This is a genomic window from Enterobacter cloacae complex sp. P24RS, assembly GCF_014982165.1.
GTDB lineage: Bacteria > Pseudomonadota > Gammaproteobacteria > Enterobacterales > Enterobacteriaceae > Enterobacter > Enterobacter quasihormaechei.
This window is the reverse complement of sequence record NZ_JADCKU010000005.1, coordinates 288,356-337,489: the sequence shown is the minus strand read 5'-3', so window position 1 is coordinate 337,489 and position 49,134 is coordinate 288,356. Positions and strand designations below refer to the sequence as shown.

Below are 49,134 nucleotides of genomic sequence, written 5' to 3'. Positions count from 1 at the left end.
TTCTCTCAAGAGACAAGTGTAAAGCTAGCAGCGAATAAAATTACTATGGAAGGCCTAAAAAATCTAGCCTTAGATAAGAAAGATTTCGAGCAATGCGAAAAGTAAAAAAGTGATAATTTAGGAGTGCTTATTTCTTGTGGTAATAAATATCTTTTATTGAAGGATATAATTGAATGTGGAGGTGGCAAAATACCATTAAAAAGTCTTGCATGCTTTTAAGATAAATTATCCACATCCTATGGATGTGAATTTTAATAAAAAACTAATTTAGCAACTATTCCTTTTGATGCCCAACACGGAACATACCAATCTGTTATTTCTTATTTTGGCGGCGAAGATAATATCTTGAGTTGTCCGGGGTTATGGGATAGTGCTAAAGAAGATGTCGATGAGCAGAAAGATACATTTAGTGTAGGGGACACAATCTACTTAGGAAAAATATCATCCAATGGGAAATATGTTGCACCTAACGATTTAGATTGTTCAACTGATTCATTCCCTGGTGTATGGGATGTGGAAAAAAGATGAAGGTTGTATTTACATCAGATAAAGATGATTCAGTTGTTGAAAGTAAATGCCAGGAACTATTTTTAGGGAGTAAGACTCTGAATGAGTTAGGAGGGATTCTCCTCCCCAGGAACATTGGGCATGGGGCTAAGTGAATAAACCATCTATCATGGGAGGACTCAGTAGTACGGAGAATAAATCCAGGGAAAATGGCGTTTGAGGACGTAAGATGGCCTGCGTTTAAGCACGGCTGGTATGTGCTTAACGATTCTACAGAACAAGAAGCCGATTATTTTGCCATTAAGGAATAAATATGAAATGTTTAAAGCCGCTAATCGTGTTATTTTTGTCGATGACCTTTTCTGCATTTGCAATGAGTTCAAATTCAAAAATAACTCCTCAGCAGACTGTCATTAATTTTATAAGTGATTATGAACGGTGGAATGAAGAAGCTACGCAAAATCTAAGTCAAGACACAGATTTTCAGGCAAAAGATGAGTACATTAAATTACTTGACAAATATTGCACTCAATCTACATGCAGGATTGGTTATGATGTCTATGGGCAATGCTCGTTGCATATTTCTGATGGGGAAAAATACTCAGCACTAAAAAAATGATCAAGAGATTATAATTAAAACAGGAATGCCGTCAAAATTTGGAGAGACGGACACTGAGATGGATTATTTTGAATGCCACCTAGTTTTGGATAAAAATAAATATTTAATTAAAGAAGTATATCAGTTATCAAAATCTGGTAAGAAAACCAAAACATTATAACTCCATGAGTTTGATTCTTAGATATTCTCTTGCAAAATGTTTGGTAGTGCATCTGATTTGAAGCTTGTTAAGTATAGTGTTTGAAGTTTTATTGTAGTTATTTGGCTGAGAAAATATGTTTTATTCCCTAAAGCATCTTCCTGAATGTTATCCACGACCCACCACACCAAAAATATCCCGCTGGTTTGCTGTCCTAGCGGCAATGCTGGCCATCAGTGTGATCCTCATGCGGATATTCGGGCGATACATCGATAACAACCACTTCTGGTTGTTTGCTATAGGCTCGCCTGTTGTTGTGTGGATTTTTAGTTTCGGTTTTCGCATGTGGCTCTGGTCATTACAGGACAGTAAAGCGAATAGTTTTGACAGGCGCCGGGAACAGTGGATTTTGCGTGAGACCCGTAGGGCACGCCGTGCGCTTCAGATACTGAATACGACATTTATAACTGCCCATCAGGAAGACGAACAGCGTTCTGTCGCTGTTGAGATGCTCAATAATCAAAGCATTATCATTTCTCAGTCCGACTGGGAAGGTGAAAAAAGCAAGAGGCTGAGCCGTATTACCACAGAGCCTGAAGATACTCCTGAATCGGTCGTCTCACGTCTGTTCTCTGAACTCATTGCTGATCTGCCAGTTGACCAGTTTCCGGAAAACGCCTCGCTTGTTGTCATCCTCGATGTTTCGTCATCACTGCCATTCCCTGCTGTCAGAGATATCTGGCAGGAAGCCTGGCACGAAAGTGGCATAACCTGTGCTGTTGAGTACATAGACAGTAATGGGCCGGGGGTAGTCAGCCACTGGCTGGATCACCGTATTAAAGATGAGGAGATGCTTTTGATTATCAGTCTCCAGATTGATCCGGTTGAATCAAACAATACTGCTGAAGCAGCCGTTGCGCTGCTTCTTGGTAACCGCCTGACACAGGAGGCACTCGAACCTCTCGCGTTGTTACACCGGCCAGATGCTTCCCCTCCAGGTGAACTGAGCGAGGGAATGAACATGGCCGCCTGGAACGTCCCGCTCAAAGAAAATATCGTAAAAAATTTATGGCTTGCCGGAATGACGGGTGAGCAACGCGCAGAAGTGATCGCGTGCCAAAATGCGCATCCTGCGCAGTCTGTAGCGAACGACTCCGTTATTTCACTCGATATATCCATGGGGCATGCCGGAGCCGCAGCCCCCTGGCTGGCCATCGCAGCCGCCACTGAAATCGCCCGACAAACACAGTCCCCACAGATGATTATCTGCGGTGATACGACACAGAATGTGCTGTGGAGCACGCTCATTACCCCGATTGCTTCCCGACAGGAGATGGATCCGTGAAGCTACCTTTTGTTTTTGCACCGAAGTCTACGGAAGGCCGCTATCTTGCTGTCACATTGATTTTCTTTTTGTTGTTAGCCGCTATGACGTTCATGGTCTGGAAGCATCCGGATATTGCCGGGATTCAGGACGGTAGTCAGCAGCAAACTTACTGGCTTATCGCTGGCGGATGTATTTCAGGATGCACACTTATCATGCTGGTTGTGCACCTGTGGGCTGCTCTCAGTGCCGGTAAAAAGGAGTTTAATGCGCTTGTCGCCAATACCCGTGGTGATGATGAGAAAAAGAAGTGGGAAAATGATAACGTCCCTGTTAACCCTGCGGTGGTCATGTGTGACAGGTTTCGGGTGCATCTCCGTTCCCGTATTAGTCTTTACTGGCGTGGCAAAGTCCGTCTTCTGCTGATCACCGGTGATGAAGCCGCAATTGAACAGCTGGTACCCGGCCTGCAACAGCAGCAGTGGCTCGAAGGTAACCGCACCGTGCTGATTTACGGCGGCAGCCTGACAACAGAACCCGACCGCGAAAAATACGCCGCGCTGCGTAAACTGCGTCGCGGGCGTCCGCTGGACGGGATTGTCCGTGTACTGCCGCAGTCGCTTAAGCTGACCCCACAAATCAGTGACAACGATTTACGCGGGCTGGAAAAAATCAGTGAACTGCTGCGCTATTCCGCTCCGGTCTGGCTGTGGCAGCTGTGCGACAGCAACTGGTCTCAGAGGACGCGTCCTGAGCAGGCAGTCGGGGCAACCTTTTCTCTGCGCGCAAAAGAAGACGATATTATCCGCCAGCTGGAGCGGATGCTGCCTGCATTGCGAACGCAAGGTGTGAGTCAGGTCACTGAGAACAACCGCCACGACTTCCTGCTGCGCCTGGGCCGGCATCTCCGGGACGGCGGTATCGTCCGCTGGGCTCAGCAACTGCTGCCATGGCTCCCTGTTTCTCAGCAACGCGTTCCGCTGCGGGGGCTGATGTTCAGCCTGCCGGAGAAACAACCTGCCGGTACGTCAGCGGGCACCGCCGATGCTGAACAGTATATCCCGGAATCACAGCGCCATGCCCTGACCCTGCCGGCAACCTGGCAGGGTATCGTTGACGACTGCACCCGCGTGCGTGGCCGCCGTGTCGGTATGGCGTGGGAGCAGACGCTTGCCTGGGCGCTGATGGCCATTATCGGTGTCTGGGGGGCGGGAACACTGCTTTCGTTCGCGGTCAACCGCATGCAGATAGTCTCTGTTGCTGAACAGGCCCATGCCCTGGTAGAACATCCTTCCGTATCGGATTACCAGCTGACGGCCCTGCATACTCTGCGCAATGATGCCGGCCGCCTGCAACACCGTATCCAGGACGGAGCGCCATGGTATCAGCGCTTTGGCCTGGACCATAATCAGCAGCTGCTTGATGCGATGCTGCCCTGGTACGGCGTGGCAAACAACCGCCTGATACGCGACCCGGCAAATGAGGCCCTTAAGCAGAAGCTCAGCGCGCTGTCGAATACTGCCCCCAACAGCGACCAGCGGGTACAGTTGGCGAAATCGGGTTACGATCAGCTCAAAGCCTGGCTAATGATGTCTCGTCCTGATAAAGCCGATGGTGCATTCTATTCGCAGACTATGAAAACCGTGCAGCCGACACGGTTGGGCATATCAGCCGGCCTGTGGCAAAGCCTGGCGCCGGATTTGTGGGCGTTCTATATCACCGAACTACCCGCACAGACACAGTGGAAAATCACACCGGATGAGCAACTGGTCAGCCAGAGCCGACAGGTGCTGTTGCAACAAATTGGACGGCGCAACGCAGAAAGTACTCTGTACGAGAATATGCTCAAATCCGTTCGTCGTAATTTTGCCGATGTTTCTCTTGAGGACATGACTGGCGGTACCGATGCCCGTCGCCTGTTTAACACCGATGAGGTGGTGCCAGGCATGTTCACCCGCCAGGCATGGGAGGGAGGCGTTCAGCAAGCCATTGAGAAAGCGGCAAGCTCTCGACGGGAAGAAATTGACTGGGTACTGAGCGACAGCCGGAAAACGCTCTCCTCAGATCTGTCGCCGGAAGCTTTGAAAGCTCGCCTGACGCAACGTTATTTCACGGACTTTGCCGGTAGCTGGTTGAACTTCCTTAACAGCCTGCAACTAAATCCGGCAGACAATATTGCAGACGTCACCGACCAGTTGACGCTGATGAGTGACGTCCGCCAGTCGCCGCTGATTGCCCTGATGAATACCCTCGCATGGCAGGGGCAGACTGGCCAGAAGAGTGAAGGGCTTTCGGACTCCATCATCAAATCGGCTAAAGACCTGGTAGGAGGGCAGGACAAACCGGCGATTGACCAGTCAGCGTCAGGCCCGCAGGGGCCATTGGATGAAACCTTTGGGCCGTTGCTGATGCTGATGGGTAAAAACACAGGCGGAAATTTCATGTCAGCTGATAACTCACTGAGCCTACAGACGTATCTGACACGCATCACCCGGGTGCGTCTGCGTCTGCAACAGGTAGCCAGCGCCACTGACCCTCAGGAAATGATGCAGACCCTGGCGCAGACCGTGTTCCAGGGCAAAAGCGTGGACCTTACCGACACCCAGCAGTACGGCAGCCTAATTTCGGCAAGCCTTGGAGAAGAGTGGAGCGGTTTTGGCAACACGATGTTTGTACAGCCACTGATTCAGGCCTGGGAGACCGTGCTTCAGCCATCGGCAGCGAGCCTCAATGACAAATGGAGCCGCTCTGTAGTGGCGAACTGGCACACCGCATTTGACGGACGTTTCCCGTTTGCCGTCAGCAAAAGTGATGCCTCCCTGCCGATGCTGGCTGAATTTGTGCGCAAGGACAGCGGACGTATTGAACGCTTCCTGACTACGGAGCTCAGCGGTGTGCTGCACAAGGAGGGTAGCCAGTGGGTACCGGATAAGGTCAATAGTCAGGGATTGATTTTTAACCCAGCCTTCCTGCGAGCCATTAACCAACTGACCCAGCTGTCGGACATTCTCTTTACCGACGGTAGCCAGGGCATCACCTTTGAATTACAGGCGCGTCCGGTACCACAGGTGGTGGAAACGCAACTGACTATTGATGGGCAAAGGCTACATTACTTCAACCAGATAGCTGACTGGCAGTCCTTCCGCTGGCCTGGTGACACGTACAAGCCAGGAACCATGCTGACATGGACCACGGTTAACGCCGGTGCGCGTCTTTTCGGGGATTTCAGCGGACCTTGGGGTTTTATTCGTTGGCTGGATCAGGGTAAGCGCCAGCAGCTTGACCGCAGTCAGTGGATGATGAGTTTTACCGCGCCTGATGGTCGCACCTTACAGTGGGTACTGCGCTCACAGCTGGGCCGCGGCCCGCTTGAGCTACTGGCGTTGCGTGGCTTCACGCTGCCGGATCAGATATTCAGCGTCGACAGTGTGGCTATGGCGCAGGCTCTGATGAATAACACAGAAAACAGTGACATGGACGGAATCGAATAATGGACTCTTTGCAGAATCTGATCATTGCCTGTCAGGTGGATGAAACCCTGCTGCGACAGCAGGCGCGGTCACGTACCGAAAGCTGGAAACTCTGGCTTGCTCCGGTCAGTGATACCAGTCCTACAGGAGAAGACCCGGGTTATGACGATGATTTTCAGCGTATCCGGGAGGAGGTCAATAAACTTTCCGGAATTGATACCGGGCTAATTTGCCAGCTGGCTGAAAAGTTGCTGACCACTGTCGCCAAAGATCTCCGGGTTGCGACTTACTACTGCTGGGCGCGCCTGCACCAGGACGGTGAAACCGGTTTTGCTGAGGGGCTTGAGCTACTGGCAGGATTGCTAAAGCGTTATGGAACGCAACTCCATCCACAGCGCGAGAGAAGCCGTAAACCGGCGCTGGAGTGGATCGCAGGCTCTCGTCTGCTTGACAGTCTGTTGCTCTGGCCGGAAGTGGTACGCGACGATGTCCTCCGTACGACAGGTGCGCTGCTGCTCATCCAGGACAGTCTGGAAACTGAGTCAGAAGCTTCGCGTCCAGATCTCAGTGCCCTGTACAGCGCGCTGGGCTCCCGTCTGATGAAAGCCGGTGGTCTCGATGCTGTAATACCGCAGAATGCCAGCAATCAGTCACGCACTAAGTCAGCATCTCACACAAAAGAACAGGATACGCCATTACTGAACCGCATCACGTCCGGTCAGGATTTGCTGGCTCAGGCACGAACCCTCACGAGATATCTGCGTGAGCAACCTGATGGCTGGCTTGCCGCGCACCGGCTGATGAAAAGTCTTCGTCACGACACGCTGAGAGCTATCCCTGCACCGGACGCCGAAGGGAAAACGCGCATCGAACCGCCGCGGGCTGACCAGCGGGCGATGCTCAAGCGTTTGTACTTGCAGCAAAGTTGGCTGGAGATACTGGAGCAGGCGGACAGCACTTTTTCACGTGGCGCCAATCACCTCTGGCTGGATTTGCAATGGTACATCCATCAGGCCCTGATCAAGTCGGGCCAGGAAGTGCTGGCCGATATCATCACCGCTGATCTGAAAGGACTGTTGCTGCGTCTCTGCGGTCTTGAAACGCTGGCCTTTAACGACGGCACACCGTTTGCCGATGAAATCACGCTGAACTGGATAAACCAGAGTGTGATGGACCAAATGTCCAGTTGGCGGAATGAGCCGGTCACTACTGTCAGTGAGACGAACAACGATATTCTGGCCCTTGAGCCGGAAGCGCTGGAGAAAGCAGACACCGATGGACTGGATGCCACACTCCACTGGATTCAGACGCGCCCGGGTATGGACTCTACGAAAGACAAATGGTTACTGCGCCTGCTGATGGCACGTGTGGCAGAGCAAAAAGGTAAAAATGAACTAGCCCTGCATCTGCTTGGTGAACTTGACGGTGCAGCACAGTCCATCACCCTCACGCAGTGGACGCCGGCGCTGTTGTTTGAAGTTAAATCGCGACGTCTCAGGCTGCTGCGCATGAAAGCTGCCCGCAGTGAGACTGATAAATCGCGGCTTCAGCCAGAGATGGACAAGCTTCTGGCCGGTCTGATTGCACTTGACCCGGCCGGCAGTGCGGTACTTTGCGGATAGACAGGACTGAATTCAGCGAAAAGGAGAACATATGCCAGCAAAAGGCTTTTATCTGGTGCAGGGCGACAGAACAACCTGCGGTGGGAGGATTATCACGGGCGCAGAAGATCATACTCTGTTTGGTAAACCTGTTGCCCGGGAACAGGACGGCGTGACCTGCGGTCTATTTATAGGGCTTTACAAGGTAGCCGGTGGCATCGATAACGATACCATTCACGGCAGGCGAATGGCCGGGACTCTCGACAGCTACAGCTCCTGTCCGTGTAAGGCAAAGTTCATTCCATCGATGATGGATGATACGTATGAGAAGAGTTAAGCCGGGGCAATTTCAGTTGCAGAAGGATCTGGAAAGAAATCGTTTCTGGCTGGCTCACAGACTGATACAATGTCAGCGCCGGGCACTGACTGATAGTAGCCAGTCTGGTCAAAATGACCTCGTGCGAATGTGTATTGCAGAACAGAATGAACTGGACGATGGCGTTTTCCTTTGGACAGAAACCCAAGGTGCAGGACATGCTTTCGTTTCAATACACATTAAAAATACAATCTATGTGTTCATCTACGGACGATATGATCAGGAAGCATTTAGCCCTGTAGGTTAAGGAGTGTTGATTAAATATTCCGGCGAAAGAGCAGAAGGATTTTACATAAAAGAACTTTATCGAATGAGAGCGTCAGTTTTTAAAATACTGGACGTTAATGAATATAAAACACTATCAATATTTAATGCTTTATGGGCATCCAGCAGTATTCACCCTGATGGAAAAAATACCAGTGCGGAGAGAAAAGAAGATGGCCGCGTTATTGATGAATATAACCTAGTAGTCAACAACTGTACTACAACGTCAGTTACGGGACTTAAAAAAGCAGGCGCAGGAATATTTTACGTGAGACTACTTGACTCTTTTGGCTACAGTGAAGACTTTGCGATCCCATCGTCCCTGAATGCTTATCTGGAGGATTTAGCTATAAATCCAGCTGATATGCGAATAATAAGAATGACTGACGAATTTAAGAATAACTATCATAACGCTTCAAATTATAAGGATATTGAAGGTGCAGGTAGCGGTAATGAGACTGCTGGGGCAATAGGTAAGGTAAGTGGGCTCGCCGGAAAAGGTTCGAGCGGTTATGCTCCCACAACATTCAGCCAGTCCCAGGGAGTTGAGAATGATTAAACATCTGTTGCTTATTTGTGCACCCGTAGCTTTATTTTTACTGGTCAGTACAGCCGTTCTTTCCCTTTCATTTATAGATATCAAATACACGTATGAACCTGTGTTAACTGGAACACGCCTGGATTATCTGGTTGACGAAACCTATTCCATGGCTTGGTTATTCTTTTGCACGTCAAATATTGCATTTTTTGCTATTTATATCGTATTTTTACTGGTTTTTAAGCGATTAAGTAAAAAATGTTAGTCGGTAATATCTCATTTCATTAAGTTGTAAGCTGTCATGGCTTCGCTTTATTCCTGAACACAGTAAAACACTCAATCATATTGGTTATCTATGGACGACTTAACCCTGCGTTACTACGACGCTGAAATGCGCTACCTGCTTGAAGCCGGCGAGGAATTCGCCCGTGCCCACCCTGAGCAGGCGGCAATGCTCAATCTCGATAAAGCGGGCGCGCGCGACCCGTACGTGGAGCGCCTGTTCGAAGGTTTTGCCTTCCTGATGGGCCGTCTGCGCGAGAAGCTTGACGACGACCTGCCGGAACTGACCGAAGGGCTGGTCAGCCTGTTGTGGCCGCATTATCTGCGCACCATTCCCTCGATGTCGGTGGTGGAGTTCACTCCTGTCTGGCGTGAGATGAAAGAACCGATGCGTATTGCCAGAGGTTTCGAGGTCAATTCGCGGCCGATCGGTGAAAAAGGGACGCGTTGTCGTTACACCACAACTAAAGAGATAACCCTTCAGCCACTGGCGTTGGAGCATGCCCGCCTGTCGACTGATCCTGACGGGCGCTCTGTCATCAGCCTGCGCTTCAATTGTAGCCATCTTGCTGACTGGAGCCGTGTCGATCTCAGCCAGATCCCGTTCTATTTCAATGCCGACGCACCGCTGGCCTGCGCTATGCATGAAGCTTTTACCATGAATACTGCGCGTCTGTGGCTGCGCATGCCAGGTGACGTAGACAGAAGGCCGCTGGACGGGTATTTCACCGCACTGGGATTTGGTGATGATGACAGACTTTGGCCGAAGGGTGAGAGCAGTTTCAGCGGTTACCAGTTGCTGCTGGAGTATTTCACCTTCCGCGAGAAATTCATGTTCATGGGGCTGCGCGGGCTGGAGAAGGTGGTCTTTCCCGCCGAGCTCCCTTGGTTTGAAATCGACGTGGTGCTGGCGGAACGCTGGGAGCATGACTTCAGCTTTACCGAAAAGCATCTGCGCCTGAACTGTGTGCCAGTGATTAACCTGTTCCCGCTGGAGTCCGATCCGCTGACGCTCAACTCTCTGCAAAACGAATACATGCTGCGCCCGATGCGTGTGCAGGATGGCCATACCGAGATATACACCGTGGATTCGGTGATGTCGTCGAGTCAGCATATCTACGTGCCGTTCTCAAGTTTTCGCCATAAAGGCGGAATGATGCGTCATGAAGCGCCGGAATATTACTACCACACCCGCGTGCGCCGCGGCCCTTCCGGTCTGCATAACACCTGGCTCATCCTCGGCGGCGAAGCATTTGACAACCATACCGTCCCGGAAGACGAAAGCCTGTCGTTAACGCTCACCGGCACAAACGGTCAACTGCCACGACGTGCGCTGCAAAGCACCGTGCTTGATACGGTGATGAAAACCACTTCGGTCAGCATTGCCGTGCGCAACCTGTGTGCGCCGACGCTGCCATGTTACCCACCGGCGCAGGACCGTTTCCACTGGCGCGTGCTGAGTCACCTTGGCAGCGGATTTCTGTCGATGATGGATAATGCCGACGTGCTGCGCGGTACCCTGGCGCTGTATGAATGGACCGATAGCGAGATGAACCGCCGTCGTCTGGAAGCCATCATTGACGTGAAGCACAGTGAAACCGAACGCTTTGAGCAGGGCTACCTGGTGCGTGGCGTGCAGATTGAGGTGACGCTGGACAGCCACGGCTTTGCCGGACGCGGCGACATCTGCCTGTTTGGTGAGATGCTGAGTCGTTTTTTTGCGCTCTATACCGACATTTATCTGTTTAACCGCCTGATTATCATCCTGCAACCTACCGGAGAGCGCCTGGCATGGGAAGAAAAGCACAACCGCCGCATTCCCGGTTAACCTCGCGGCTGGAAGCCGACATGCACCGCATGAATTTTTATCGTTTCTGCCAGTTGCTGGAAAAGCGTAATCCGGGCTGCCCACTGATTGGCTCAACCAGTCATCCCGCAGATGACCCTGTACGCTTTGCACCGCATCCGGGGATGGGGTTCCCGGCTGGTGAACTGAAGAGTGTCGAATATGACGAAGAAGACGACAGTAAGCCTCCGGTTATCCGTACGACCTTTATGGGGATGTACGGCGTCGATTCCCCTCTTCCGACGTCGTATCTTGATGACATCACTCAGCGTCGTGAAGGGCATGAAGCGCTACAGGGCTTTCTGGATATCTTCAATCACCGCATTCTGACGCAGTTCTATCGTATCTGGCGAAAATATTCTTACCCGGCCACGTTTGAGCCTGGTGGAACCGACAGCATTTCGCAATCGCTGCTGGGGCTGGTAGGACTCGGTATTCCCGGCACCGCAAACCACATTGCCACACCCTTATCTCGCTTTCTGGCGCTGTTAGGTGTGCTGCAACAACCGGGGAAAACTCAGGAGGGGATACAAAGCCTGGTTACCCTGTTAGCGCCGAATACCACCGTGAACGTCAGCCCGTACTGCCTGCGTCCAGTTGAGGTCAGTCAGCCACTGGGTTTCTTTGGTGATAACGATTTTCTGCTGGATGGCAACACCCCACTTGGCGATGAAGCGATGGATGCCAGTAGCCAGTTGCTGATCGCACTGGCTACCGATAACGAAGAGGAGTCGCAGGGCTGGAAACCGGACGGTCTGCTCTACCAGGATTTTCTGGTCATGCTGCGTGTCTACCTCGGGTGGCGTTTTAAGGCAAAAATCACCCTGACTACTCTGACCCGCCTGCTGGCTGTTCCGCCGCTCGGCGAGGGACCATTCTGGCTCGGCATGAACGGCGTTCTGGGGGCTGGTGAGGATGAGATTGCAGCTGATATTCCGCAGAACTTTACGACGGAACTGGGCTGTTACACCGGCCTGCAACGTGAAACACCACAACAAGGAAACATTCGTGTTACGTACAAGTTTGATTAAACCCGCGTGCTGGCTGCCTGCACTGCTAGCGTTTAGCCTGACGGGCTGTGGGGTGACGCAGGGTGTCGTCGATGGTACCAAATCGGCGTTTAATGCTGCGTTCTACAAAAATATTAAGGTGCTCCATCTGGATTTCACGGCGCGTGAAGCACTGAACACTGATCCCCGCGAGAGTAACTCACTCTCTGAGTCGGTGGTGGTCCGTGTTTACCAGTTGAAGGACCGCAAAACCTTCGACAAAACGGTCTACCAGCAATTGCTGAAGGATGGGGAAACCATTCTGAAAGCCGACCTGCTGACAACTCGCGATGTGGTAATAAAACCGGGCGGGGATGCGAATCTTGATATGCCAATGGAAGAAGAAACGCAGTTTGTTGCGGTAGTCGGTTTTTTCCGTCACCCGGACACGGTAAAAAATACCTGGCAGCAGGTACTCAAACGTGAAGATCTCGATCCAGATAAGCCGCGCATTCTAGAGGCCGGAAATAACTACCTGGCGTTACAGCCGCTGAAGGATGACTGATGCCAAAGGGTCACAACACGCCATCGCTGTTTGAAATGCTGTGCGGAAATTTTTCTGGCGGCCTGAGTCTCGGCCAGGTCAGCGAACAGAACCAGGTGATTTTATCGGTACTCGATAACATGCAGCGCGTGCTTAATTGTCGCGCCGGGACGCTGGCGCACCTCCCGGACTACGGCCTGCCGGATATGACTAAAATCCTCCAGGGCATGCCCGGGACCGCCCACCAGCTCATGACAATATTGTCAGCCGTGCTGCTGAAGTACGAGCCGCGCCTGAGCAAAATTAACGTGGTAATGCAGGAACAAATACAGCCCGGCGAACTCCGCTACGCTATTGACGCGGAGTTAAAGGGCGTCGGTCTGGTTCGATACGGTACGGAATTTATGCCCGAGGGGAGAGTACTAATCCGCCACCTGAAACAGCAGCAGTACCTCGACACTCGCGCTGCAATCTAGCTTTCACATACAGAAATCACCATGACACCACAACCTGAACGCCACCTTAAAACCGGCGGAGACCCGCGCACGCTTGCGGATTACGCCGCCTTGCGCGATGAAATGAACAAGCTCATTCATCCGGCACGCCCGGACGTTAACTGGCAACACGCGGAAACGCTCTGCCTGTCACTGTTCGAGCACAACGGTGTAGAGCTGCAAACTGCTGCCTGGTATACGCTCGCACGTACGCATCTGGCCGGACTGTTCGGCATGAATGAGGGGCTGGCGGTACTTGCTGCACTGGTCGCCCGCCAGTGGGGAAACCTCTGGCCACAGCCTGTTCATGCGCGAATCGAAATCCTGATTGCCCTCAGCAAGCGCCTGCAACAGGTAGTACGAACGTTAACGCTGACGTACGCCGACTTACGGCAGCTGTATCAGGCTGAGGAGCATCTGAACGCGTTGGGGGACGTGTTGCAACGCCTGGAACTCAAGCATGCTGCTCAGCTTGATGCTCTGCGCACGATGATGCAGAACGCAGCTGTGCGTCTGGAAAACAGCGAAAAAACGGGCGTGAGTTTGCCCGGTGACGCGTTGGGTGCTAAGGAAATACAACTCGTCGAAACGACAGAGCGCAGTAAATGGGTATATGTGGTTCAGCCCGAGCCGGTGCCGAACGTTCAGGTAGATAAAGAGCCTCCAGTGTCGGTGAAGCCCTGGAAGCCATTCGCTGCTGGTATGTTGTCCATGCTGGTGGCAGCCATTGTCGTCGTAGGAGGATGGCAGTTGTTGCATGCGCCAGATTCGGCACAAGCGCAGCTCGCCGTGGCTCTGGCTCCTTTACCTCAAGGACTTTCGACGGCGCAGTTACAGGCGCTGCAACAAACGTCACCGTCACCGGAACTGGGGATTGGCAGGACACAACAGCTGTTAGCGCAGCTTTTACAGCTGAAACCCGACTGGGCAGTGAGCTACGGCGACAGTCTGGTGCAGCAGGCGCTGTCGCTGTGGCCGGAAGAGGCCAAACCCCTGGCGCTGCATTGGCAAAAACAGATGAATGTTGCTGCGCTAGCAGAGTCAGATTTGAATGGCTGGCATCAGGGTATGGCGCAGTTGCAGCAGCTGACGAACAGGCTTAATGCACTGGATGAACAGAAAGGAAAGTACATGACGGTGAGTGAGCTGAAATCGGCCGTGTTTGCCATGTCGCAGTCCTTTAGCCATATCATTCCGCTTGAAGAGCAGCTTCGTCTGCTCTCCACGTTACCTGCCGGGCAACCCCTGTCAGCAGCGCAGCAAAACAAGATCGAACAACATCTTCAGCAGTTGATTGTCAGCTACTCGCTGCTGAAGCACAAAAAAGAACAATGAGACTGGCGAAAAACACGGAGTTGACATGTCAGCAAGAGAGCGTTTTTTTAAGAAAGTGCAGCAGAATAACGTGAATAAACCGATTCATATTAATACGGCTGAAACCGAAGTCAGGGCATTTTGTCAGCGAATGGATGATCTTGCGCAGCAAATTAGTGTTTGGTTTGAGGGTTCTGGCATCGACGTCATGTTATCCCAAAAACATATCACCGATTTAAGCACGGTCGGCTACAGCCTCAGTAGCAGTATATGTCGTTATGCCATCACGACTGTCACTCTGCAAAATGGAGATCGCAGCGTCACCATTATACCAGAACAGGTAATCAGGGGATCCGAGAAGGGGTGTATGACAATGTGCATTAAAGCCCCCGGCAGTATATCGGGGGAGAGGAGATACCATTTAAGCATGGCGCCTGAAACAGGCTGGTATATACGTCGCGAACATCAAAGTGCGAAAGAGAATGTCCTCATGACAGAGGACTATTTTTTCCAGACCGTCGACTGTCTGGCCTGAACGTAAGCCACCCTCGCGGGAGAAGTCACTGAAACGTAGTTAATATATATTAACTACGTTAACTTATTAAGCATGACTAAACACTGTTGCCCAACGGTACTCATCCTAAAATAGGTAAATGCTAATATTTAAGGGGAGCGGTAACCAAATTACAAACCGAATATTTACCGTATAGCATGCTTTTTCTCTACCTTAAGTGAAACTGCGCAAATCAAACTGCAAAACAACAAACCAGCGACGAACGTGAGGACAAATTTCTGTGGCAATGCTATAACCCTAAGTGCCCACCAAAATATAAAGCTGTAGGAAAAACTATGCTAAGAAATATTAGTGTCAGAACCTTCATTGTCTATTTCCTTTTTTGTGTATTTTTGGTAAGTGATGGAGTTATAGCGCTATTTTCAGGGAGTTTTTCGCTTTTTATTGCAGTCGTTATCGTACAATGCATCGCCTTGATTTTACTCTGGGCGTATATGACAAAATATCTTGTGACGCCGATCAATACTGTGAAAAAAAGTATTGAAGAAGTGACTTCAGGTAATCTCGGCGTGTCGATACCTGAATTCGGCAACAACTGTGCGGGACGTCTGATCCCGGGCATTAATAGTCTGTCCAGCAACATTGCAACGCTGGTCCGTGAGATCCGCGCCTCCGCGCATACCGCAATGACGCTTTCAGATCAGCTCTCTTCACGCAGCGCGCAGCTTTCGGTCAAAACAGAACAGCAATCTGCCTCACTGGTGCAAACGGCAGCCAGCATGGAACAGATGGCTGCAAGTACAAAAAATAATGCCGACAATACCCGTTTAGCCAGCGAGCAGGCGAATATCGCGACGTTGCAGGCGCGTAAAGGCGGAGAGTTAATGGGTCAGGTCTCAAACAATATGCAATCAATTACCGATTGCGCCCAGCAAATGACGGAGATTATATCCCTGATTGACGGGATCGCTTTCCAGACCAATATTCTGGCGCTAAATGCCGCCGTTGAAGCGGCAAGAGCGGGCGACCATGGTAAAGGATTCTCTGTGGTGGCCGGTGAGGTCAGAAGCCTGGCGCATCGTAGCGCCGAGGCGGCAAAAAATATTAAATCACTGATTGAAGTTACCAGCCATAACGTGACGCAGGGCGTGAACGTGGTCTCTGAGGCCGAAAAAAACATGCACGACATTGTTACCGGTTCTGGCAACGTGAGCCGACTGATGGATGAAATTTCCGCCTCAACGTCAGAACAGGAAAAAGGCATATCACAAATCACGCAGGCATTGTCGGAGCTGGAACGCGTAACGCAAAGCAACGTGTCGATGGTTGAAGAACTTAATGGTTCGTCTGATGTGCTGCGCAATCAGGTGTTAGAGTTACAGGCGCGAACACGCAATTTTCGTCTGGAAAATGCGTACGAGACTGACAATGCGTTAACACGCCGCGAGTGGGCGGTGAATTCCTGAGCGTATTCAGGACGATGCCTCACATAATTATTGCTTAACCCTCGACGAAAGCTAGACTGACACCGGAAGAGATAAAACGGTGGAGGCGCTGTGGAGAGCATTAAAGGGTCTGAAGTTAACGTACCTGACGCGGTTTTTGCATGGGTATTTGATGGACGCGGGGGCGCAAGGCCGCTTGAAGATCAGGATCAAATCGACAGCGAACATCCGTGCTGGCTGCACCTTAACTACACGCATCCGGACAGCGCCGAGTGGCTCGCGTCCACGCCGCTATTGCCCAACAATGTCCGGGATGCGCTGGCGGGAGAAAGTCTCCGACCCCGCGTCAGCCGGATGGGTGAGGGGACGTTAATCACGCTGCGTTGCATAAATGGCAGTACGGATGAACGTCCGGATCAGCTGGTGGCAATGCGTGTTTACATGAATGAACAACTGATTGTTTCTACCCGGCAGCGAAAAGTGCTGGCGCTTGATGACGTCATTAACGATCTGAAAGAGGGCACAGGGCCCACGGATTGCGGAAGCTGGCTGGTGGATGTATGTGATGCGCTAACCGATCATGCCAGCGAATTTATTGAAGAACTCCACGATAAAATCATCGATCTGGAAGATAACCTGCTCGATCAGCAAATTCCTCCGCGGGGTTTTCTGGCGTTGCTGCGTAAACAGCTCATCGTGATGCGCCGCTATATGACCCCGCAGCGCGACGTATATGCGCGACTGGCCAGCGAACGCATGAGCTGGATGAATGACGATCAGCGTCGCAGAATGCAGGATATTGCCGACCGGCTTGGCCGTGGTCTGGACGAGATCGATTCATGTATCGCCAGAACGGCGGTCATGGCGGATGAGATAGCGCAGGTGATGCAGGAATCATTAGCCAGGAGAACGTACACCATGTCGCTGATGGCGATGGTCTTTTTACCGAGTACGTTCTTAACCGGGCTGTTTGGCGTCAATCTGGGGGGGATACCCGGCGGGGAATACCACTATGGCTTTACCACGTTTTGCGTCATGTTAGTGGTTTTGATTGGGGGTGTTGCATGGTGGTTGCATCGCAGTAAATGGCTGTAAATTTACGTTTTTATGATGCAGCGTCTGCTTCAAAACGACATTTTAATTGAGCGAAGTCAATAAACTCCGACCATGTTAGGTGCAATATTACTCCCGCAGGTGAATGCAACGTCAAGCGATGGGCGTTGCGCTCCATATTGTCTTACTTCCTTTTTTTGAATTACTGCATAGCACAATTGATTCGTACGACGCCGACTTTATAGTCGGCTTTTTTTTGCCTCCTGTTTGTCTGCGTCTACCCTTTAGGGGTCAGCACCCAAATCTGGAGGAAAAGATGAGTATGCTACTTGCCCTGCAACGCCTGACCACCTGGCAGTCCGATCCGGTGCCCACCGATCCGACCCCGATACCCGATCCCATCCCACGTCCGCAGCCGATGCCGGATCCGCCACCGGACGAAGAACCGATTAAATTGTCGCATCGTTAGCGGAGATCTGCGAGGATACGCGCCAACTGACTGCAATCATTACCACGAGAGTATATTGTGACCGCTTTTTCCACGCTGAATGTTCTGCCTGAAGCCCAACTGACTAATCTGAATGAGTTGGGCTACCTCACTATGACCCCCGTCCAGGCCGCCGCCCTGCCGGCTATCCTCGAAGGCCGTGACGTGCGCGTGCAGGCGAAAACCGGCAGTGGAAAAACGGCTGCCTTCGGACTTGGCCTGTTGCAGCACATTGATGCAACCCTGTTTCAGACCCAGTCCTTGATACTCTGCCCGACGCGTGAGCTGGCCGACCAGGTCGCGGGTGAGCTGCGTCGCCTGGCGCGTTTTTTGCCAAACACTAAAATTTTAACGCTCTGCGGCGGGCAACCGTTCGGTGCGCAGCGTGATTCTCTTCAGCATGCGCCGCATATCATTGTGGCGACGCCGGGCCGTCTGCTCGATCACCTGCAAAAAGGCACCGTTTCACTTGATGCACTGCAAACGCTGGTCATGGACGAAGCTGACCGCATGCTGGATATGGGCTTCAGCGATGCGATTGACGAAGTGATCCGCTTTGCCCCGGCCACACGTCAGACGCTGCTCTTTTCTGCCACCTGGCCTGAGGCCATTGCGGCGATCAGCGGGCGTGTGCAGAAAAATCCGCTGACCATTGAAATCGATACTGTCGATGCCTTGCCTGCGATAGAGCAGCAGTTCTTTGAAACCACTCAGCAGGGAAAAATTCCACTGCTGCAAAAATTGTTGAGCCAGCACCAGCCGGCGTCCTGCGTAGTGTTCTGTAATACCAAAAAAGACTGTCAGGCGGTGTGCGATGCCCTGAACGATGTCGGGCAGAGCGCGTTATCGCTGCATGGCGATCTGGAGCAGCGCGACCGCGATCAAACGCTGGTGCGTTTTGCAAACGGCAGCGCTCGCGTGCTGGTTGCCACGGATGTGGCAGCCCGTGGCCTTGATATCAAATCGCTTGAGCTGGTGGTGAATTTCGAGCTGGCATGGGATCCGGAAGTGCATGTCCACCGCATCGGACGTACCGCGCGTGCGGGTAACAGCGGTCTCGCTATCAGCTTCTGCGCACCTGAAGAGGCGCAGCGCGCCAATATTCTTGCGGAAATGCTGCAACTGAAACTCAACTGGGTAAATGCCCCGGTGAACACCAGCGTTGCTCCGCTGGCGGCAGAAATGGCTACGCTTTGCATCGACGGAGGTAAAAAAGCCAAAATGCGTCCCGGTGACGTTCTTGGGGCGTTAACAGGAGATATCGGTCTCGACGGGGCAGATATTGGCAAGATCACGGTTCATCCTGCACATGTCTACGTCGCGGTTCGCCAGTCAGTTGCCCACAAGGCCTGGAAACAGTTGCAGGGCGGGAAGATTAAAGGGAAAACCTGCCGCGTTCGGCTGCTTAAGTAAGGAAAAAAGCGTCTCAAAGCAGTGTCTGAGACGCTGTCAGGTTATTTCACTTCCACCACGTTCAGGCGCAGTTCATCGAACTGTGCCTCTTCTTCTTCTGGCTGCCAGCCGGCAGGCTGCATCGGGATGTCTTCGCGGTCAAAGGCCAGGTCCCCGCCATTCACTACTTCTGAACCGTGGTTAATGCCTTTGAAATCGAACAGCTCAACGTCGGCCAGGTGCGAAGGCACCACGTTCTGCATTGCGCTAAACATGGTTTCGATTCGCCCAGGATAGCGTTTATCCCAGTCACGAAGCATGTCGCCAATGACCTGACGTTGCAGGTTCGGCTGTGAGCCGCAAAGGTTGCATGGAATGATAGGGAAGGCTTTAGCCTGAGAGAAACGCTCAATGTCTTTCTCGCGGCAGTAGGCGAGTGGGCGGATCACAATGTGTTTGCCGTCATCGCTCATCAGCTTCGGCGGCATGCCCTTCATTTTGCCGCCGTAGAACATGTTCAGAAACAGCGTTTGCAGGATGTCGTCCCGGTGATGACCGAGCGCAATTTTTGTAGCACCCAGTTCTGTTGCGGTGCGGTACAAAATGCCGCGACGCAAACGTGAGCAGAGTGAGCAGGTTGTTTTGCCCTCTGGGATCTTCTCTTTAACGATTCCGTAGGTGTTCTCTTCTACTATTTTGTACTCAACGCCCAGGTTCTCCAGATACTCGGGGAGAATATGCTCCGGGAAGCCCGGCTGTTTCTGATCGAGGTTAACCGCGACCAGGGAAAAGTTCACCGGTGCGCTTTGCTCAAGATTGCGCAGGATCTCCAGCATGGTATAGCTGTCTTTACCGCCCGACAGGCAGACCATGATGCGATCGCCTTCTTCAATCATGTTGAAGTCTGCAATGGCTTCGCCCACGTTGCGGCGCAGTCGCTTTTGCAGTTTATTCAGGTTGTACTGTTCTTTCTTATTAATCTCTTGATTTTCTTGCATTTGTTCGTTACTCAGATCTCAAATGGGGCACAAGGCGAGGAAAACGATTTCAAAGCGTCAGCTTCGTATCCCGCTTTTCCACCTGTTCGTTGTTCATCTCTTCTCTGCATGTAGCATAGATTTCATACACCATCTGCGCATTATCGTGCCCCATCTGGTTAGCAATAAAAGACGGGTTTGCGGCTGCCGGTAAAAACCAGCATGCGAAAGTGTGCCGTGTATGGTACGGATTGCAGCGACGAATGCCAGCACGTTTTACAATTGAGTCCCACAAGGCGAATGGGTTGTCTACACTTAAAGCTTACGCAGTAATAAAACGGAGGTGAAAATGACTGACCGACCAGTTAATGGTGACCATCCTGATTTTAACCCCATCCCGGATAATCCGGAAAAGGATGGAAGTAAGTCCAAAGACGATCCTGGCTCAGCGCCTGAATCGGGCGATAAAGATCCAGAGTGATGACAAGCCGCCTTCACGAAGGCGGTTTTAACAAAATGTACAGCACCTCTTAGCTTTCCATTATCTACGATACCATGAAGAATAAAGACGAACAGACAGGATTAGTTGGGCTGGCGATTGGTGCCGCCGTTATTGGGCTGGTTTCATCACAGAAGATCATCAACCGCCAAAGTATTGTCGATGAGCTGGTCAGGCTCGGCAGGCAGAAGGGGGATGGTGTCGAAGATGAAGTCTTTTTAAAAGCAGCTGAGTTAGTGAGAAAAGGGGTTTAAGCGATGGCTGAAATTCGGCAAGCACAGTGCCATTGTGGGGCGGTGCAGTTTACCGTTGAGCTGACAGACGGCCTGAACACCGCACGCCGCTGTAGCTGCTCATTTTGTCGTATGCGTGGGGCGGTAGTCGTATCTGCGCCGTTGACGGGCATTAAGGTGACACAGGGGGAAGACAGGCTCACGGAGTACCGCTTCAACACGGGCACTGCGCGCCATTTCTTCTGCTCGGTCTGCGGTATTTACACGTTCCATCAACGACGCTCCAATCCCAACGAATACGGCGTCAATGTCGCCTGCCTCGAAAATGTCACGCCATTCGACTTCCCGGAAGTGGTGGTGATGGATGGGGTAAATCATCCCATGGATGGTGACAGCGGGGTGGTTGGTTACCTCTCATTCCGTAAAGAAGAAGCGGAACATCAATAGCGTTAGCCCGCAGATTTCTGCGGGCTGATACCATTAGAACTGATAAACCAGGCCCAATGCCACAACGTCATCTGTACCAATGCCGTTGTTTTTGTAGAATGAATCATCTTCATCCAGCAGGTTGATTTTATAATCAACATAGGTGGACATATTTTTGTTGAAATAGTAGGTAGCACCTACGTCAGCATATTTCACCAGGTCTTTATCGTCCTGGCCATTGCCCAGATCTTTGCCTTTGGATTGTAAATACGAAATAGCTGGACGCAGGCCAAAGTCAAACTGATATTGCGCAGTGACTTCAACGTTCTGCGTTTTATTTGCTACCGCATCCGCATTGTCGCCGTACGGCGTCATATTGCGGGTTTCGGAATACATTGCCGCCAGGTAGATATTGTTGGCATCGTATTTCAGACCTGCGGTCCATGCATCCGCAGTGTCGCCGCCCGCAGTGGTGTAATTTACCTGATCGTTGGTACGGTCAGAAGAGGCGTATGCCGCGCCTGCACTGAAGCCCATGCCAAAATCATAGGTAGCGGAGATACCGTAACCATCACCGTTTTCATGGCGAGTGTCACGGCCGTTGTTGGTTCCTTCGTTGGTAGAGCAGAAATTCTCGTCGCAGTTGTTACCTTCATTATTACCCTGATACTGCACCGCAACGTTCAGGCCCTGCACCAGACCAAAGAAGTCGGTGTTACGGTAGGTTGCAACGCCATTGGCACGACCGGTCATAAAGTTGTCGGCATAAGTGTAAGAGTCGCCACCAAATTCAGGCAGCATATCGGTCCAGCCTTCCACGTCGTACAGTACGCCATAGTTACGGCCGTAATCGAAGGAGCCGTAGTCGCCCACCTTCACACCCGCGAAAGCCAGACGCGTCCATGACTGATTGTCAGAACCTTCGGTGTTGTTTGCCTGAATGTTGTATTCCCACTGCGCGTAGCCGGTCATCATGTCGTTGATTTGGGTTTCACCTTTAAAACCCAGACGCATATAGGTTTGGTCGCCATCTTTCGACGCGTCGTCAGAGAAATAATGCAGACCATCAACTTTGCCATACAGATCCAGTTTATTGCCGTCTTTATTATAAATTTCAGCTGCGTGAGCGGTTCCAGCCATTAACAAAGCGGGGATCATCAGTGCCAATACTTTTCTTTGCATTTGGATTATTCCTTTGCGGTTATTTTTTTATTACTTCGTGAACTTTCCGGTCTGGAAAGGTGTCCCATGCTAAATCACTCTGATGACGGATGAATAAAATATAATTGTTACGGGTTAAGTAAAATCTCAACCAAATAATGCGGCTGAAATGACGATTGATGTCGTGAATAAATCACGGTAACAGATACAAAATAAAAATTATTAATTACAGGGTAAACAAGGTAATCTTCCCGGCGTTATATGCCTTTAAGATTTTTTCATCCATAATTACCGTGAATATTGTTCAGAAGATTGAGGCAATTTTCACCGATCTTTGGATTCGCCCGGTGCGCATGCATCGGGCTTTTTTTATGGCATAAAAATGCCCGGACAAGCCGGGCATAAAGGTTATTCGCTGGTGGATTTTTCCGCTTTCCCCGCCAGTTGTGCCAGGAAATCATACCGCTTCTGAAGATCCGCTGCCGCATCCTTCCAGAGCTGCTCTGCTACTTCTGGCTGCTGAGCGTTCAGCCTGCGGAAACGTTGCTCCTGAAGCAGGGTCTCGGCAAGGGCGTCTGACGGTGGACGCGAATCGAGCGCCAGCGGCAATTTCCCTTCATCGGCACGGCGCGGATCAAAGCGGTACAGCGGCCAGAATCCGGTTGCGGTAAGCTGACGCATCTGGTCGTGGCTAAGCGCCAGATCGTAGCCATGTTCCTCGCACGGGCTGTAGGCGATGATCAGCGACGGGCCAGGATAAGCCTCCGCTTCCTGAATGGCTTTCACCGTCTGGTTGAGCTGTGCGCCCAGTGAAATCTGCGCGACGTAGACATGGCCATACATCATCATGCTGACGCCGAGATCCTTACGCGCCTTGCGTTTGCCATGCTCACCAAATTTCGTGACCGCCCCCAACGGCGTCGCTTTCGAGGCCTGTCCACCGGTGTTGGAATAGCACTGGGTATCAAGAACCAGAATATTGACGTTTTCGGTCAGGCTCAGCACGTGATCGAGTCCACCGAATCCAATATCGTAGGCCCATCCGTCACCGCCGATGAGCCAGATCGATTTTTCTACCAGCGCGTCGGCATCGGTCAGCAGTTGTTCAGCCCCTTCAACACCCTGAAGCGCATTGCGCAGTTCAGCAACCTGCGCGCGACGAACGTCAGGCGTGGCCTCCGCATGCAGCGCGTCATTCAGCTCTGCCGGGATTTTATCGGCAAACTCTTCGAGCAGACGCATTACGCGGGCACGGTGCTGGTCGACCGTCAGACGGAAGCCCAGACCAAATTCTGCGTTATCCTCGAAAAGCGAGTTTGCCCACGCCGGACCGCGGCCGTTCGCATCAGTGGTATACGGCGTGGACGGCAGGTTACCGCCATAGATTGACGAGCAGCCAGTCGCGTTGGCAATCAGCATTCGGTCACCGTAAAGCTGGGTAAGCAGTTTAATGTACGGCGTTTCACCGCAGCCAGAACACGCCCCGGAGTACTCGAAAAGCGGCGTAATGAGCTGTGAGGTACGAATGTCAATGCGTTCCAGCTTGTTGCGGTCGATTTCAGGCAGGTCGAGGAAGAAATCATAATTCACTTTCTCTTCTTCAACATGGTCCAGACGCGACATCATATTGATGGCTTTGATTGTCGGATCCTGACGATCTTTCGCCGGGCACACCTCAACGCACAGGTTACAGCCGGTGCAGTCTTCTGGCGCCACCTGAAGTACATATTTCTGGCCACGCATATCGCGGGATTTTACATCCAGCGAGTGCAGGCTCTCCGGCGCGTCAGCCATCGCTTCCGGCGATACCACCTTGGCGCGAATGGCCGAGTGCGGGCAGGCCGCCACGCAGTGGTTGCACTGGGTGCACAGCTCTTCTTTCCAGATGGGGATCGCTTCGGCAATATTGCGTTTTTCCCAGCGGGTCGTGCCCATCGGCCAGGTGCCGTCAGGCGGAAGCGCAGAGACGGGCAGGGTGTCGCCCAGTCCGGCAAGCATCGCCGCCGTTACGGTTTTGACAAAATCCGGTGCGGCGTCAGACACCACTGGCGGTCGGTTCGGGCTGCCGGCATTGACCGGCTGCAACGGCACTTCGAACAGCGACTCGCGGGCCAGCGCCAGCGCCTGCCAGTTGCGTTCAACCAGCTCCTGACCTTTGCTGCTGTAGCTTTTGGCAATTGCCCCCTGAAGTTCCATCAGTGCGCTGTCGCCCGGCAGAATGTTGGTCAGGTGGAAGAACGCCATCTGCATGACCGTATTGATACGCGCTGCCAGGCCGCACTCGCGGGCAATCTTCGCGGCGTTAATGACATACAGGCGCGCCTGTTTCTGGTTCAGCACTGCCTGGACTTCCTGGGGCAGTCGCGCCCAAACCTCATCGGCGCTGTAAGGGGTGTTGATCAGGAAAATACCGCCAGGCTTCAGGCGCTCGGCCATCTGGTATTTATCAATGAACTGGAGCTGGTGACAGCCAACAAAATCTGCCTGCGAAATAAGGTACGCCGAGCGGATTGGGTGTTCGCTAACGCGTAGGTGGGAGACGGTCAGCCCGCCTGCTTTTTTGGAGTCATAGACGAAATACCCTTGCGCATACCACGGCGTGGAGTTACCGATAATTTTGATGTTGTTTTTGGTCGCCGAGACGCTGCCGTCGCTGCCCAGGCCGTAGAACAGCGCTTCCAGTTTCGCATTCGAGGGCAGGGTGTTTTCCGGCAGCGGGAGAGAAAGGTTAGTCACGTCATCATAAATGCCGACCGTAAAGCGCGGTTTCGGTTTTGCCTCGCGCAGTTCAGTGAATACGGCCAGGACGCATTCTGGCCCGAACTCTTTGGAGGATAAACCATAACGCCCGCCAATGACGCGCGGCAGCGTTTCGCGTTCGCCAGCATTGAACGCCTCAGCCAGCGCCGTCATCACATCAAGATAGAGCGGTTCAGCCTGTGCGCCAGGCTCTTTGGTGCGGTCAAGTACCGCCACGGCACGTGCGCTTTCCGGCAGGGCTGCGAGCAGGTGTTTCGCTGAGAATGGACGATAGAGGCGAACTTTGAGCACGCCCACTTTTTCTCCACGCGTCAGCAGTTCATCGACCACCTCTTCACAGGTGCCGATGGCTGAACCCATCAGGACGATCACGCGCTCGGCCTGCGGATGGCCGTAATATTCAAACGGCTTATACTCGCGACCCGTCGCAGCGGCAAAATCGTCCATCGCCTGTTCGACATGATCGTATACCGCGTTGTACCACGGGTTTGTCGCCTCGCGGGACTGGAAATAGGTGTCCGGGTTTGCGGACGTTCCCCTAATCACCGGGTGTTCCGGATTGAGGGCACGCGCGCGATGAGCATCAATGTCAGCCTGCGGCAGCAGGTTCAGAATAGTGTCGTCCGGCAGCGGAACGATTTTATTGATCTCGTGTGACGTGCGGAAACCATCGAAGAAATGAATAAACGGCACGCGGCTTTTCAGCGTGGCAATATGCGATATCAGCGCGAAGTCCTGTGCCTCCTGCACGCTACCGGCGCAGAGCATGGCGCAGCCGGTCTGACGCACGGCCATCACGTCCGAGTGATCGCCAAAAATAGAGAGCGCGTGAGTGGCCACGGTGCGCGCGGCAACGTGCAGGACAAACGGCGTTAACTGTCCTGCCAGCTTGTAAAGCGTGGGGATCATCAGCAGAAGACCCTGTGACGACGTAAACGAAGTCGACAGGGCACCGGTCTGCAACGCACCGTGCACGGTGGCAATTGCGCCGGCTTCGGACTGCATCTCAACGACGCGCGGGACGTCGCCCCAGACGTTTTTTAGGCCATTCCCGGCCCAGGCGTCTGCCTGTTCAGCCATTGTTGAGCTTGGAGTAATTGGGTAGATGGCGATAACTTCGCTGGTACGAAACGCAACCGACGCGACTGCACCATTGCCGTCAATAGTTTGCATAGGACAACACCCTTACATTGCGCAAAAAGAGGGGCCTGTAAAACGACGACAGACCCTGAATATTATCTGTGTATTTTAGCAAAGCTCAGGGTTTGCGATTTTCGCTTTTGTGTCCTCGGTATGCGCTGTATCAATGACTCGATGGCTAGTTGCGTTAAAAAATTGCTAGAAATTGTTACCAGAGCGCATAAATACGCACATCCGCTCTCGACGATGCGGCGCGTGATGCCTATTATGCTTAGGTTTCGCTTTAATTATGGGGAGAAAGGTATGCGTTCAGCATTTTGGGTAGGATGTGCCGCGTTACTGTTATCGGCATGCAGCAATGAACCTGTACAGCAGGCGACAGCAGCACACGTTACGCCAGGTATGAGAGCGGCTATGTCCAGCTCTGGACAAGCTAACTGCGCAATGATCGGAGGGTCACTTTCCGTTGCCCGCCAGCTCGACGGCTCCGCCATCGGCATGTGCGCATTGCCTAACGGCAAACGCTGTAGTGAGCAGTCGCTTGCCGTAGGGTCGTGCGGAAGCTACTGAGTTATTCCACTCGCTTAAACATCAATGACTTATCGGCTGTCGCCAGCGTTAACTGGTCTTCGGTCAGGTCTACCTGTGCGCCTTTGCTTAGCATATCGGCGATGGTCTGATCCAGTGCATTAAGCTGCGGCTCGGTGCAGAGTTTCCGCGTCATGGCCAGCGTTTTGACGGTCAGTTCTCCTTCGGACAACTTCCCCTGTCCGTTGAAGCCGTTGCACATCGTGCCGGAGACGACAATGTTGTTAATCAGGCTGATATTAGGCTGCGCACTGAAGCGAATTTCAGGCTGCGTTTTACCGACTTTCACCGCTTTGCCATCAACGTTTTCCAGCACGAAGCGGTGATTCTCTAGCTGTTCGGTCTGAACGGAGGCTTTGCCAGGGTTAACACATCCAGCCAGTGCGAGGCTGATTAAACTTACTGCCGCGAGCTTTTTCATTTTTCTTCTCAAACTATCAATGCTGTAAATATTTTTTCAGTGTAACGATACCCTCCTGGGTGTTAATGGGGTTTATCTGAAAGTGCGAGAAAGGACCGGGCGGCGGCGCACCCGGTGAGATACTTAATGAGATTTAAATCCAGCCGCTGCCATCAGCATTTTGAAGAGCATACTGACGCAGGCCAGCGCCAGTACGCTGCCGCCCCAGATGATGGCAAGCCACATCAAACGTTTCCATACAGGTTGTTGCATCAGTGATAACCCTCCCCATGCTGTACTTTTCCGCGAAAAACGTAATAACTCCAGAAGGTGTAGACCAGAATGACGGGAATGATCAACAGTGCTCCCACCAACATAAAGCCCTGGCTTTGGGGTGGGGCGGCGGCCTCCCAGAGGGTAATGTCCGGTGGGATGATATGCGGCCAGATGCTGATCCCAAGCCCACTAAAACCAAGGAATACCAGTCCTAAGGTCATGATAAACGGCAGGGTATGGCTCGCCGGATTATTCAGGCAGCGCCACTGACACAGGCTCAGGATCACAACCAGTGCAGGGACGGGCAGCAGGTAAAACAGGTTCGGCAGCGTAAACCAGCGTGCGGCAATGGCCGGTTGCGCCAGAGGCGTCCAGATACTGATTGCTGCAATGCACCCCAGAAGAAGGAGCAGGAGCACCTTCGATACCTGACGCATCCGCCGTTGCAGGGCATTTTCGCTTTTCATGACCAGCCATGTTGATCCTAACAGCGCGTAAGCCACCACCAGGGCCGCACCGCAAAAAAGAGTAAATGCGGTAAACCAGTCAAATGGACCGCCGCTGTAAGCGCGACCGGTGACGCTGAATCCATGGATCACTGCGCCGACGGTAATGCCCTGGCTGAACGTCGCCACAATCGACCCGCCAATAAAGGCCTTATCCCAGAACGGTCGGTGCGCCGGAGTCGCCTTGAAGCGAAATTCAAAGGCAACCCCGCGAAATATAAGCCCGATCAGCATTATGGTCAGGGGAATGGTCAGCGCGTCGATGATGACCGCATAGGCAAGAGGAAAGGCACCAAACAGAGCCGCACCGCCAAGCACCAGCCAGGTTTCGTTTCCGTCCCAGACCGGGGCTACGCTGTTGACCATCACATCGCGATCGTCTGCATCCGGCGTTGACGGAAACAGGATGCCTATCCCCAGGTCAAAACCATCCATTACGATATACATCAAGGTGGCGAAAACAATAATAACGAACCAGATAATGGAAAGATCGATACCCATTACGGTTACTCCTTACATTCAGTGGTGACGGCAGAAAGCGGACGAGCAGGGCGGCCGTCGGATTCGGTCGCGAAGGATCCATGGGGCTGCGGCCCTTTTTTAATCAGACGCACCATATAGCTGTAGCCCACGCCAAACACCGCGGTATAAACCACGAAGAAAGCCAGCAAGCTGATGCTCATGTGCAGATCGCCATGCGCGGAAACCGCATCCTTTGTGCGCTGTAGCCCATAGACGACCCAGGGCTGGCGGCCGACCTCCGTAGTTACCCATCCGGCGAGGATGGCGATCAGCCCGGACGGCCCCATCAGCAGGGCAAACCACAGGAAAGGACGCGAGGTATAGAGGCGGTGTTTATAACGCAGCCACAGTGCGGCCACGCCCAAAAGCAGCATCAACATCCCTAAACCGGCCATAATGCGGAAAGACCAGAAAACAATCGTGGCGTTCGGACGATCTTCTTTCGGGAACGCCTTCAATGCCGGAACCTGTTTATCAAGGCTGTGGGTCAGGATCAGGCTGCCCAACGCGGGTATCGCCAGTCCAAAACGGGTCCGTTCCTGCTCCATATCCGGCCAGCCAAACAGCAGTAGCGGCGTGGGCTCACCCGGCGGGTTCTCCCAGTGGCCTTCTATAGCGGCTATTTTCGCGGGCTGGTGTTTTAAGGTGTTCAGCCCGTGCATATCGCCCACCAGCGCCTGGACAGGGGCGACGATCAACGTCATCCACAACGCCATGGAGAACATGGTGCGAATGGCGGGCGTGTTGTTGCCGCGCAGCAAATGCCACGCCGCAGAGGCACCGACAAACAGAGCGCTGCTGAGGAAAGCCGCTATGGACATGTGCAGAAGACGATAAGGGAAGGAGGGGTTAAACACCACGGCAAACCAGTCCACAGGAACCACCTGACCGTTTACGATTTCATAACCTTGCGGTGTCTGCATCCAGCTGTTTGACGAGAGGATCCAGAACGTAGAAATGATGGTTCCCAACGCGACCATGCAGGTTGAAAAGAAGTGCAGTCCCGGCCCGACCTTATTCCAGCCAAATAACATCACCCCGAGGAAACCTGCCTCCAGGAAGAACGCGGTGAGCACTTCATAGGTCAGCAGGGGGCCGGTAATACTGCCCGCGAACTGCGAAAACCCGCTCCAGTTAGTGCCAAACTGATAAGCCATCACCAGGCCGGAGACCACGCCCATACCAAAGTTGACGGCGAAGATCTTCGACCAAAAATGGTACAGCGAACGCCAGACGGGATTTTTTGTTTTCAGCCACAGCCCTTCCAGCACGGCGAGATAGCTCGCAAGGCCGATGGTGATTGCTGGAAATATAATATGAAAGGATACGGTAAAGGCGAACTGTATTCGCGCAAGATGAAACGCATCTAGACCAAACATGCAAAACTCCGCAGTGCAAAAAATTCGATGCGATTTTAAGCTGTGCCAGGTCTGGGTTGCAGAGACAGACCGATGTTATTTATCTATAACAGTTTTCTTGACCGTCTATGTGAAACTTGTATCGGGCGGTAATATTACCGCCCATGTTAACGCTCACTTTCGTAATGCCCAAAGGTAGATCAATACGGCGTTAAGCAGAAAGGAAAAAATAAAAAGTAATAATGTGTAGCTTTCACTCCATTCAAGTTCAGTTACAAATCCAAAATGTCTGGTGTAGAGGTGATAAAGCAAAACATCCGGCATGATGTAGCATACCAGCGAATAAATAATGAAAAGCATCAATGTTTCGACCACCCACGTCAGGGCATGTTTCTTTGCATTCATCAATATACCTGTATGATGCCAAGTGCATTTAATCCAGCAGCGACTTTTATTGTGCCGGACGCCAGTAGTCCATGCATTAATATTCTGAAGTGAGCATGGTTTGGTAATGTAATACATCCATTACTAATACCAGACTGTCCCGCAGGGTGTAGGCGAAAAGATCCTCGCTCAACTCTGTTGATAAAGGTTGTGTCGTCAATAGGATTATCATGACGATAAAGAGCAAACCAAAAATCACGGTTCGATCCACTTTCAAACTCTTTGATAACATCATGCCAGTGGGTAGCTAACCCACCTCGAGGACGTGTAACGATATAGTAGAGTCCGGGCGGTAATGGCCCCACCGCAGGCGTTGCAACGGCATCAGGATTGTTTCTGTTGTGGCCTGCGTTTCCTGAATATGCGGGGAAAAAGCCCAGGCCAGGACAGCTCAGCGTTGAAAGTTGCCCCCCGTTTAAATGAAAAGTACATCGAATCATCTGTCTTTCCATTCATCAGAGAAAAGAATATTCCCGTCGCAATGCTTCCAGGTAATCTTTTCGTAGCGAAATGCGATACTTTCGAGATGGTTATGTTTTTCAGTCGCGGGATTTTTTATATCATGCATGAGTGGGCAGATAGAGACAACATTCACGTTCTCCAGCAGCATGTTGAAGTATTCGACCTCCTGGCCTGCATCATTGATATGATACCACTTAAACTCAGCGCTTTTTAAGGTTTGTCCTTTTGCTACTGCTTTGTACAAATAGGGGCTTGAGCTGTCGAACTCTTTTTCAAAATTAAGTTGGCTATGAATACGGGTGCCTGTGATCTTACCGGTCATGTTGTCGGTAGGGAGATACAGGCCGTGCCCAAAACTCAAAATTTCAATACTTCCCTCACGATTCACAACATCGACAGAGCCCTTAATATTCGCGCCGCCGTCATCTTTTAGCCAGAGGTATGCTGGAATTGCCATCCTGTAGATCCCTTTTTCTGTGTGAATCTGAAAAGTTAATACCTCTGGGGAACCAACCAGGTAGGCATGAAATGCCATATAAAACAATTATATTTCAATGGGTTATGTGTTGGCGCTTCGAAATCGGTTTCTTGTATAATCAATGATGCTTTAGACAATCTTGAATAAAAAAATTCTTTTTATGATTTTTACGCATTAAACAGCTTGCTTTGTCACCAGCAACATGCGTTAATGGATTTCTGGTTTTGAATCCAAATAAATATCTGACGTAGTTTTATAAAGCAGTTCTCATCACGTTGTGCCTCTCCGCAGCCTCTCTTGGGTCTTTATCTACATTCCGATTCGTTTTGTATCGAACCATTTATGCCTGATCGGCTCATGAGTAATTTACGTTTTTACGTTTACAGGAGAATCTTATGACTTCTTATATCCATTTCCGCTGCCCATGCTGTCATGGCTCGCAGTACCGCACCTCAGCTTTTGACGTGTCTGATAAAAACCCGTTCGGCGCGAAATGCATTTTCTGCAAATCGCCGATGATCACGCTCGACCACCTGGCCGCTGCGCATTCTGCTCAGAATCACGTTACCGAATACCGCAAGTAAGCCACCGCATTTCCCATAACAGTTAGCAAAATCTTCTCTTTTTCTCCTGCTGATATACACTGTCAGCAATAAGGAGAATCTGATGAAAAAATACCAGCGTCTGGCGCAACAAATAATCTCGCAGATTGAGCTTGGCGTATGGTTGCCGGGCGATAAGCTGCCTTCCCTGCGAGAGCAGGTGGCAAGCAGCGGCATGAGCTTTATGACCGTGGGCCACGCGTATCAGATGCTGGAAAGTCAGGGGCGCATTGTTGCCAGACCGCAGTCGGGCTACTACGTTGCCGCGCGCCCGACCACGCACCAGCCTGCACCACCCGCGCAGGTGATGCGCGACGAAGTGGTAGACATCAACACCTATATCTTCGACGTGTTACAGGCCAGCCGCGACCCCTCCGTTGTCCCTTTTGCCTCAGCATTTCCCGATCCGCGCCTCTTTCCACTTCAGCAACTCAACCGCTCGCTGGCTAACGTCAGTAAAACGGCCACGGCCATGAGCGTGATTGAAAACCTGCCGCCGGGTAACGTCGACTTACGTCATGCCATTGCCCGTCGCTACGCTCAGCAGGGGATGAATATCTCTCCGGATGAAATTGTGATCACCGCGGGCGCGCTCGAAGCACTCAACCTCAGCTTACAGGCCGTCACGGAACCTGGTGACTGGGTTATTGTTGAAAACCCCTGTTTTTATGGCGCACTCCAGGCGCTTGAACGTCTGAAGCTGAAAGCGCTGTCGATTGCCACTGACGTGCGGGAAGGTATCGATCTCAATGCCCTTGAGCAGGCATTAAACGACTACCCGGTGAAAGCCTGCTGGCTGATGACCAACAGTCAGAACCCGCTCGGCTTTACGCTGAGCGCAGAGAAGAAAGCCCAGCTGGTGGCCTTGTTAACCCGGCACAACGTCACGCTGATCGAAGACGATGTTTACAGCGAACTCTATTTTGGCCGCGAAAAGCCGCTTCCGGCAAAAGCCTGGGATAAGCAGGACATGACGTTGCACTGCTCCTCATTTTCCAAATGTCTGGTGGCCGGTTTTCGCATTGGCTGGGTGGCGGCGGGAAAACATGCGCGCCGTATTCAGCAGTTGCAGCTAATGAGTACGTTATCGACCAGCTCTCCCATGCAGCTGGCGCTGGTGGATTATCTGGCGACCAAACGTTACGACGCCCACCTCCGTCGCCTGCGGCGTACGCTTGCTGAACGTAAACAGCAGGCCTGGCAATCGCTTCTGCGCCATATGCCTGCCGGCGTTAAAATCCATCATAACGACAGCGGCTACTTTTTATGGCTGGAGCTGCCTGAACAGCTGGATGCGGGGCAGTTGAGTGAAAAGGCATTAACCCATCAAATTAGCATTGCGCCCGGCAAGATGTTTTCCACCTCCGATATCTGGACGCCATTTTTCCGTTTCAATACCTCCTGGGGTTGGAGCGAGCGGGAGGAACAGGCGGTCGTCCAGCTGGCGGCGCTAATTCGCGAAATGATGCTGCCGCCAGTCACACCTTGATGAAAATTCCTGAAGCGGCAGGGCGCGCGGTCTACCTTTAATAAGGGAGTACGTACGGCTTATAAGCGTGACGTTGTCACGTCTCGATCCGACAAAACGTGTGCTGACAGCGAAAATAATGTCGACTTTAACAGGACGGTGCTATGCAAAATCAATTGCTGATTAATGGTGAACTGGTGGCCGGCGAAGGTGAGAAGCAGGCGGTTTATAATCCTGCCACGGGTGAGGTGCTGCTTGAGATTGCTGAAGCATCGGCTGCACAGGTGGACGCCGCCGTCCAGGCTGCCGATCGTGCGTTCACAGAGTGGGGACAAACGACGCCGAAAACGCGCGCCGACTGTCTGTTAAAGCTGGCTGACGTGATTGAAGCCAACGCCGACGCGTTCGCGCAGCTGGAATCCCTTAATTGCGGAAAGCCGCTCCATTGTGCTCTGGGAGATGAAATTCCTGCCGTGGTTGATGTGTTTCGTTTCTTTGCCGGGGCCGCCCGCTGCCTGAATGGGCTGGCTGCCGGAGAATATCTGGAAGGACATACCTCGATGATTCGCCGCGATCCGGTTGGCGTTGTCGCCTCTATCGCGCCCTGGAACTATCCTCTGATGATGGCGGCGTGGAAGCTAGCCCCCGCGCTGGCAGCGGGAAACTGTGTCGTCATCAAGCCATCTGAAATTACCCCGTTGACGGCGCTGAAGCTGGCAGAACTGGCGAAAGATATCTTCCCGGCAGGCGTGCTGAACGTGCTGTTTGGTCGCGGCAAGACCGTAGGGGATCCGCTGACCGGTCACGAAAAAGTGCGCATGGTTTCCCTCACCGGCTCTATCGCCACCGGGGAACATATTATTGGTCATACCGCATCCTCTATCAAACGTACCCATATGGAGTTGGGTGGAAAAGCGCCGGTCATTGTCTTTGACGATGCAGATTTGGATGCCGTGGTTGAGGGGGTGCGTACGTTTGGCTTCTACAATGCCGGTCAGGATTGTACCGCAGCCTGTCGAATCTATGCCCAGGAAGGAATTTATCCCGCCCTGGTTGAAAAGCTGGGCGCAGCCGTTGCCAGCCTGAAAATGGGCGCACCGGACGATGCATCAACGGAGCTTGGTCCGCTCAGTTCCGCAGCGCATCTTTCCCGCGTTTGTGCTGCCGTGGATGAAGCCAAAGCCCTCGGACATATCCGCGTCGTCACCGGCGGCAGTAAAGCAGAGGGGGGCGGATATTACTTCCAGCCAACGCTGCTGGCCGGGGCAAAGCAGGAAGATGCGATCGTCCAGCGAGAAGTGTTTGGTCCGGTAGTCAGCGTGACGGCGTTTGAGGATGAAGCGCAGGTGCTGGCCTGGGCCAACGATTCGCAATACGGCCTGGCCTCGTCCGTCTGGACAAAAGACGTCGGGCGCGCACATCGGCTCAGCGCACGGTTGCAGTATGGCTGCACCTGGGTGAATACCCATTTCATGCTGGTGAGTGAAATGCCTCACGGCGGGATGAAGTTATCCGGTTACGGCAAAGATATGTCGGTTTACGGCCTTGAAGATTACACGGTTGTGAGACATGTGATGATCAAACACTAAACCCTTATGCCCGGCGCAGTGCCGGGCGATTGTGCCTACCAGCCACACACGTCGTGTTCATTTTCTGTATCGTAGGCGCGAACGGTATTCACCAGATCCTTGACGACATCTGCCGCGACATCCGGGATCAACAGCTCCATAGGCGCCTCTGTCTCATAATCTACCGACACGCCGTTGCTGTTGTTGGTGACGGTCACGGTATAGGTTGCCTTACCCATAACTTACTCCTTATGCGTGTTGACCACTTTACCGATACCCGCCCCGCTGAGCGTGACGGCAGGATCCGCGAAAAAGTCGATATTAAAGTAAGTATCGTCGGTCAATAGCTCAATGCGGTGCCATTTTTGCGGAGGGGAGATGCCAAAGGAACCGGCCTCAATCACCACTTCCAGATCGGGTTCGGTGGCATCGCCATCTGCAAAGCCAAAGTAACGCACCGCACCCTGCATAACGGACAAACGCCCGTACACGCCAGCTTTGGTGTTGTGATGGGTAAAAAGCGCTTTTGGGGCGGTCTCTTTATTCCAGAACGGGGTAGAGCGGGTGTGAACAAAGTTTTCAGGAATACGTAACATAATAGTTTCCTTCATGATATCGGGCGCTTAAAGGGACTTAAGCACCTCATGTTCAACAAAGAATTCAATATTGAACAGGGTGTCGTCGGTCATCAGCTCAATGTGATGCCATCTCTCTGGCGGGAAAACGCCGAAATGACCCGCCTCAATAACGAGTTCGCTGTCAGGCTCGGGCGTAAATTCATCAGCATAGCCCAGATAACGCACTGCGCCGTGCATCACCGACAGGCGCGGGTAAACGCCCGGACGCGTACCCGTATCAAGGTGGCGTTTAAAAATGCCGGCGGGGGCCGTTTCTTTGTTCCAGAAAGGTGTGGAACGGGTGTGAATGCAACTCTGTGGAATGCGTAGCATGTTTCCTCCCTTGAAAGCCTACTCTTATTAGACTGCTTTCTGAGGGAATGAATTTATCTAAAAGTGCATTTTATATGCATCTTATCAATAATAACCGTTTTGCTTTACCCGGCGTTGTTACACAAGATACTCAGTTGTTATTATCCTTAGTATTTAAGTGGTTATGATGTAATGAAAAAACTTGATCTGTGTCAACATATGACGCATATTGCGTGCGGTTATTTTTTGGCTCAGGTAAACAGAATGACGTTGTATCAAAAGATGTTGGTGTTCTACGCAATCATGGCCTCTGTCTGTGCCTTAATCACCTGGTTCCTGTCTAAAGATCGAAAACGTATTCGCCTGTTGAGCGCATTCCTGGTGGGCTCCACCTGGCCGATGAGCTTTCCTGTAGCCCTGTTGATCTCACTTTTCTGAAGCACGCTTCCAGAATTATCATCCAGACATAGCATTCCATAAATTGAGCCTGTATAAATATACAGTCATCATACATGGAGTGCTTATGAACAGTTTCTATTCACAGCAAGCAGGCTGTACCGTTCGCTGGCAAGATCTTCCCGGATTCGGTGATCCGGTTGTGTTTATCCACGGGTTGGGCTGTGCATCGTCGTATGAATATCCTCGTATTGTCTGTGATACCCGTTTCGGCGGGCGCAGAGCCATTCTGATCGATCTTCCCGGTAGCGGTTACAGTGACAAACCTGGCAACTACCGTTATCGCACAAGCGAACAGGCACAGGTGGTGGTTGAATTGTTAAACCATCTCGGTCTGGATAGGCTCTGGCTCTATGGTCATAGCATGGGCGGGAGTATCGCGATCGAAACGGCAACGCTATTGAAGTCGCGCGTGAAGGGCCTGATCGTGTCTGAACCCAATTTTCGTGCAGGTGGCGGGATGTTCAGCCGATCTATTGCGGCCCAAACCGAACAAGATTTTCTGGAGCAGGGATATGATGACCTGCTGCGGGCGGAAACGTCGGCGTGGGCGGGAAGCCTTCAAAGCAATGCCCCCTGGGCCGTCTGGCGCGGCGCAACGAGCCTCGTCGAGGGCATTAAACCTGACTGGGAACACCTGTTCTTGTCATTGAACTGCCCGATAAGGTTAATTTTTGGTGAGAGGTCTCTGCCAGATGAAGATTTTAATCGCCTGCAACAAAAAGGCGTTCCGGTAAAAATTATCCCCGATGCGGGCCATTCAATGTCCTGGGAAAATCCCTCCGCGTTGGCTCAGGCTTTGTCTGACTTTCTGAGCGGAGCATGAATGGGCAGCCCGCACTTAAGCGGGCTGCAATGATTAAGACAACAGGGCAGACAGTGCTTTGCGCGCGGCAGGCTGAACGTCATACGGACACTGATAATCCACGTTTTCAATGGCGCGGGTGTAGAGCGCAACCAGCCAGTCATAAACGTAAGCTGTCGCCGCATGAATAGGCTGCTCACCCAACCGGGTGAGGCGGGGTGAGGCGCTGCTCACCACCGGCGTCACAAAAATGGCCTGACCTTTGCGGATCCGGCTTGCAGGCCGTTCAGCGACGGGAGTCAGTTCATATCCAAGCCAGCCAATGAAATTGCCTATCGCGGCGTGCAGCTGTGCGCCACTGCTTTTATCTGTTTCTACAATACGTTGCAGTTGCAGCGGCAGGTTAAGCCGGTAACTGGTGACGATCAGCACATCGGCAATCTGCTGTAATACGCCTGCGTCCAGGCCCAGCCGGGCAGCCGCCGCGTCGTTGCGACTCCATTGACGAAGATGGTTAACCCATACGCTATGGGCCATTCGCGCCTTGTCCTTGGTCTGCAACACGCCAGGATTTTCCTGCGCCTCTTCCGCAAACAGATCGATAACGTCGTTAAACAGGCCGTTGACCTGTTCCTCACGAGGCTGGTGAACCGTCAGCAGCGTCTCAAACGCTTTTAACGGCGGCAGAAGCCCTTCAAGCAGTTCACCGTGACGAGCGGCGCTGCCTTGCAGCGTTCGAACCATTTTTTCGGCCTGAGCCCGCTCAGCTATTGGGTCGCGGGTAAGAGGGCCGATATACGGGCGCATCAGTGCCGACAGCGACTGTTGCAACACGCTTTTAAGCGTTTGAAGACGCTTCTGGCGCTGGGCCGGCAGGGTAGCCTGCGACAGCCATTCGATCACCCGCTGCATGCTGTGGGAATCAAGTGCCTGGAGCGTGCCCCAGCGCAGACCCGGCTGGCCCAGCAACTGTTGCACCGCTTCGTCAAGGTTCTGCTTCGTGGTGAACCGCGCATCATGAGGGGTAATGGCCCAGACCAGCCCCGGCAATGCGGACTCTTCTACCGGCTGCGTCTCTTTAACCCAGTTTTGCAGGAGCCTGGCCGTTTTTGCCGTCTGCTGGTGGTGCGCTGTTGCGTTGCAGATAACGAGCACATCCGGCTGAATTTGCTGACGATAATGCTCCAGCAACCACTGGCATTTTGCCTGCGTCATCAGCGGCGTGTTTTCCTCAGTAATGGCCGGAATATCAATAATATCGACGTTATCGAGGGCGCAGCTCTCAACGGGCAGCACCAGTTCGCGTGTCAGACATGCCAGTACATCGACGGGCAGGCTAATGGCATTAAGCAGCTCGCCGTTATTGATCGGGTGAAGCAGGGTTTCCTGCGCTTCTGGTACGGTAAATGCCCCATGAGTCAGGAAACCTTCACACGGCAGGCCAAAGCTGTCCACCAGAAGACTCAACGGCGCGGCAAGCGCGCTGGCATGGCCGGTTTGATGCAGCACATGGGCGAGTTTAAGCCACTGCTGGGTTAACTCCTGTTGCTCACCCCACAGCAGGGACCAGACGCTGGCGCGCGTGCTGAGATCCAGCGACGGGATCAGCAGGGCAAACTGATGCCACAGGGCATCGTCAATCTGCTGCTTAGCAGCCGGGAACCTGCTCTGCCAGAAACGGGCAATGGTCGCCACTTCCTGTTCGGTCATTCCCGGCACGCTCTGCGGTTGACGCAGCGCACGCCATTTTTCAAGCCGGGCTTCAATCACGGACTTATCCACCGCGCGGATCTGCGTATCCAACGTGGTGCGCGCGATAAACAGCTGCACCAGCTCGGCCTCCGTCACCAGGCTCAGGCGCAGCGGAAACGCCTCATCGGCAATCTCGCCGGACGACCTGCTGAAACGAACGGCCATGTTGGTTGGCGCATGTCCCGGATTGATATGCGAGAAATAATCGAACGTGCGTTGACCCGGCGTGACGTTCAGCCGTTCGTCGCCGCTGCCGCACAGGGAGGCCAGCAGGTGTGCTTTCGCCGTCTGCGAGTGGCCGTATAAGCCAATGCTGCTCCGGCTGACAAGGGCGCGATCGAGCGCCTCTTCGCGCGCGCGGGCTGCGTTAAGGCGGGCAAGCAGGGCGTCGGCGTCGTTATCCAGCATCGGGGCGTGCTGTCGCGTCTCGTTGATCCACCCGATTAAGGCCTGGGTGGTGGCAGTCGTCCCGTTCATTTGAGGTATACGCTCCCGCTGTCGATCCAGTAATGGCTGCCGCTGTGTCGGCGATCGGCCAGAGTATTCAGTTTAAACGTCAGGGCATCCGGCGGCACGGGCGTGCCGTCCTGGAGCCAGGCGTCGCTCAGCTCGAACGATTCCGGGCCTTCCTGCCTGTTGCCGCCACGCAGCTTCAGGCGCACGTTCAGCACGCCGTCGCCCGCAATGGCTTTCGCCAGCTCGGCAGAGTTGATGCTCAGGGTGTAAAGCGGCGTGGCGGGCCAGCGGGCATTGGCCAGCTGCCGGAAGCCGAGCGTGACGTTACCACGCAGCGGGAAGTGCAGCCGGGCGTCCAGTTTCGCGCCGGGTTTATCGAGGTCGATGTCGTGATACCAGACGTTCTCGTCCCGCAGGGTATTGATCGTGTTATCCAGCACCCCCAGATAACGCACCGTAGAGTACGCGCCAATATCGGCCGCTTTGAAGTTGAAGCGCGGCAGACGAAGATCCAGCGCCAGGCTACAGAGCATCGCCCCCACGGCGGCGGTGGATTTCGGGTTGCCGATCCGTCCCTGCTGGCTGAACGGATACCATTCATGAACCTGGTATTTATCCAGCCAGACGATACGGTTGACGGGCACCGGTTGCAGGTGGCGAATCAGGGCCTGAACGCCCGGCAGGCAGCCCGGCCGTCCCGTGATCAGCAGAATATCGCAGCTGTAGTGAGAGATTGCTTCGCATACCGCATGAAGCGGGGCGGCGAGCGTGAACTGCCCCGCCAGCATGGCGTCCTGCATCTCCCGGAAACTGACGTGCAGCGGCACGCTGAACAGATCAAAGTGCTCTGAGCCAGCAGGCAACGCATGGTCGATCGCCTGCTGGAGATAATTCATCACGTTACGCGTAGGTTTTTGGGTCAGCAGATCGCCAAAAGTGGCGTGCAGCCCGGCCAGCGGATCGTCAATATCGCTCGATTCCCACGCCGCCAGGATCGCGTGACCGATCGGCATAAACAGCTGAAGCGCCGTTTGCTGGCGCAATACTGCCTGGGTATCAATCCGCCCGGAGTCGCCGAACAGGGACGCCATCAGCAGGGAGGCATCGGCTATGCCGGATTTCTGAAGCTGGGTTTGCAGCGCGGGCAGTACGTAGCGCTGGATCACGTCCAGCAGCGTATCATCGCCGGCTACCTTGAACCCTTCGCGGAACAGCAGCTGCGGGGTAATTTTGACGTTATTACCGGAGCCATCATCGAGCTGATAGTGCGTGATGGCCATATCCGTCGTGCCGCCGCCGATATCGATAGAGGCAACGCGCAGCGCGCGCCCCGGCTCGACGCCCGGCTCAGGCGCGCGATCCGGACGGGCGAGGGAGGCGAAAAACGCTTCGGTCTGGCCGCCGAAGTGGGAAATGGCTTCGTTATACAGCCACACCAGTTGGCCGCAGCTGGCTTCGTCCCACTCCATCTGGATCTCAGGAACCGGAACCACGCTTTTTTCCTGCTGCTTCCGGCTGGCAAAATCTTCATCCTGCGGATGCCAGCCCATCGCTTTCCAGACGATGGCAATGGCTTCAAACATGCGGCGACGGAAGATCTCGCGCTCCTGTTTCGGCATTGCCGAGGGCAGGGTGAGGATCAGCGTACGCAGCTGGCGTGGAGAGGCCGGGAAGCCGAGCCGCAGGCGCGTGGCAACGCTGTTAATCTGGCCAAGCGCCTGCGCCAGCAGCTCACAGAGCATGTGCGTCATCAGGGTGCTGCGGCTGTACTGCGGAGAGAAGACCGGCAGGCGCTCATCCTGCGGTAGCGTGAAGAGCGGTTCCCCGTCGTCGTTCATCAGGTTCATCAGCGGAAACGCGGTCGCCAGCGGTTCGCGTTGAGTTTTGCTGTTCATCTGGCTGAAGCGCCAGTCCTGCACGACCGGCGTTTCGTCCCACAGGTAGCGACGGGGGCTGGAGATCCCGCTATTGCCTTCAGTGCCCAGACGCTGCATCGCCAGCTTACGCGCTTCATCACCCACGCGGACAATAGATGGCCAGACGAACGCATCCTCACGGCCGCTTTCCACCGAGAAGTGTTGCTTACCGAAACGCGCTTCAGAAAATTCGAGACGGCTTGTAAACAGCGGCTCATTCAGGAACTGCGGCTCGCTCAGAGAGCGCACCTGGAGTTCAGCCGTCTGGCGCAGGCCGTCATTGGCATCACCATGATCTTCAATAATCACGCCGCAGGTGTGGGTGTTACCAACGTCAAGGATCAGATCGACAGGAATGGCAGGGGTGCTCAGGGTGTGGGTAACAAACTTCACTTCCGGCACAGTCAGTTGTTCACCGAGCATGGAGAGCAGGTTGAGCCAGTGCGCCTGATACTCAAAGCTGCGCATGGCCTGATGCAGCTCGCGTTCAGATCGTTTTTCAACTCCGTCGGCAAACTGCGTGAAGGCTTCGCGCAGCCAGCCGTCAATCCAGGTCTGGTCGAGAAAACTCTCAACTTCATTGTCGCGCCAGGCGAGTGCGAAACGCGTCCCGTTCAGGATATCGTTTTCAATCGGCGACAGCGCGGACGTTGCATGCTCTGCAATCTGGCTGTCGAGGGCGATGGTGACGCGGTGCGTGTTGCCAGCCGCGTCGGGTGTGGAAAGCTTTCGCACCTGGACGCGGGCCCAGTTGTCCGGGCCATCAACAAACGTCCGCGGCGGATTAAAGCGCAGGAAAGGAAGCGGCAGCCAGACGCCGTCCAGCACGGTCAATGAGTCGTGCAGTGGAATTGTGCTTTCAGGCTTGACCACTTCCGGCTGCCCGCCATCGGCGGCAGGCAGCGTGTACCGACCGTTAACCAGATCAAAATCCAGACGCAGCAGCGGGCCATTTGCCGTTTTACGCACGAAACGCCCATTGCTTGCGGTGTCCTGCGGCGTCAGGCCAAAATCGAGGAACTGTACGCCGCTGTTAGCAATCAGCGTAACGCTCTGTTTATAGTCGCAAAGATTAACCAGCATAGGATCAGACACCTGCTTTCTTGAACGTCAAAGGAACGACGGTGTTGGCATCGTAACGTGCGGTGCATTCCGCCACATCGCTGGCACCCGCCTTACAGGTCACTTCCGGCATCGGATACCGTGAGCCGTCGGTGCAACGTGCGTTGCCGCGCGTTTTGATCAACAGCTCGCCGTTGCTGTGTAATCCGGAGAAGACGTCCACGCGGCAGACAATATTGTCGCCATGCACGACCCGGGCGAAACCTTTGTTGTTCTGGATCTGATAGCGCAGCGATGGCGGTTTGCCGGTGAGCGGGTCCTGCACATCGAGAAACGCGCGCCAGGTACCGTTCAGGAAACGCGTTAATCCGGCCTTGACCTGGTTTGCCTCCATCACCATTGCATCTTTCGGTATCGCGGTAATGACCACAGGCTCAGCCGCCGGGGCAGGCGCTTTTACCTTCGGCTCTACCACTTCGGCCTGGTGCAGCGGGAGTTTTAACTCAAGCGGCTCCACCGTCTTAACCGGGACCGGCGCAATCGCCACGGGGGCTGGTGCAGGCGTGGCGGCCGGCACCGCGGTCGCGGCCTGTTTTGGCCACAGCAGCGGGGTGGCAATGGCCGCAACGATGACCGCGGCAACCGGCAGTAGCCACAGAGGGGAGCGACGCTTTTTCTGCACGACCGTCGGTGCGGGCTCTGGCGGCTCGACGTTCATGCGCACCGGCTCTGGCGTATAGAGTTCATCTTCGGTGATACGGACGGTAGCCGCAGGCGTGATAAGCGGGGCATCGGCCTGCTCAAAGGTCACCGCCGGGGCGGGTTCTGGCTCAGGTTCAGGTTCGACAATCACCTCTGGCTCAGGCTCAGGGATCAACGATTCGCGCAGGCAGTCCAGCACGTCATCGCGCGCATTCTCGTTAAGATTGACGAAACCCCAGAAGCAGATCACCGGCTTGCCATCGACGAGATAGACAAAGTTTTCCCCGGGAAACTGGAAGGCTTTTGAAAGCAGTGAGCCAAACAGCTGCTGCGCCGTTTTCGGTGACTGGAGGCATTTTTTACTCAGCGACTCCACGCTGGCAAGCGTGTTTTCCAGATAGCGCAGGGCACGAAAGCGATCGTCTTCGTCCGCCGCCTTCCAGCTGGAGACCGAGCCCTCAACCGGGGAGTACCAGTCAACGCGGTCGGCGCCGTCATTGACCTGAGGAATGGCCAGACAATCGACGATAGCCTGCTGTTTGCGCAACCGAAGCGCTTCCCGAATTTGCAGGGCTGATTCAAAAACGGCCTGTCCGCCGCCGCCAACGGCCTGAAAATCATCCAGATTGCCGCTGCGTAAAAGTGTTTTTGCCACGATTTGGTCCTGTAGACTTTTTCACGCCGTTACTTTAGCTAAACGCGATTGCAAACAAACGGCTGAGGAGACGGCAAAAGGGACGATTTCTTGCGGCATTGATCGGGACGGTTGTGCTTGACGACTAACGCACCTTAAGGCAAATCGTTTTTCGTGGGCTGGTGCTTAAACCAGCGAAAAGTGCGGCTTTAGAATAACCTGATAGTGATTCGTTATTTGTCAGGTTATATCGCCTGTGCTGTTATTACTGTCCACTATAATAAAACCGAAAGGGTAATAACCATGTCTACAGGGAAAACCGTGCTCGCCCTCGCGCTGAGCGCGCTGCTGCCGGCAAGTGCCGCATGGGCGGCAAACAAAGACACCATTATCTACTGCTCCGAAGCGTCACCGGAGTCGTTTAACCCGCAAATCGCCAGTTCTGGACCCTCGTTTGTCGCCAGTTCGCAAACGCTGTATAACCGTCTGATTAACTTCGATCCGGTGAAGAATACCCCCGTGCCTTCGCTCGCCGAGTCGTGGACCATTTCACCCGATGGCAAAACCTATACTTTTACCCTGCGAAAAGGGGTGAAGTTCAACAGCAATAAATTCTTTAAACCGACGCGCGACTTCAATGCCGATGACGTTATTTTCTCGGTCATGCGTCAGAAAGACCCTAAGCATCCGTATCACAACGTATCCCAGGGTAATTACGAATACTTTAATGACGTGGGCCTCGACAAGCTCATTCAGGATGTGAAAAAGATCGACGATTACCACGTTCAGTTCACGCTGAGTGAACCCAACGCGGCATTTCTGGCCGACTGGGGAATGGACTTTGCCTCAATCCTCTCCGCCGAATACGCGGATGCGATGCTGAAAAAAGGCACGCCTGAAAATGTGGACACCTGGCCAATCGGCACCGGGCCCTATGTGCTTCAGCAGTACAAGGTGGACTCGCTGATCCGCTACGTCGCCAACCCAAACTACTGGGACGGTGAAGTCCCGACCAAACACCTGATCTTCTCCATCACGCCAAACGTGGAAACCCGTCTGGCGAAGCTGCAAACCAACGAGTGCCAGATCGTTCCTGCGCCGTCGCCCGTGCAGTTTGAAGTGATTAAGAAAAACAAAGACCTGACGCTGCACTCGGTGGACGCGCTGAACGTGGGATATCTGGCGTTTAACACAGAGAAAAAACCGTTTGATAATGTGTTGGTACGCCAGGCCCTGAACTATGCGACGGACAAAAAGGCCATCGTGAACGCGGTCTTTATGGGATCTGGCACGGTAGCCAAATCGCCGATCCCGCCGAACATGCTCGGCTTTAATAAAGTCCTGAAGGATTACGACTACGATCCGGAAAAAGCAAAAGCCCTGCTTAAGCAGGCGGGTCTGGAGAAGGGCGCGGAGGTCACGCTCTGGTCGATGCCGGTTCAGCGTCCGTACAACCCGAACTCCCGGCGTATAGCGGAGATGATCCAGGCCGACTGGGCGAAAGTGGGCGTGAAGGCAAAAATTGTGTCTTACGAGTGGGGTGAGTACCTCTCCGGCATGCGTAAAGGCGAGCATGATTCCGCGCTGTTCGGCTGGATGTCCGACAACGGCGATCCGGATAACTTCGCTGACGTACTGCTGGGTTGTAACAGCATTAAAACCGGATCCAACGCCGCGCGCTGGTGTGATAAGGGGTATGATGAGCTTGTGCAAAAGGCTAAGCTGACCAGCACCCCGGAAGAACGCGCGAAGCTGTACGGCCAGGCGCAGGAGATTTTCTACCAGCAGGCGCCGTGGATTGCGTTAGCTAACGGCAAAACGTTCTACGCGACCCGCAGCAACGTGACGGGTTACAGCGTGAGTCTGATGGGCAGTGATTTTTCGAAAGCGAAGCTGAACTGATCGTATTATTGCCGGGTGGCGCCAGGGTTTCCCGGCCTACATTCAGCACCCGTAGGCCCGGTACGCCTGGCACCACCGAATACGTTAAAAGGAGTGACAATGTCACATTTAAACGATGTTATCGCGCGTGTTGATGCCGCCATCGAAGGGAGCGTCATTACCCACATGAATGAACTGCTGATCGCATTAAGCGATGATGCAGAGCTGAGCCGTGAAGATCGCTATACCCAGCAGCAGCGCCTGCGCACCGCGATTTCACATCACGGTAAGCAACACAAAGAAGAAGCGGAGGCGCGCCATGCCCACCTTACGCAGGGCGGGACTATTCTGTAGGGTTAAAACTGGCGCCGCGCCACCAGCCAGGCGCCGACCACCAGCAACACTGCGCCGCAGACCGGGCCAACCAGCGCGCGCAGCGGGACGCCGTGGCTTTTAAGGATGTCCATCACCAGGCCGCCAATTAGCTGGCTTGCCACCAGTACGGCAATCGTCGTTGCCGCGCCCACGTTCTGATACCCGCTAATACTGGCAAAGACAAAAAACGAGCCCAGCAGCCCGGGGATCAACGTCCACCAGCGCACCGTTGACGCCAGTTCGCTAACCCCCGTCAGGCCATTTTTCACCAGCAGGATGCTGACAAACAGCACGATCCCCACCAGCGAATTGAGCAGCATGGCGATAAGAATGGTGGAGGAGGATTGCGTAATGCGCACCATCAGGGTGTTCTGCACTACCAGCCCAATCCCGGCGGCTACCAGAAACGCTAAGGTCAACGATTGATTCATGGCAGAGCATCCGGATCGCTGCGCTCATCAAGCTGGAGCTGCATAAAGGTTAAATCCAGCCAGCGGCCAAATTTGGTGCCCACCTGCGGCATATTTCCGGTAGCAATAAAGCCCAGAGTGTTGTGCAGATGAATGGACGCCTGGTTCTGGGCCTCAATCCCGGCAACCATCACATGCTTACCGATCTGGCGGGCTTCCTTAATTAATTCCTTCATCAGCAGCCGACCAATGCCTTTGCCCTGATGATCCGGATGAACGTACACCGAGTGCTCCACCGTATGACGAAAACCGTCGAATGCCCGCCAGTCGCCGAATGAGGCGTATCCCGTCACCACACCGTCTTCTTCACTGACCAGTACCGGATAACCCACCATCGTACGCGCCTCAAACCATGCGATACGGTTATCGGTGTCGACGGTTTTATCGTTCCAGATGGCGGCGGTGTGCAGTACCGCATGGTTATAAATTTCAGCGATAGCGGCACAATCTTCTTTGCAGGCATGACGAACGATCATGGTTAACCTCTGGCTGTGTTGTTCACTATAGTAGTACGATCCACTCACAATATTACACAGTTCTTGTATTGCACCGCTACGACAAAATCCCTATTTTTTTACCGCCAGACCGCCCAGAGAGAGCATCCATACACTATAGTATGACGTCATGAACACAATAACAGACAATATGAATCAACGGATTAGCGCCCGTATCCGCCTGGAACGCGAGTCCCGGGGCTGGTCTATAAGCGAACTGGCCGAACGGGCGGGGATTTCGCGCGCCATGATCCACAAGATTGAGCGGGGCGACAGTAGCCCAACGGCGACGCTGCTTGCCCGTCTTTCCGGTGCCTTCGGTATCAGCATGTCAACGCTCATCGCGCGCGCGGAAATGCAGGAGGGCAAGCTGTTACGTCTGGCGAACCAGCCCGTGTGGCGCGATCCGCAAACCCACTATGTGCGTCGCCACGTGTCGCCGCGCACCGATCTGCCTATCGATCTTGTCCAGGTCGAACTGCCCGCGGGCAGCGATGTGCCAATGCCTGCCTCCTCCTATGCGCTGGCGCGACAGCTGATCTGGTTGCAGTCCGGTGAACTGGTCTTTCTGGAGGGGGACACCCGCCATGAAATGAAGGCCGGAGATTGTCTGGAACTCGGGCCGCCGAACGACTGCCGGTTTATCAACGAAACGGATGAACCGTGCCTTTATCTGGTCGTGCGGCTTAATCAGTCCGGCTCATAATGCAAAAGCGATCCGCAGCATAACGTGCCAGGCTTGAATGACATTTTCAGCAGTAAGGAGAGATGAATGAGTCAATCTACTACGCAAAACCGACGCTGGGTACTGGCCTCCCGTCCGCACGGCGCGCCGGTCGCCGATAACTTCCGCTTAGAAGAACAGCCTATCCCCACGCCCGCAGAGGGCCAGGTATTGTTACGCACCGTATGGCTCTCGCTGGATCCGTATATGCGAGGCCGCATGAGCGATGCGCCATCCTATTCACCTCCGGTCGAGATTGGTGCCGTGATGGTGGGCGGTACGGTAAGCCGCGTCGAGACGTCCCGCCATCCTGATTATAAAGAAGGTGAATGGGTTCTGGGTTACAGCGGCTGGCAGGACTATGAACTGTCGGACGGGAAGGGGCTGGTGAAACTGGGCGAAAACCCGTCGCACCCTTCATGGTCACTCGGCGTGCTGGGAATGCCGGGCTTCACCGCATATATGGGGCTGCTCGATATCGGCCAGCCTCAGGCGGGGGAAACGCTCGTCGTGGCCGCAGCCACGGGGCCGGTAGGCGCAACGGTGGGGCAGATCGGTAAAATCAAAGGGTGCCGGGTCATCGGCGTGGCCGGCGGTGAGGAAAAATGCCGTCATGCGGTTGATGTGCTCGGTTTCGACGCCTGTCTGGATCACCGTGCGGACGATTTTGCTGAACAACTGGCGAAAGCCTGCCCGCAGGGCATTGACGTTTATTACGAAAACGTCGGCGGTAAAGTCTTTGACGCCGTGCTTCCGCTACTGAATACCTCCGCGCGCGTACCGGTTTGTGGACTGGTCAGCGGCTACAACGCGACCAACCTGCCGGAGGGTCCGGACCGGTTACCGCTGCTGATGGGAACCATCCTGAAAAAACGCATCCGCATGCAGGGCTTTATTATCGCTCAGGACTATGGTGATCGTATCGACGAGTTCCAGCAAGAAATGGGCCGCTGGGTGCAGGAAGGCAAAATTCACTATCGCGAGCAGGTTACGGAAGGGCTGGAAGCGGCCCCTGACGCGCTGATTGGGCTGCTTGAAGGGAAAAACTTCGGCAAAGTCGTGATCCGCGTGGCGGCAGACTAATCAGGGCATCGGTTATGGCGGACGGGGTCCGCCATAATTATTTGTGCAGATACGATATATTGTCTTTAATTAACCCATAAGCTTTGCGCGCCTTCGGCCCAGCTGAGCCATAAGTAGTAAACGCACTATTATTTGAACGATTTTTTATTTTAACGCGCGCCCAACTTACCAGGCATGACGATACAGGATTATATCGAACCGGCGATGTTTTTTTAAACAGTCGCCGAAAATGGCATTTTGTTTTGGCTACGGGAATTTGACATGCTTGATTTGGATAATTTGGAAAAAGCACAAAGAATCAGTCTGACTATGCAAGTTGAGAACAGTTT

47 protein-coding genes and 2 pseudogenes (1 of these 49 running past the window's edge) are annotated in these 49,134 nt (G+C 53.4%); 31 read left to right on the top strand and 18 right to left on the bottom strand.

All coding sequences use genetic code 11. The features are described from left to right. The first annotated feature begins 820 nt into the window (after window positions 1–820). The 17 genes and pseudogenes from INF58_RS07825 (at window position 821) to dbpA (ending at window position 19,219) form a co-directional block, all read left to right on the top strand. The gene (locus INF58_RS07825) at window positions 821–1,126 is read left to right on the top strand and encodes an NTF2 fold immunity protein (RefSeq protein ID WP_193527452.1); all 306 of its coding nucleotides are present in this window, start codon (window positions 821–823) and stop codon (window positions 1,124–1,126) included. A gap of 275 nt (window positions 1,127–1,401) precedes the next feature. Next, the gene (locus INF58_RS07820) at window positions 1,402–2,610 is read left to right on the top strand and encodes a hypothetical protein (protein ID WP_193527451.1); all 1,209 of its coding nucleotides are present in this window, start codon (window positions 1,402–1,404) and stop codon (window positions 2,608–2,610) included. Continuing rightward, a complete protein-coding gene (locus INF58_RS07815; RefSeq protein WP_193527450.1) occupies window positions 2,607–6,080 on the top strand; it encodes an ImcF-related family protein in 3,474 nt (1,157 codons plus the stop codon). Before INF58_RS07820 ends, INF58_RS07815 begins: the two co-directional genes overlap by 4 nt. Next, entirely contained in the window at window positions 6,080–7,681 is a 1,602-nt protein-coding gene (gene tssA, locus INF58_RS07810) for a type VI secretion system protein TssA (protein WP_193527449.1), read from the top strand. The genes INF58_RS07815 and tssA overlap by 1 nt, the downstream gene beginning before the upstream one ends. Window positions 7,682–7,712: 31 nt before the next feature. After that, window positions 7,713–7,991 (top strand): annotated as a pseudogene (locus INF58_RS07805) (PAAR domain-containing protein); the annotation flags it as partial. Beyond that, a complete protein-coding gene (locus INF58_RS07800; RefSeq protein WP_193527448.1) occupies window positions 7,984–8,283 on the top strand; it encodes a hypothetical protein in 300 nt (99 codons plus the stop codon). The pseudogene INF58_RS07805 and the gene INF58_RS07800, both read left to right, overlap by 8 nt. 3 nt (window positions 8,284–8,286) lie before the next feature. Further along, window positions 8,287–8,859 (top strand): hypothetical protein, encoded by a 573-nt coding sequence (locus tag INF58_RS07795; protein WP_193527447.1) that lies wholly within the window; start codon window positions 8,287–8,289, stop codon window positions 8,857–8,859. Window positions 8,860–9,193: 334 nt separating this feature from the next. After that, the gene (tssF, locus tag INF58_RS07790) at window positions 9,194–10,948 is read left to right on the top strand and encodes a type VI secretion system baseplate subunit TssF (protein ID WP_193527446.1); all 1,755 of its coding nucleotides are present in this window, start codon (window positions 9,194–9,196) and stop codon (window positions 10,946–10,948) included. Further along, window positions 10,912–11,997, top strand: a complete 1,086-nt coding sequence (tssG, locus tag INF58_RS07785; RefSeq protein WP_193527445.1) for a type VI secretion system baseplate subunit TssG — start codon at window positions 10,912–10,914, stop codon at window positions 11,995–11,997. The genes tssF and tssG overlap by 37 nt, the downstream gene beginning before the upstream one ends. Next, the gene (gene tssJ, locus INF58_RS07780; protein ID WP_193527444.1) at window positions 11,975–12,520 is read left to right on the top strand and encodes a type VI secretion system lipoprotein TssJ; all 546 of its coding nucleotides are present in this window, start codon (window positions 11,975–11,977) and stop codon (window positions 12,518–12,520) included. The genes tssG and tssJ overlap by 23 nt, the downstream gene beginning before the upstream one ends. Beyond that, the gene (tssE, locus tag INF58_RS07775; RefSeq protein WP_193527443.1) at window positions 12,520–12,975 is read left to right on the top strand and encodes a type VI secretion system baseplate subunit TssE; all 456 of its coding nucleotides are present in this window, start codon (window positions 12,520–12,522) and stop codon (window positions 12,973–12,975) included. The genes tssJ and tssE overlap by 1 nt, the downstream gene beginning before the upstream one ends. A gap of 21 nt (window positions 12,976–12,996) precedes the next feature. Next, complete coding sequence (locus tag INF58_RS07770) at window positions 12,997–14,328, top strand: VasL domain-containing protein (RefSeq protein ID WP_193527442.1); 1,332 nt, start codon at window positions 12,997–12,999, stop codon at window positions 14,326–14,328. Window positions 14,329–14,353: 25 nt separating this feature from the next. Beyond that, window positions 14,354–14,842, top strand: a complete 489-nt coding sequence (locus tag INF58_RS07765; protein ID WP_193527441.1) for a hypothetical protein — start codon at window positions 14,354–14,356, stop codon at window positions 14,840–14,842. A 314-nt stretch (window positions 14,843–15,156) separates the two neighbouring features. Further along, on the top strand, window positions 15,157–16,287 hold the full coding sequence (locus INF58_RS07760) for a methyl-accepting chemotaxis protein (protein ID WP_193527440.1): 1,131 nt from the start codon (window positions 15,157–15,159) through the stop codon (window positions 16,285–16,287). 90 nt (window positions 16,288–16,377) lie between these two features. Beyond that, complete coding sequence (gene zntB, locus INF58_RS07755) at window positions 16,378–17,361, top strand: zinc transporter ZntB (RefSeq protein ID WP_102751095.1); 984 nt, start codon at window positions 16,378–16,380, stop codon at window positions 17,359–17,361. A gap of 280 nt (window positions 17,362–17,641) precedes the next feature. Further along, on the top strand, window positions 17,642–17,788 hold the full coding sequence (locus tag INF58_RS07750) for a hypothetical protein (protein WP_369750614.1): 147 nt from the start codon (window positions 17,642–17,644) through the stop codon (window positions 17,786–17,788). Window positions 17,789–17,845: 57 nt separating this feature from the next. Continuing rightward, window positions 17,846–19,219 carry an ATP-dependent RNA helicase DbpA gene (dbpA, locus tag INF58_RS07745; protein WP_193527439.1) on the top strand — a complete coding sequence of 458 codons (1,374 nt, stop codon included), beginning with the start codon at window positions 17,846–17,848 and terminating at the stop codon, window positions 19,217–19,219. A gap of 41 nt (window positions 19,220–19,260) precedes the next feature. Here the strand turns inward: dbpA and ttcA are convergent, their stop codons facing one another. Together ttcA and INF58_RS07735 are read right to left on the bottom strand one after the other, a co-directional pair. Next, entirely contained in the window at window positions 19,261–20,196 is a 936-nt protein-coding gene (ttcA, locus tag INF58_RS07740; protein WP_193527438.1) for a tRNA 2-thiocytidine(32) synthetase TtcA, read from the bottom strand. 49 nt (window positions 20,197–20,245) lie between these two features. Next, a pseudogene (locus INF58_RS07735) lies at window positions 20,246–20,491 on the bottom strand (tyrosine-type recombinase/integrase); the annotation flags it as partial. Window positions 20,492–20,524: 33 nt separating this feature from the next. On the opposite strand from INF58_RS07735, the gene INF58_RS21035 reads away from it, so the two are divergent. The 3 genes from INF58_RS21035 to INF58_RS07725 all read left to right on the top strand — a co-directional run bounded on the left by INF58_RS21035 (window position 20,525) and on the right by INF58_RS07725 (window position 21,354). Continuing rightward, window positions 20,525–20,656, top strand: coding sequence for a hypothetical protein (locus INF58_RS21035; protein ID WP_255507681.1), 132 nt, complete (start codon window positions 20,525–20,527; stop codon window positions 20,654–20,656). Between the two features lie 74 nt (window positions 20,657–20,730). Then, on the top strand, window positions 20,731–20,928 hold the full coding sequence (locus INF58_RS07730; protein WP_112791814.1) for a hypothetical protein: 198 nt from the start codon (window positions 20,731–20,733) through the stop codon (window positions 20,926–20,928). Between the two features lie 3 nt (window positions 20,929–20,931). Continuing rightward, entirely contained in the window at window positions 20,932–21,354 is a 423-nt protein-coding gene (locus INF58_RS07725) for a GFA family protein (protein ID WP_193527436.1), read from the top strand. 33 nt (window positions 21,355–21,387) lie between these two features. On the opposite strand, the gene ompC is transcribed toward INF58_RS07725, so the two are convergent. Continuing rightward, window positions 21,388–22,515: a porin OmpC gene (gene ompC, locus INF58_RS07720; RefSeq protein ID WP_112791816.1), complete on the bottom strand. Its 1,128-nt coding sequence runs from the start codon at window positions 22,513–22,515 to the stop codon at window positions 21,388–21,390. A gap of 387 nt (window positions 22,516–22,902) precedes the next feature. Beyond that, window positions 22,903–26,427, bottom strand: a complete 3,525-nt coding sequence (gene nifJ / locus INF58_RS07715) for a pyruvate:ferredoxin (flavodoxin) oxidoreductase (RefSeq protein ID WP_193527435.1) — start codon at window positions 26,425–26,427, stop codon at window positions 22,903–22,905. A gap of 270 nt (window positions 26,428–26,697) precedes the next feature. Here nifJ and INF58_RS07710 point away from each other — a divergent pair, with 270 nt between their 5' ends. After that, window positions 26,698–26,964, top strand: coding sequence for a DUF333 domain-containing protein (locus INF58_RS07710; protein ID WP_003856935.1), 267 nt, complete (start codon window positions 26,698–26,700; stop codon window positions 26,962–26,964). 1 nt (window position 26,965) lies between these two features. On the opposite strand, the gene hslJ is transcribed toward INF58_RS07710, so the two are convergent. The 6 genes from hslJ to INF58_RS07680 form a co-directional block, all read right to left on the bottom strand. Beyond that, a complete protein-coding gene (gene hslJ, locus INF58_RS07705; RefSeq protein WP_102751091.1) occupies window positions 26,966–27,403 on the bottom strand; it encodes a heat shock protein HslJ in 438 nt (145 codons plus the stop codon). Window positions 27,404–27,526: 123 nt separating this feature from the next. Beyond that, on the bottom strand, window positions 27,527–27,655 hold the full coding sequence (locus INF58_RS07700; protein ID WP_017693358.1) for a DUF2474 domain-containing protein: 129 nt from the start codon (window positions 27,653–27,655) through the stop codon (window positions 27,527–27,529). Further along, window positions 27,655–28,665, bottom strand: coding sequence for a cytochrome d ubiquinol oxidase subunit II (gene cydB, locus INF58_RS07695; RefSeq protein WP_193527434.1), 1,011 nt, complete (start codon window positions 28,663–28,665; stop codon window positions 27,655–27,657). Before cydB ends, INF58_RS07700 begins: the two co-directional genes overlap by 1 nt. A 5-nt stretch (window positions 28,666–28,670) precedes the next feature. Continuing rightward, window positions 28,671–30,065: a cytochrome ubiquinol oxidase subunit I gene (locus INF58_RS07690; RefSeq protein ID WP_193527433.1), complete on the bottom strand. Its 1,395-nt coding sequence runs from the start codon at window positions 30,063–30,065 to the stop codon at window positions 28,671–28,673. Between the two features lie 383 nt (window positions 30,066–30,448). Next, a complete protein-coding gene (locus INF58_RS07685; RefSeq protein WP_193527432.1) occupies window positions 30,449–30,928 on the bottom strand; it encodes a DUF2778 domain-containing protein in 480 nt (159 codons plus the stop codon). Next, window positions 30,925–31,407: an Hcp family type VI secretion system effector gene (locus INF58_RS07680; RefSeq protein WP_193527431.1), complete on the bottom strand. Its 483-nt coding sequence runs from the start codon at window positions 31,405–31,407 to the stop codon at window positions 30,925–30,927. Before INF58_RS07680 ends, INF58_RS07685 begins: the two co-directional genes overlap by 4 nt. A gap of 416 nt (window positions 31,408–31,823) precedes the next feature. Here INF58_RS07680 and INF58_RS07675 point away from each other — a divergent pair, with 416 nt between their 5' ends. The 3 genes from INF58_RS07675 to patD all read left to right on the top strand — a co-directional run bounded on the left by INF58_RS07675 (window position 31,824) and on the right by patD (window position 35,087). Continuing rightward, window positions 31,824–32,012: a hypothetical protein gene (locus tag INF58_RS07675; RefSeq protein WP_063866623.1), complete on the top strand. Its 189-nt coding sequence runs from the start codon at window positions 31,824–31,826 to the stop codon at window positions 32,010–32,012. A gap of 82 nt (window positions 32,013–32,094) precedes the next feature. Next, on the top strand, window positions 32,095–33,519 hold the full coding sequence (locus INF58_RS07670) for a PLP-dependent aminotransferase family protein (RefSeq protein WP_107535438.1): 1,425 nt from the start codon (window positions 32,095–32,097) through the stop codon (window positions 33,517–33,519). A gap of 143 nt (window positions 33,520–33,662) precedes the next feature. Next, entirely contained in the window at window positions 33,663–35,087 is a 1,425-nt protein-coding gene (gene patD, locus INF58_RS07665; RefSeq protein ID WP_193527430.1) for an aminobutyraldehyde dehydrogenase, read from the top strand. Between the two features lie 35 nt (window positions 35,088–35,122). Here the strand turns inward: patD and INF58_RS07660 are convergent, their stop codons facing one another. The 3 genes from INF58_RS07660 to INF58_RS07650 are packed head-to-tail and all read right to left on the bottom strand — an operon-like array spanning window position 35,123 to window position 36,016. Then, window positions 35,123–35,305 (bottom strand): DUF1869 domain-containing protein, encoded by a 183-nt coding sequence (locus INF58_RS07660; RefSeq protein ID WP_063449914.1) that lies wholly within the window; start codon window positions 35,303–35,305, stop codon window positions 35,123–35,125. 3 nt (window positions 35,306–35,308) lie between these two features. After that, the gene (locus INF58_RS07655; protein WP_003856958.1) at window positions 35,309–35,662 is read right to left on the bottom strand and encodes a DUF1971 domain-containing protein; all 354 of its coding nucleotides are present in this window, start codon (window positions 35,660–35,662) and stop codon (window positions 35,309–35,311) included. A 27-nt stretch (window positions 35,663–35,689) separates the two neighbouring features. Further along, entirely contained in the window at window positions 35,690–36,016 is a 327-nt protein-coding gene (locus INF58_RS07650) for a DUF1971 domain-containing protein (RefSeq protein WP_193527429.1), read from the bottom strand. Between the two features lie 243 nt (window positions 36,017–36,259). Here INF58_RS07650 and INF58_RS07645 point away from each other — a divergent pair, with 243 nt between their 5' ends. Together INF58_RS07645 and INF58_RS07640 are read left to right on the top strand one after the other, a co-directional pair. Continuing rightward, complete coding sequence (locus tag INF58_RS07645; RefSeq protein ID WP_032670341.1) at window positions 36,260–36,433, top strand: GhoT/OrtT family toxin; 174 nt, start codon at window positions 36,260–36,262, stop codon at window positions 36,431–36,433. An 85-nt stretch (window positions 36,434–36,518) separates the two neighbouring features. After that, window positions 36,519–37,277 carry an alpha/beta fold hydrolase gene (locus tag INF58_RS07640; protein WP_102751085.1) on the top strand — a complete coding sequence of 253 codons (759 nt, stop codon included), beginning with the start codon at window positions 36,519–36,521 and terminating at the stop codon, window positions 37,275–37,277. 33 nt (window positions 37,278–37,310) lie between these two features. On the opposite strand, the gene INF58_RS07635 is transcribed toward INF58_RS07640, so the two are convergent. From INF58_RS07635 to INF58_RS07625, 3 genes are read right to left on the bottom strand one after another with little or no spacing between them, the layout of a single operon-like run. Next, a complete protein-coding gene (locus INF58_RS07635; protein WP_193527428.1) occupies window positions 37,311–39,485 on the bottom strand; it encodes a virulence factor SrfC family protein in 2,175 nt (724 codons plus the stop codon). Continuing rightward, window positions 39,482–42,463 (bottom strand): virulence factor SrfB, encoded by a 2,982-nt coding sequence (locus INF58_RS07630; RefSeq protein WP_193527427.1) that lies wholly within the window; start codon window positions 42,461–42,463, stop codon window positions 39,482–39,484. The genes INF58_RS07635 and INF58_RS07630 overlap by 4 nt, the downstream gene beginning before the upstream one ends. Before the next feature lie 4 nt (window positions 42,464–42,467). Beyond that, a complete protein-coding gene (locus INF58_RS07625; RefSeq protein ID WP_193527426.1) occupies window positions 42,468–43,799 on the bottom strand; it encodes an SrfA family protein in 1,332 nt (443 codons plus the stop codon). Between the two features lie 282 nt (window positions 43,800–44,081). Here INF58_RS07625 and INF58_RS07620 point away from each other — a divergent pair, with 282 nt between their 5' ends. Together INF58_RS07620 and INF58_RS07615 are read left to right on the top strand one after the other, a co-directional pair. After that, window positions 44,082–45,680 (top strand): ABC transporter substrate-binding protein, encoded by a 1,599-nt coding sequence (locus INF58_RS07620; protein ID WP_193527425.1) that lies wholly within the window; start codon window positions 44,082–44,084, stop codon window positions 45,678–45,680. A 99-nt stretch (window positions 45,681–45,779) separates the two neighbouring features. After that, entirely contained in the window at window positions 45,780–46,013 is a 234-nt protein-coding gene (locus tag INF58_RS07615) for a YdcY family protein (protein ID WP_193527424.1), read from the top strand. A 2-nt stretch (window positions 46,014–46,015) separates the two neighbouring features. Here INF58_RS07615 and INF58_RS07610 read toward each other — a convergent pair whose 3' ends face one another. Continuing rightward, window positions 46,016–46,465, bottom strand: a complete 450-nt coding sequence (locus INF58_RS07610) for a DMT family transporter (protein ID WP_193527423.1) — start codon at window positions 46,463–46,465, stop codon at window positions 46,016–46,018. Then, window positions 46,462–46,980 (bottom strand): GNAT family N-acetyltransferase, encoded by a 519-nt coding sequence (locus INF58_RS07605; protein ID WP_193527422.1) that lies wholly within the window; start codon window positions 46,978–46,980, stop codon window positions 46,462–46,464. Before INF58_RS07605 ends, INF58_RS07610 begins: the two co-directional genes overlap by 4 nt. A 148-nt stretch (window positions 46,981–47,128) precedes the next feature. Here INF58_RS07605 and INF58_RS07600 point away from each other — a divergent pair, with 148 nt between their 5' ends. The 3 genes from INF58_RS07600 to INF58_RS07590 form a co-directional block, all read left to right on the top strand. Beyond that, window positions 47,129–47,704 carry an XRE family transcriptional regulator gene (locus INF58_RS07600; RefSeq protein WP_063866635.1) on the top strand — a complete coding sequence of 192 codons (576 nt, stop codon included), beginning with the start codon at window positions 47,129–47,131 and terminating at the stop codon, window positions 47,702–47,704. A gap of 66 nt (window positions 47,705–47,770) precedes the next feature. Next, window positions 47,771–48,805 (top strand): NADP-dependent oxidoreductase, encoded by a 1,035-nt coding sequence (locus INF58_RS07595; protein ID WP_193527421.1) that lies wholly within the window; start codon window positions 47,771–47,773, stop codon window positions 48,803–48,805. A gap of 261 nt (window positions 48,806–49,066) precedes the next feature. Further along, window positions 49,067–49,134: the beginning of a GntR family transcriptional regulator gene (locus INF58_RS07590; RefSeq protein WP_063449925.1), read on the top strand. It continues 601 nt past the right edge of the window; 68 of the gene's 669 nt are visible here — the first part of the coding sequence; it begins with the start codon at window positions 49,067–49,069; its stop codon lies off the right edge, out of view.

Excerpts from the sequence above, each read along its gene's own strand:
- cydB (WP_193527434.1), bottom strand. The coding sequence starts at position 28,665 with ATGGGTATCGATCTTTCCATTATCTGGTTCGTTATTATTGTTTTCGCC.
- tssE (WP_193527443.1), top strand. The coding sequence starts at position 12,520 with ATGCCAAAGGGTCACAACACGCCATCGCTGTTTGAAATGCTGTGCGGA.
- INF58_RS07645 (WP_032670341.1), top strand. The coding sequence starts at position 36,260 with ATGACGTTGTATCAAAAGATGTTGGTGTTCTACGCAATCATGGCCTCT.
- INF58_RS07765 (WP_193527441.1), top strand. The coding sequence starts at position 14,354 with ATGTCAGCAAGAGAGCGTTTTTTTAAGAAAGTGCAGCAGAATAACGTG.
- INF58_RS07750 (WP_369750614.1), top strand. The coding sequence starts at position 17,642 with ATGCTACTTGCCCTGCAACGCCTGACCACCTGGCAGTCCGATCCGGTG.
- INF58_RS07660 (WP_063449914.1), bottom strand. The coding sequence starts at position 35,305 with ATGGGTAAGGCAACCTATACCGTGACCGTCACCAACAACAGCAACGGC.
- INF58_RS07610 (WP_193527423.1), bottom strand. The coding sequence starts at position 46,465 with ATGAATCAATCGTTGACCTTAGCGTTTCTGGTAGCCGCCGGGATTGGG.
- INF58_RS07650 (WP_193527429.1), bottom strand. The coding sequence starts at position 36,016 with ATGCTACGCATTCCACAGAGTTGCATTCACACCCGTTCCACACCTTTC.
- INF58_RS07760 (WP_193527440.1), top strand. The coding sequence starts at position 15,157 with ATGCTAAGAAATATTAGTGTCAGAACCTTCATTGTCTATTTCCTTTTT.
- INF58_RS07595 (WP_193527421.1), top strand. The coding sequence starts at position 47,771 with ATGAGTCAATCTACTACGCAAAACCGACGCTGGGTACTGGCCTCCCGT.
- INF58_RS07605 (WP_193527422.1), bottom strand. The coding sequence starts at position 46,980 with ATGATCGTTCGTCATGCCTGCAAAGAAGATTGTGCCGCTATCGCTGAA.
- INF58_RS07600 (WP_063866635.1), top strand. The coding sequence starts at position 47,129 with ATGAACACAATAACAGACAATATGAATCAACGGATTAGCGCCCGTATC.
- INF58_RS07730 (WP_112791814.1), top strand. The coding sequence starts at position 20,731 with ATGAAGAATAAAGACGAACAGACAGGATTAGTTGGGCTGGCGATTGGT.
- INF58_RS07690 (WP_193527433.1), bottom strand. The coding sequence starts at position 30,065 with ATGTTTGGTCTAGATGCGTTTCATCTTGCGCGAATACAGTTCGCCTTT.
- INF58_RS07700 (WP_017693358.1), bottom strand. The coding sequence starts at position 27,655 with ATGCAACAACCTGTATGGAAACGTTTGATGTGGCTTGCCATCATCTGG.
- tssA (WP_193527449.1), top strand. The coding sequence starts at position 6,080 with ATGGACTCTTTGCAGAATCTGATCATTGCCTGTCAGGTGGATGAAACC.
- patD (WP_193527430.1), top strand. The coding sequence starts at position 33,663 with ATGCAAAATCAATTGCTGATTAATGGTGAACTGGTGGCCGGCGAAGGT.
- ttcA (WP_193527438.1), bottom strand. The coding sequence starts at position 20,196 with ATGCAAGAAAATCAAGAGATTAATAAGAAAGAACAGTACAACCTGAAT.
- INF58_RS07615 (WP_193527424.1), top strand. The coding sequence starts at position 45,780 with ATGTCACATTTAAACGATGTTATCGCGCGTGTTGATGCCGCCATCGAA.
- INF58_RS07725 (WP_193527436.1), top strand. The coding sequence starts at position 20,932 with ATGGCTGAAATTCGGCAAGCACAGTGCCATTGTGGGGCGGTGCAGTTT.
- INF58_RS07635 (WP_193527428.1), bottom strand. The coding sequence starts at position 39,485 with ATGAACGGGACGACTGCCACCACCCAGGCCTTAATCGGGTGGATCAAC.
- INF58_RS07670 (WP_107535438.1), top strand. The coding sequence starts at position 32,095 with ATGAAAAAATACCAGCGTCTGGCGCAACAAATAATCTCGCAGATTGAG.
- INF58_RS21035 (WP_255507681.1), top strand. The coding sequence starts at position 20,525 with ATGACTGACCGACCAGTTAATGGTGACCATCCTGATTTTAACCCCATC.
- INF58_RS07710 (WP_003856935.1), top strand. The coding sequence starts at position 26,698 with ATGCGTTCAGCATTTTGGGTAGGATGTGCCGCGTTACTGTTATCGGCA.
- ompC (WP_112791816.1), bottom strand. The coding sequence starts at position 22,515 with ATGCAAAGAAAAGTATTGGCACTGATGATCCCCGCTTTGTTAATGGCT.
- INF58_RS07655 (WP_003856958.1), bottom strand. The coding sequence starts at position 35,662 with ATGTTACGTATTCCTGAAAACTTTGTTCACACCCGCTCTACCCCGTTC.
- INF58_RS07630 (WP_193527427.1), bottom strand. The coding sequence starts at position 42,463 with ATGCTGGTTAATCTTTGCGACTATAAACAGAGCGTTACGCTGATTGCT.
- INF58_RS07825 (WP_193527452.1), top strand. The coding sequence starts at position 821 with ATGAAATGTTTAAAGCCGCTAATCGTGTTATTTTTGTCGATGACCTTT.
- nifJ (WP_193527435.1), bottom strand. The coding sequence starts at position 26,427 with ATGCAAACTATTGACGGCAATGGTGCAGTCGCGTCGGTTGCGTTTCGT.
- INF58_RS07640 (WP_102751085.1), top strand. The coding sequence starts at position 36,519 with ATGAACAGTTTCTATTCACAGCAAGCAGGCTGTACCGTTCGCTGGCAA.
- tssG (WP_193527445.1), top strand. The coding sequence starts at position 10,912 with ATGGGAAGAAAAGCACAACCGCCGCATTCCCGGTTAACCTCGCGGCTG.
- INF58_RS07620 (WP_193527425.1), top strand. The coding sequence starts at position 44,082 with ATGTCTACAGGGAAAACCGTGCTCGCCCTCGCGCTGAGCGCGCTGCTG.
- INF58_RS07675 (WP_063866623.1), top strand. The coding sequence starts at position 31,824 with ATGACTTCTTATATCCATTTCCGCTGCCCATGCTGTCATGGCTCGCAG.
- INF58_RS07770 (WP_193527442.1), top strand. The coding sequence starts at position 12,997 with ATGACACCACAACCTGAACGCCACCTTAAAACCGGCGGAGACCCGCGC.
- tssF (WP_193527446.1), top strand. The coding sequence starts at position 9,194 with ATGGACGACTTAACCCTGCGTTACTACGACGCTGAAATGCGCTACCTG.
- INF58_RS07680 (WP_193527431.1), bottom strand. The coding sequence starts at position 31,407 with ATGGCAATTCCAGCATACCTCTGGCTAAAAGATGACGGCGGCGCGAAT.
- hslJ (WP_102751091.1), bottom strand. The coding sequence starts at position 27,403 with ATGAAAAAGCTCGCGGCAGTAAGTTTAATCAGCCTCGCACTGGCTGGA.
- INF58_RS07685 (WP_193527432.1), bottom strand. The coding sequence starts at position 30,928 with ATGATTCGATGTACTTTTCATTTAAACGGGGGGCAACTTTCAACGCTG.
- INF58_RS07800 (WP_193527448.1), top strand. The coding sequence starts at position 7,984 with ATGAGAAGAGTTAAGCCGGGGCAATTTCAGTTGCAGAAGGATCTGGAA.
- INF58_RS07820 (WP_193527451.1), top strand. The coding sequence starts at position 1,402 with ATGTTTTATTCCCTAAAGCATCTTCCTGAATGTTATCCACGACCCACC.